The 57,465-nt window shown below is 72.4% G+C and carries 49 protein-coding genes, 1 tRNA gene and 3 pseudogenes; 33 read left to right on the forward strand and 20 right to left on the reverse strand.

Features of this window, described 5'->3' with window-relative positions:
- Positions 1-303: 303 nt before the first annotated feature.
- The 3 genes from ABQ292_RS08520 (at position 304) to ABQ292_RS08530 (ending at position 3,504) form a co-directional block, all read left to right on the forward strand.
- On the forward strand, positions 304-1,761 hold the full coding sequence (locus ABQ292_RS08520) for a hypothetical protein (protein ID WP_369205229.1): 1,458 nt from the start codon (positions 304-306) through the stop codon (positions 1,759-1,761).
- Between the two features lie 66 nt (positions 1,762-1,827).
- Complete coding sequence (locus ABQ292_RS08525; protein WP_369205231.1) at positions 1,828-2,877, forward strand: PD-(D/E)XK nuclease family protein; 1,050 nt, start codon at positions 1,828-1,830, stop codon at positions 2,875-2,877.
- Positions 2,878-3,084: 207 nt separating this feature from the next.
- The gene (locus tag ABQ292_RS08530) at positions 3,085-3,504 is read left to right on the forward strand and encodes a hypothetical protein (protein WP_369205233.1); all 420 of its coding nucleotides are present in this window, start codon (positions 3,085-3,087) and stop codon (positions 3,502-3,504) included.
- Between the two features lie 48 nt (positions 3,505-3,552).
- Here the strand turns inward: ABQ292_RS08530 and ABQ292_RS08535 are convergent, their stop codons facing one another.
- Positions 3,553-4,593 carry an MsnO8 family LLM class oxidoreductase gene (locus tag ABQ292_RS08535; RefSeq protein ID WP_369205235.1) on the reverse strand — a complete coding sequence of 347 codons (1,041 nt, stop codon included), beginning with the start codon at positions 4,591-4,593 and terminating at the stop codon, positions 3,553-3,555.
- Positions 4,594-5,010: 417 nt separating this feature from the next.
- On the opposite strand from ABQ292_RS08535, the gene ABQ292_RS08540 reads away from it, so the two are divergent.
- From ABQ292_RS08540 to ABQ292_RS08560, 5 genes are all read left to right on the forward strand, one after another.
- Positions 5,011-7,173, forward strand: coding sequence for a DEAD/DEAH box helicase (locus tag ABQ292_RS08540; RefSeq protein ID WP_369205237.1), 2,163 nt, complete (start codon positions 5,011-5,013; stop codon positions 7,171-7,173).
- 304 nt (positions 7,174-7,477) lie between these two features.
- Positions 7,478-9,418 carry an acyl-CoA dehydrogenase family protein gene (locus ABQ292_RS08545; protein WP_369205239.1) on the forward strand — a complete coding sequence of 647 codons (1,941 nt, stop codon included), beginning with the start codon at positions 7,478-7,480 and terminating at the stop codon, positions 9,416-9,418.
- 275 nt (positions 9,419-9,693) lie between these two features.
- Positions 9,694-10,983: an acyl-CoA dehydrogenase family protein gene (locus tag ABQ292_RS08550; RefSeq protein WP_369205241.1), complete on the forward strand. Its 1,290-nt coding sequence runs from the start codon at positions 9,694-9,696 to the stop codon at positions 10,981-10,983.
- 294 nt (positions 10,984-11,277) lie between these two features.
- Positions 11,278-12,627 carry an acyl-CoA dehydrogenase family protein gene (locus tag ABQ292_RS08555; protein ID WP_369205243.1) on the forward strand — a complete coding sequence of 450 codons (1,350 nt, stop codon included), beginning with the start codon at positions 11,278-11,280 and terminating at the stop codon, positions 12,625-12,627.
- Between the two features lie 474 nt (positions 12,628-13,101).
- Positions 13,102-13,689 carry a hypothetical protein gene (locus tag ABQ292_RS08560; protein ID WP_369205245.1) on the forward strand — a complete coding sequence of 196 codons (588 nt, stop codon included), beginning with the start codon at positions 13,102-13,104 and terminating at the stop codon, positions 13,687-13,689.
- 99 nt (positions 13,690-13,788) lie between these two features.
- Here ABQ292_RS08560 and ABQ292_RS08565 read toward each other — a convergent pair whose 3' ends face one another.
- Together ABQ292_RS08565 and add are read right to left on the reverse strand one after the other, a co-directional pair.
- Positions 13,789-14,553 (reverse strand): hypothetical protein, encoded by a 765-nt coding sequence (locus ABQ292_RS08565; protein WP_369205247.1) that lies wholly within the window; start codon positions 14,551-14,553, stop codon positions 13,789-13,791.
- 282 nt (positions 14,554-14,835) lie between these two features.
- Positions 14,836-15,855: an adenosine deaminase gene (gene add / locus ABQ292_RS08570; protein WP_369205249.1), complete on the reverse strand. Its 1,020-nt coding sequence runs from the start codon at positions 15,853-15,855 to the stop codon at positions 14,836-14,838.
- A 512-nt stretch (positions 15,856-16,367) separates the two neighbouring features.
- Between add and ABQ292_RS08575 the strand changes: the two genes are divergently transcribed.
- Positions 16,368-16,934 carry a hypothetical protein gene (locus ABQ292_RS08575; RefSeq protein ID WP_369205251.1) on the forward strand — a complete coding sequence of 189 codons (567 nt, stop codon included), beginning with the start codon at positions 16,368-16,370 and terminating at the stop codon, positions 16,932-16,934.
- Positions 16,935-17,082: 148 nt separating this feature from the next.
- A complete protein-coding gene (locus tag ABQ292_RS08580; RefSeq protein ID WP_369205253.1) occupies positions 17,083-17,991 on the forward strand; it encodes an NAD-dependent epimerase/dehydratase family protein in 909 nt (302 codons plus the stop codon).
- Positions 17,992-18,468: 477 nt separating this feature from the next.
- Here ABQ292_RS08580 and ABQ292_RS08585 read toward each other — a convergent pair whose 3' ends face one another.
- Positions 18,469-19,512 carry an IS110 family RNA-guided transposase gene (locus ABQ292_RS08585; protein WP_369205255.1) on the reverse strand — a complete coding sequence of 348 codons (1,044 nt, stop codon included), beginning with the start codon at positions 19,510-19,512 and terminating at the stop codon, positions 18,469-18,471.
- Between the two features lie 853 nt (positions 19,513-20,365).
- On the opposite strand from ABQ292_RS08585, the gene ABQ292_RS08590 reads away from it, so the two are divergent.
- A complete protein-coding gene (locus ABQ292_RS08590) occupies positions 20,366-21,064 on the forward strand; it encodes a neutral zinc metallopeptidase (protein ID WP_369205257.1) in 699 nt (232 codons plus the stop codon).
- Between the two features lie 152 nt (positions 21,065-21,216).
- Here the strand turns inward: ABQ292_RS08590 and ABQ292_RS08595 are convergent.
- Positions 21,217-21,504: pseudogene (locus ABQ292_RS08595) on the reverse strand (integrase core domain-containing protein); the annotation flags it as partial.
- A 346-nt stretch (positions 21,505-21,850) separates the two neighbouring features.
- Here ABQ292_RS08595 and ABQ292_RS08600 point away from each other — a divergent pair.
- On the forward strand, positions 21,851-22,075 hold the full coding sequence (locus ABQ292_RS08600) for a type 2 periplasmic-binding domain-containing protein (RefSeq protein ID WP_369205259.1): 225 nt from the start codon (positions 21,851-21,853) through the stop codon (positions 22,073-22,075).
- Between the two features lie 736 nt (positions 22,076-22,811).
- Here ABQ292_RS08600 and ABQ292_RS08610 read toward each other — a convergent pair.
- Positions 22,812-23,987, reverse strand: coding sequence for a family 43 glycosylhydrolase (locus ABQ292_RS08610; RefSeq protein ID WP_369205263.1), 1,176 nt, complete (start codon positions 23,985-23,987; stop codon positions 22,812-22,814).
- 296 nt (positions 23,988-24,283) lie between these two features.
- On the opposite strand from ABQ292_RS08610, the pseudogene ABQ292_RS08615 reads away from it, so the two are divergent.
- Positions 24,284-24,409: pseudogene (locus ABQ292_RS08615) on the forward strand (IS5/IS1182 family transposase); the annotation flags it as partial.
- A 37-nt stretch (positions 24,410-24,446) separates the two neighbouring features.
- On the opposite strand, the pseudogene ABQ292_RS08620 reads toward ABQ292_RS08615, so the two are convergent.
- The 3 genes and pseudogenes from ABQ292_RS08620 to ABQ292_RS08630 form a co-directional block, all read right to left on the reverse strand.
- A pseudogene (locus tag ABQ292_RS08620) lies at positions 24,447-24,686 on the reverse strand (galactokinase family protein); the annotation flags it as partial.
- A 55-nt stretch (positions 24,687-24,741) separates the two neighbouring features.
- Entirely contained in the window at positions 24,742-25,755 is a 1,014-nt protein-coding gene (locus ABQ292_RS08625; RefSeq protein ID WP_369205265.1) for a UDP-glucose--hexose-1-phosphate uridylyltransferase, read from the reverse strand.
- Positions 25,756-25,953: 198 nt separating this feature from the next.
- Positions 25,954-26,802, reverse strand: a complete 849-nt coding sequence (locus tag ABQ292_RS08630) for an alcohol dehydrogenase catalytic domain-containing protein (protein ID WP_369205267.1) — start codon at positions 26,800-26,802, stop codon at positions 25,954-25,956.
- A gap of 152 nt (positions 26,803-26,954) precedes the next feature.
- Here ABQ292_RS08630 and ABQ292_RS08635 point away from each other — a divergent pair, with 152 nt between their 5' ends.
- On the forward strand, positions 26,955-27,488 hold the full coding sequence (locus ABQ292_RS08635; RefSeq protein WP_369205269.1) for a sugar phosphate isomerase/epimerase family protein: 534 nt from the start codon (positions 26,955-26,957) through the stop codon (positions 27,486-27,488).
- 372 nt (positions 27,489-27,860) lie between these two features.
- Positions 27,861-28,985 carry an ABC transporter ATP-binding protein gene (locus tag ABQ292_RS08640; RefSeq protein WP_369205271.1) on the forward strand — a complete coding sequence of 375 codons (1,125 nt, stop codon included), beginning with the start codon at positions 27,861-27,863 and terminating at the stop codon, positions 28,983-28,985.
- 401 nt (positions 28,986-29,386) lie between these two features.
- Here ABQ292_RS08640 and ABQ292_RS08645 read toward each other — a convergent pair whose 3' ends face one another.
- From ABQ292_RS08645 to ABQ292_RS08655, 3 genes are read right to left on the reverse strand one after another with little or no spacing between them, the layout of a single operon-like run.
- A complete protein-coding gene (locus ABQ292_RS08645) occupies positions 29,387-30,286 on the reverse strand; it encodes a carbohydrate ABC transporter permease (RefSeq protein ID WP_369205273.1) in 900 nt (299 codons plus the stop codon).
- Positions 30,287-30,300: 14 nt separating this feature from the next.
- A complete protein-coding gene (locus ABQ292_RS08650) occupies positions 30,301-31,251 on the reverse strand; it encodes a carbohydrate ABC transporter permease (protein ID WP_369205275.1) in 951 nt (316 codons plus the stop codon).
- Positions 31,252-31,266: 15 nt separating this feature from the next.
- Positions 31,267-32,595 (reverse strand): extracellular solute-binding protein, encoded by a 1,329-nt coding sequence (locus tag ABQ292_RS08655; RefSeq protein ID WP_369205277.1) that lies wholly within the window; start codon positions 32,593-32,595, stop codon positions 31,267-31,269.
- Between the two features lie 192 nt (positions 32,596-32,787).
- Here ABQ292_RS08655 and ABQ292_RS08660 point away from each other — a divergent pair, with 192 nt between their 5' ends.
- On the forward strand, positions 32,788-34,668 hold the full coding sequence (locus ABQ292_RS08660) for a glycoside hydrolase family 2 protein (protein ID WP_369205279.1): 1,881 nt from the start codon (positions 32,788-32,790) through the stop codon (positions 34,666-34,668).
- 253 nt (positions 34,669-34,921) lie between these two features.
- Positions 34,922-36,088, forward strand: a complete 1,167-nt coding sequence (locus tag ABQ292_RS08665; RefSeq protein ID WP_369205281.1) for an ABC transporter ATP-binding protein — start codon at positions 34,922-34,924, stop codon at positions 36,086-36,088.
- Between the two features lie 171 nt (positions 36,089-36,259).
- On the opposite strand, the gene ABQ292_RS08670 is transcribed toward ABQ292_RS08665, so the two are convergent.
- Positions 36,260-37,465: a glycosyltransferase family 4 protein gene (locus ABQ292_RS08670; protein ID WP_369205283.1), complete on the reverse strand. Its 1,206-nt coding sequence runs from the start codon at positions 37,463-37,465 to the stop codon at positions 36,260-36,262.
- Between the two features lie 704 nt (positions 37,466-38,169).
- Between ABQ292_RS08670 and ABQ292_RS08675 the strand changes: the two genes are divergently transcribed.
- The 4 genes from ABQ292_RS08675 (at position 38,170) to ABQ292_RS08690 (ending at position 39,370) form a co-directional block, all read left to right on the forward strand.
- The gene (locus ABQ292_RS08675; RefSeq protein WP_369205285.1) at positions 38,170-38,532 is read left to right on the forward strand and encodes a hypothetical protein; all 363 of its coding nucleotides are present in this window, start codon (positions 38,170-38,172) and stop codon (positions 38,530-38,532) included.
- Positions 38,529-38,660: a hypothetical protein gene (locus tag ABQ292_RS08680; RefSeq protein ID WP_369205287.1), complete on the forward strand. Its 132-nt coding sequence runs from the start codon at positions 38,529-38,531 to the stop codon at positions 38,658-38,660. The genes ABQ292_RS08675 and ABQ292_RS08680 overlap by 4 nt, the downstream gene beginning before the upstream one ends.
- A 74-nt stretch (positions 38,661-38,734) precedes the next feature.
- Positions 38,735-38,926 (forward strand): site-specific integrase, encoded by a 192-nt coding sequence (locus ABQ292_RS08685; protein WP_369205289.1) that lies wholly within the window; start codon positions 38,735-38,737, stop codon positions 38,924-38,926.
- A gap of 15 nt (positions 38,927-38,941) precedes the next feature.
- On the forward strand, positions 38,942-39,370 hold the full coding sequence (locus ABQ292_RS08690) for a tyrosine-type recombinase/integrase (RefSeq protein WP_369205328.1): 429 nt from the start codon (positions 38,942-38,944) through the stop codon (positions 39,368-39,370).
- Between the two features lie 100 nt (positions 39,371-39,470).
- On the opposite strand, the gene ABQ292_RS08695 is transcribed toward ABQ292_RS08690, so the two are convergent.
- Both ABQ292_RS08695 and ABQ292_RS08700 read right to left on the reverse strand, forming a co-directional pair.
- Positions 39,471-39,555, reverse strand: a tRNA-Leu gene (locus ABQ292_RS08695).
- A 16-nt stretch (positions 39,556-39,571) separates the two neighbouring features.
- The gene (locus ABQ292_RS08700) at positions 39,572-40,672 is read right to left on the reverse strand and encodes a GGDEF domain-containing protein (protein WP_369205291.1); all 1,101 of its coding nucleotides are present in this window, start codon (positions 40,670-40,672) and stop codon (positions 39,572-39,574) included.
- Between the two features lie 87 nt (positions 40,673-40,759).
- Here ABQ292_RS08700 and ABQ292_RS08705 point away from each other — a divergent pair, with 87 nt between their 5' ends.
- Both ABQ292_RS08705 and ABQ292_RS08710 read left to right on the forward strand, forming a co-directional pair.
- Complete coding sequence (locus ABQ292_RS08705) at positions 40,760-42,082, forward strand: M20/M25/M40 family metallo-hydrolase (RefSeq protein WP_369205293.1); 1,323 nt, start codon at positions 40,760-40,762, stop codon at positions 42,080-42,082.
- Between the two features lie 21 nt (positions 42,083-42,103).
- Entirely contained in the window at positions 42,104-42,910 is an 807-nt protein-coding gene (locus ABQ292_RS08710) for an SDR family oxidoreductase (protein WP_369205295.1), read from the forward strand.
- A gap of 113 nt (positions 42,911-43,023) precedes the next feature.
- Here the strand turns inward: ABQ292_RS08710 and ABQ292_RS08715 are convergent, their stop codons facing one another.
- Complete coding sequence (locus ABQ292_RS08715; protein WP_204690063.1) at positions 43,024-43,227, reverse strand: DUF5703 family protein; 204 nt, start codon at positions 43,225-43,227, stop codon at positions 43,024-43,026.
- A 139-nt stretch (positions 43,228-43,366) separates the two neighbouring features.
- Between ABQ292_RS08715 and ABQ292_RS08720 the strand changes: the two genes are divergently transcribed.
- Together ABQ292_RS08720 and ABQ292_RS08725 are read left to right on the forward strand one after the other, a co-directional pair.
- Positions 43,367-43,627, forward strand: coding sequence for an Rv3202a family protein (locus tag ABQ292_RS08720; RefSeq protein WP_369205298.1), 261 nt, complete (start codon positions 43,367-43,369; stop codon positions 43,625-43,627).
- A gap of 81 nt (positions 43,628-43,708) precedes the next feature.
- On the forward strand, positions 43,709-44,470 hold the full coding sequence (locus ABQ292_RS08725; RefSeq protein WP_369205300.1) for a DUF2470 domain-containing protein: 762 nt from the start codon (positions 43,709-43,711) through the stop codon (positions 44,468-44,470).
- Positions 44,471-44,539: 69 nt separating this feature from the next.
- Here ABQ292_RS08725 and ABQ292_RS08730 read toward each other — a convergent pair whose 3' ends face one another.
- Complete coding sequence (locus tag ABQ292_RS08730; protein ID WP_369205302.1) at positions 44,540-46,555, reverse strand: AAA family ATPase; 2,016 nt, start codon at positions 46,553-46,555, stop codon at positions 44,540-44,542.
- Complete coding sequence (locus ABQ292_RS08735; protein ID WP_369205304.1) at positions 46,552-47,532, reverse strand: aldo/keto reductase; 981 nt, start codon at positions 47,530-47,532, stop codon at positions 46,552-46,554. Before ABQ292_RS08735 ends, ABQ292_RS08730 begins: the two co-directional genes overlap by 4 nt.
- A gap of 179 nt (positions 47,533-47,711) precedes the next feature.
- On the opposite strand from ABQ292_RS08735, the gene ABQ292_RS08740 reads away from it, so the two are divergent.
- The 5 genes from ABQ292_RS08740 (at position 47,712) to ABQ292_RS08760 (ending at position 51,292) form a co-directional block, all read left to right on the forward strand.
- Complete coding sequence (locus tag ABQ292_RS08740) at positions 47,712-48,545, forward strand: undecaprenyl-diphosphate phosphatase (RefSeq protein ID WP_369205306.1); 834 nt, start codon at positions 47,712-47,714, stop codon at positions 48,543-48,545.
- Positions 48,546-48,707: 162 nt separating this feature from the next.
- Entirely contained in the window at positions 48,708-49,412 is a 705-nt protein-coding gene (locus ABQ292_RS08745) for a histidine phosphatase family protein (protein WP_369205308.1), read from the forward strand.
- Positions 49,413-49,454: 42 nt separating this feature from the next.
- The gene (locus tag ABQ292_RS08750; protein ID WP_369205310.1) at positions 49,455-50,006 is read left to right on the forward strand and encodes a DUF3090 family protein; all 552 of its coding nucleotides are present in this window, start codon (positions 49,455-49,457) and stop codon (positions 50,004-50,006) included.
- 16 nt (positions 50,007-50,022) lie between these two features.
- Positions 50,023-50,769 (forward strand): SCO1664 family protein, encoded by a 747-nt coding sequence (locus ABQ292_RS08755; protein ID WP_369205312.1) that lies wholly within the window; start codon positions 50,023-50,025, stop codon positions 50,767-50,769.
- Between the two features lie 136 nt (positions 50,770-50,905).
- Positions 50,906-51,292, forward strand: a complete 387-nt coding sequence (locus ABQ292_RS08760) for a VOC family protein (RefSeq protein WP_369205314.1) — start codon at positions 50,906-50,908, stop codon at positions 51,290-51,292.
- A 3-nt stretch (positions 51,293-51,295) separates the two neighbouring features.
- Here the strand turns inward: ABQ292_RS08760 and ABQ292_RS08765 are convergent, their stop codons facing one another.
- Both ABQ292_RS08765 and ABQ292_RS08770 read right to left on the reverse strand, forming a co-directional pair.
- On the reverse strand, positions 51,296-52,012 hold the full coding sequence (locus tag ABQ292_RS08765) for a maleylpyruvate isomerase family mycothiol-dependent enzyme (RefSeq protein ID WP_369205316.1): 717 nt from the start codon (positions 52,010-52,012) through the stop codon (positions 51,296-51,298).
- 68 nt (positions 52,013-52,080) lie between these two features.
- Positions 52,081-53,034, reverse strand: a complete 954-nt coding sequence (locus ABQ292_RS08770) for a sugar-binding transcriptional regulator (protein WP_369205318.1) — start codon at positions 53,032-53,034, stop codon at positions 52,081-52,083.
- A gap of 203 nt (positions 53,035-53,237) precedes the next feature.
- Here ABQ292_RS08770 and ABQ292_RS08775 point away from each other — a divergent pair, with 203 nt between their 5' ends.
- From ABQ292_RS08775 to glpK, 3 genes are all read left to right on the forward strand, one after another.
- A complete protein-coding gene (locus ABQ292_RS08775) occupies positions 53,238-54,983 on the forward strand; it encodes a glycerol-3-phosphate dehydrogenase/oxidase (RefSeq protein WP_369205320.1) in 1,746 nt (581 codons plus the stop codon).
- 159 nt (positions 54,984-55,142) lie between these two features.
- On the forward strand, positions 55,143-55,868 hold the full coding sequence (locus tag ABQ292_RS08780; RefSeq protein WP_369205322.1) for an MIP/aquaporin family protein: 726 nt from the start codon (positions 55,143-55,145) through the stop codon (positions 55,866-55,868).
- A 67-nt stretch (positions 55,869-55,935) separates the two neighbouring features.
- Positions 55,936-57,453, forward strand: coding sequence for a glycerol kinase GlpK (gene glpK / locus ABQ292_RS08785; RefSeq protein WP_369205324.1), 1,518 nt, complete (start codon positions 55,936-55,938; stop codon positions 57,451-57,453).
- Positions 57,454-57,465: the final 12 nt, after the last annotated feature.

Here is a 57,465-nt window from a genome sequence, read left to right on the forward strand (position 1 = left end):
GGCGCCTGCGCGGCGGACCGTCCTCCACCGGGCCCGCGCCGACCGCGCCGGCCGGCGGGACGGGTCGGGGACTGACGCCGCCCGGCCGTCGAGCGGACGTGGCCGTGGCCGTCGGTGTCCGCCCACAGCGAACGGTCGACCCGCCGGCCGGGGCAGCCGCGCCCCCCTGAGCTGCGCGTTCTCGGGGGGCGGTCGACCCCTCGTCGTGCGGTCAAGTCGACACGCCGTCGTCGCGACGGATTTGTCGGTACCCGTCCGTAGATTCCGGATCGACATCTTCCCCGTGTCGACAAGGAGTCCGTCATGGCCGTCTCCGGCCTCAAGACCCGTCAGCCCACCGGCCGCGTGCCGTGGCCCTGCATCCTCCTCGAGGGCGAGGAGAAGGCGGGCAAGAGCTGGGCGCTGGCCCAGTTCAGCACCAGCGACAAGATCGGCGCCCTGTACTGGATCGACCTCAACGAGGGCGCCGGTGACGAGTACGGCGCCATCCCGGGCGCGAACTACCAGATCATCGAGCACGACGGCTCGTACGCCGCGGTGCTGGCCGCGGTCCAGGCGGTCAAGGCCCACGCCCGCCGCGCGGCCGACGCCGGCGAGCCGCCGGTCGTGCTCGGCATCGACACCGGCTCGGCGATCTGGGACGGCCTGAAGGACTGGGCCAGCGACCGCGCCGCGAAGTCGGCCCGCAACCGCGAGCTGCTCAAGCGCGACCCCAACGCCGAGATCACCATCAGCCAGAACCTGTGGAACGACGCCGGCTCCCGCTGGCGCAAGCTGCAGACCGAGCTGCTCACCTTCCCCGGCATCGTCGTCGTGACCGCCCGCGGCAAGGAGGTCACCGAGGTCGACGCCAACGGCCGCCCGATCGAGGGGCAGAAGACCTGGTCGGTGCAGACCCACCGGGAGTTCCCGTACGCGGCCAGCGTGTGGGTGCGGCTGCGCCGCGGACGCCGGCCGCTCATCGTCGGCGCGCGCAGCGTGCACGTGGGCATCAAGCCCAACGACGACCCGGCCAAGGAGGTCACCGACCCGGCCGCCACCGGTCGGCTGCTGGAGTGGCTGGTCTTCGACGCGCTCAAGTGCGACCCGGGCACCGCGCACGTGCGCGACCTCGTCTCCTTCCACGGCGGCGGGCTGCTCGACCACGAGCGGACCGAGGAGGCCCCGGCCGGCCGGCCGGGCACCCGGGCCGGCGGGCGGCGGGAGCCCGACGTCGCCGACCTGGTCGCGCGGATCGGCGACGCCCGCGGCGACGACGAGCTGCGCGAGGTCTGGGCCGAGGGCAACCGCACCGGGCTGCTGCAGGTCGACGTGGCGACCCCCGGCGGTTCGTACACGGTCGCGGAATTGATCCAGGCCCGGCACGAGGAGCTCCTCGCGGCGTCGATGAAGGCCCACCCCGCCGGACGGCGCCGGGTCGCGGCCGGCGATCCGTCCGTCCCGCAGACGCCCGCTGCCCTGGTGGGGCCCGCCCTGGCAGCCGCCGCGGCGGCCCGTCCGTCCACCGGTCGCGAGGCCGCTCCGGCGAACCCGCTGCTGGAGCCCTCGCCGACCCCGGACGACCCGCAGGAGCGGCGGCTCAACGCCGCCCGCCGGGGCGTGCTGGCCAGCCTGGAGGCCCTGGGCGTGACCGAGGAGCAGATCGGCGAGCGCTTCGGCCGGCCCGCCGAGCACGTGGCGACCAAGCGGCTGACCGCACTGGTGCGCGACGTGATCGCCACGCAGCGGGCCGCGGGCGACGGCCGCCCGGATGTCGCCTGAGCCGCGCCGGTGGAGCGGGGCCGGCCCCCGGCCCCGCTCCACCGCCCCCGACCCGAGGGAGACGCGGTGACCGCCGTGCTGCCTGCCCGCCCCAGCGCCGCCGAGCGCCGGGCCGCCCCGAGCCTGGCCGCCGCGGTCCGCGACCTCGACCACCGCCGGGCCCGCTCCCGCCAGCGGATGATCGGCGCCTCCGAGCTCGGCGAGTGCCGCCGCCGGGCCGCCTACCGGATCGCCCGTCGCCGTCCGACCAACACCCGCACCGGGCTGCAGGCCTTCCTGGGCACCGAGCTGCACCGCGGGGTGCTGCGGGCGCTGCGCCGCCAGTACGGCGGGCTGACCGAGGTCGGCCTCGCGGGGGAGCAGGTCAAGGGGCGCTGCGACTGGTGGCACGCCCCGGTCGTGGAGGACCTCAAGACGACGTCGCGGTTCGGGTTCGAGCGGGTCCTCACCCGCGGGGTCCCGGTGCGGCACTGGTTCCAGGTCGCGGTCTACGCCTGGCTGCTGCGGACCGGGCAGACCGCCGACCGCCGGCTGCCGGCCGGCACCGGGCAGGACGTCGACGGACTGCGCATCCGCTACCTGTCGCGCGACTCGGGTGAGGACGTCGTCTTCGAGGCCGACCACGACCCGTCGCTGACCGCCGAGGCGATCCTGTGGCTCACCGACGTCTACGCCACCGTCGAGGACGAGGGGGTCGACGCCGTCCCCCGCGACGGGTTCGGTCCCGGGGTGGACACCATGTGCGACTGGTGTCCGTTCCTCGACCTGTGCTGGGGCCCGCCGGTGGACCCCGAGACCGAGGGCGAGGTCTCCCGCCAGTCCCGCCTGACGGTCACCGACGAGGACTACGTCGGCGCCGTCCACGACTACGACGCCTGGCGGGCGGCCGAGAACGAGGCCAAGCGCCACAAGGAGTACGCACGGGAACGGCTGAGGGGCCGGTCCGGGCCCGCGGACGACCTGTACTGCGAGTGGTCCGGTGGCGGCCTGCGCACCCAGGTGGACAAGGAAGCGGCGGTCGAGCGGCTGGTCGAGCTGGGTGAGGTCGTCCCCACCCGGAGGACCCGCAGTCCGCGGACGATCCGTGTCACGCGGAACGGCACCCAGCGGGACTGAAGAAGGACCCTCGCGCTCCCCGCCACCCGCAGGCTCGTGGCAGGACCCTGCACGAGGGCAGCCCGCACCGAGGCCGTGGAGGCCCCTTGCCGCGCCGTCGAACACGTGTTCGAATCACCGTGACCGGCTCGCCGGCCGCGCCGGTGCCCGCCAGTGGTCGGCCGGGGCCGGTCGGTCCGGTCGGCCCCGACTCCCAGGGAGGCTCTGATGACGACCGTCCCCACGTCCGCCCACCCGTTCACCCGAGCCGTCGGCGACGTCGCCTGGCGCTGCGAGTGCGGTATGAGCCGGAGCGCCGCCGTGCACCGCGGTACGGCGAGCCCGGTCAGGCCTGCTGCGCCGCCGCCGGAGACCACCGTCACCGTGTCGACGTCCCACCTGCCCGCCGGTGCACCGGTCCTGACCACCGACGTCGTCGGGACCGACTTCGGGCTCCCCCTCGTCCGGCCCAGCAAGACCAGGCCAGGGAGCCGGGTCCGAGAGGTGCGCTCGCACTGCAGGGCGCACGGGGGAGTGGTCGTCTGGTTCACCGACGGCACCAAGACCCCGCCGCTGCACGGGCGCACCGCGTGGATCGTCGCCGAGGCCGACCCGGGTGCGCACACGGCCACGCGGGTGGTGGCGTGACCTGAGCCGCCCGTCACGGCCCGCCCCCTGCCCAGGGAGCCCGGTCGGCTACGGCCGGGAGGCAGAGGCCATCGCGGGGGCGCTGCCGGCGGACCGGGCCCGGCCGAACAGGGCGGTCAGTGCCGCATCGGAGGCGGCCAGGGCGGTGCGGTCGAAGGTGCTGCTGCTGGCGACCAGCTCGGCGGCCCCGGTGCGGTCGAGCAGCTCGGCGAGCCGGCGCTCCACCTGGGTGTGGGTGCCGGCGATCGCTGCCGCGGCGGTCTGTTCGAGGTACTGCTGCTGGCGCGGGGTGCGAGGGGTGGTCCGGATGGCGGCCACCGGCTGCAGCGCCGGGAAGGTCCCGGTGGTGCGGGCCAGGGCCATGGCCCACGCCTCGGGCAGGAGCAGGTCGGCAGCCTCCGCGGCGGTGTCGGCGACCAGGACGTCGAGGCTGATCGCCACCCGCGGCCCGGGCTGCTGCGCGGAGGGCCGGAAGGCGCGCCGGTAGCCGGCCAGCGCCGCCAGCCCGGGCTCCGGGTCGCCGCCCACACCCAGCAGCGGGCCGCCGACGACCACCGGCAGCCCCAGCTCGGCCGCGACCTGCAGGCCGCGCCCCGTGGCCAGCACGTGCAGCGGCACGGCCGCGGCCGGCTGCGGGTGCACGGTCACCTCCGCCGTCCCGGTCAGGAACCGGCGGAGCTCGTCGAGGTCGGCGGTGAAGTCCCGGTCGGTCTCCCGCAGCGCCCGGCGCACCGGCGGGGTGAAGCCGGGGGAGCGACCCAGCCCCAGGTCGACGCGGCCGGGTGCGAAGGCGGACAGCGTGGCGAACTGCTCGGCCACCACGAGCGGCTGGTGGTGCGGCAGCATCACGCCGGCCGAGCCGAGCCGGATGGTCGTCGTCCGGCCGGCGATGGCGGCCAGCAGCACGGCCGGGGCCGCCCCGGCCACTCCGGGCACCCCGTGGTGCTCAGCGACCCAGAACCGGTCGAACCCGAGCCGTTCGGCGCGGACCGCGCGCTCGGCGGTGCCGCCGAGCGCCGCGGCATCGGGTTCGCCGACCCGGGTGCGGGACCGGTCCAGGAGGGAGAGCCGGGGTTCCGCGTCGATCACGGCAGCTCCAGCACCGTACGGGCGGGTGCTGTTCCAGCGGGCGACGTGGTCGTGCGCAGGTCCTGGGCCCGGAGCGGCACCGGGATCCTCCGAGGGACTGCCACCGGACCCGTCCCCGCGGAGCGCAGCGTGCCGGGAATCGTGCGCGCCGGCAGGCGTTACCATGAGCAGCACACCGACCACGAGACCGCAGTCGCTCGCCTGATGACGAATGTCCCCCGTGCCGAGGCCGCTCCGGCCGTCGACCGGCGGCTCCGGATCCTCACCGTGGCGGACTGCCGGACCCCGCGGTGTCGATCCACCGGAGATCCGGAGGCCGTTCGGTGCTCTCCGGCTCTGGTCTCGGGACGTCCTGTCCGCGGGATCGTGCGGCATGCTGCCGCGGCCACCGCGCCGCGGCATCCAGAGGAGGAGTCCGTGGCTCGACCCGGCCAGCGCCAGACGGGCGCTCGCCGCCCCGCCCCGCGGGACCAGCGACGCGTCCGCGACCGCGGCGACGTCATCTCGGTGCTCGCCCGCGCCGTCCGTGAACTCGAGGCAGCCGCCCGGCGCGGCCGCGTGACACCTGCGGTGCGCACGGAGTTCCAGGCCGTCGCCCTGCTGGTGCGCCAGCAGCACGCCCGGATCCTGGCGGAGGAGAACAGCAGCCCCACCCACCGGGCCGAGCAGCTCAAGCGCCTGGACGGGATCGCGACGATCCTCGCGAAGACCGCTGTCCGCGCCCCCGCGCTCCTCACGCTCCTCGCCGAGGACGCCGTCGTCTCCGACGCCGCCCGGTCGCTGGCGCGGGACATGCTGCCGGCCGCCGAGGCCGAGCCGCTCCCGGAGGAGGCTCCTCCGGCGGAGCCCGTGGCCGCCCCCGCCGCGAGCGAACGCCGGGTCGTGCCGCAGTCGGTCGTCTCGCGGCAGCTGGCCAACCCCTTCCTCGCGCCCGACTTCTCAGCCGCTCCGCAGCGCACCTCGCGTCCCCACCGGCTGGCCGGTTGGGAGCTGCTCGGTCCGCTGCTCAGCTCGTTCGAGCGCGCCGGTGCCGGGGACTCGGCGTGCACGGCCCTGCCCGCGCCGTCCTCGCTGCGCGCGCCCGAGGGCCGGCAGCTGATGCCGCACCAGGCACAGCTCGTCGCCGCGGCCGCTGCCGGCCGTCGGACCTTCCTGCTCGCCGACGAGCCCGGCCTGGGCAAGACGGCCCAGGCGCTGCTCGCCGCGGAGGCGGCGAACGCCTACCCGCTGCTCGTGGTGGTGCCGAACGTCGTCAAGACCAACTGGGCACGCGAGGCCGGTCTCTGGACCCCGCACCGCCCGGCCACCGTGATCCACGGCAACGGCGACACCATCGACGGCTTCGCCGACATCGTCGTCGTCAACTACGAGGTGCTGGACCGCCACGTCGGGTGGCTCGGCGACTTCGGCTTCCGCGGGATGGTCGTCGACGAGGCGCACTTCATCAAGAACAGGACCTCCCAGCGCTCGCAGCACGTCCTGGAGCTCTCCCAGCGGATCCGGACCCGCACCGCGCGGCCGCTGCTGATGGCCCTCACCGGCACCCCGCTCATCAACGACATCGAGGACTTCCGGGCCATCTGGCAGTTCCTCGGCTGGATCGACGAGACCAAGCCGCTCGACGAGCTGATGGAGGCGCTCGAGGAGACCGGCCTGACCCCCGCCGACCCCGGGTTCTACGCCGCCGCCCGCCGGTGTGTGATCGACCTGGGCATCGTCCGGCGCCGCAAGGTCGACGTGGCCGCCGACATCCCCGCCCGCCGCATCGCCGACCTCCCCGTCGAGCTGGACGGGCCGGCCGGCCGGTCGATCCGGGCGGCCGAGCGCGACCTCGCCCGCCGGATGGTGGCGCGCTACGAGACCGCGCTCGCGGCCCGCGCGTCCGACGGCGTCGTCGAGGGCATCGACCACGACCTCGTGCGCCGGGTGGCGCGGTGGGAGCTGAAGGACGCGACCACGGGGGAGGCCGGCGAGAACGTCTTCAGCATGATGCGGCGCATCGGGCAGGCGAAGGCCGGTCTCGCCGCCGACTACGCGGCACAGCTCGCGCGCAGCGCCGGCAAGGTGGTCTTCTTCGCCAAGCACGTCGACGTGATGGACGCCGCCGAGGAGACGTTCGCCCGGCAGGGGGTCCGGTTCTCGTCGATCCGTGGCGACCAGACGCCGACGTCGCGGCAGAGGAACATCGACGCGTTCGTGAAGGACCCCGACGTCGCCGTCGCGGTGTGCTCCCTGACCGCGGCGGGGGTGGGGCTCAACCTGCAGGTCGCCTCGAACATCGTGCTGGCCGAGCTCTCCTGGACCGACGCGGAGCAGACCCAGGCCATCGACCGGAGCCATCGCATCGGTCAGACCGAGCCGGTCACCGCCTGGCGCATCATCGCCGCGCAGACCATCGACGCCCGGATCGCCGAGCTGATCGACAGCAAGGCGGGGCTCGCCGCCCGGGCGCTCGACGGGTCGGACGAGGAGGTCTCGTCGTCGGCGGACGTGCAGCTCGAGGCACTCGTCGCGTTGCTGACCGACGCGCTGTCGGCGTCGCCGCAGCCGCCCGCGGGCTCGCCGGCTGGTCCGACCTGAGCCGGAGCTGAGCCGTACCCCGGCCGACCGGGAGCTCGGCCGAGCTGGTCACGGTGGCCGGTCGAGGAGCGGGTCGCATCGGCCGACCGGCGGACACGCACGCTCACGGATCGAGGGGGCCGGTGCCGGGCAGGTCGTCTACGCAACGTCGGGACCGGGCAGCCCCGCAGCTCGCCGGGCGCAGTCCTGATCCGAGGCTCCGGAGGTCGAACGGGCCAGCGCCCTCACGGTCTGCCACCGGCGACACCGGCCCCTCGGCACCGAGGTGCGTTGTCTGGCGGAGCGACGGGGGTGATGCTGGTCCATGGCGTCGAACCCGTCGTACGAACAGTCGAAGCAGGTCGCCGAGGCCAGCCGCGAGACCGAGTGGACCCAGCCGTCGTTCGGCAAGGAGCTCTTCCTCGGCAACTTCCGCCTCGACCTGGTCCACCCCCAGCCGGAGCTCGATCCGGCCGCGGTCGAGAAGGGCGAGGCGTTCCTCGAACGCCTCCGCGCCTTCCTCGTGGAACACGTCGACCGGCGCCGGATCGAGCGCGAGGCGAAGATCCCCGAGGAGGTCGTCCACGGCCTCGCGGACCTGGGCGCCCTCGGCATGAAGATCCCCGAGGAGTACGGCGGGCTCGGGCTCAGTCAGGTCCACTACAACAAGGCGCTGGCCATGGCCGGCACGTGGCACTCGTCGATCTCGACGCTGCTGTCCGCGCACCAGTCGATCGGTCTGCCCGAGCCGCTGCGCCTCTTCGGCTCCGAGGAGCAGAAGCGCACGTGGCTGCCCAGGCTCGCCACGGACCACGTCTCGGCGTTCCTGCTCACCGAGCCGGACGTGGGCTCGGACCCGGCGCGCATGAGCACGACCGCGGTCCCGACCGAGGACGGCACGGGTTACCGGATCAGCGGCACGAAGCTGTGGGCGACCAACGGCGCGATCGCCGACGTGGTGGTGGTCATGGCCGTCGTCCCGGAGTCCGACGGCCACCGGGGCGGCATCACCGCCTTCATCTGCCCGTGCGACCGCGGGGGCATCACGGTCGAGCACCGCAACGAGTTCATGGGGCTCAAGGGCATCGAGAACTCGGTGACGCGCTTCGACGACGTCTTCGTCCCGAACTCGGACGTCATCGGTGGTGAGGGCAGGGGCCTGCGGATCGCGCTCACCACACTGAACACCGGCCGCCTGTCGCTGCCGGCGTTCTGCCTGTCGGCGGTCAAGTACTCGCTCAAGATCGCGCGCGAGTGGGCGGCCGAGCGCAGGCAGTGGGGCAAGCCCATCGGGCGGCACGACCCGATCGCGCAGAAGCTCGCCTGGCTGGCGGGCACGGCGTTCGGCCTCGAGGCGGTGCTCGACGTGTCGAGCCGCCTGGCCGACGACAAGCGGAACGACATCCGCATCGAGGCCGCGCTCGCGAAGCTCTACGGGTCCGAGCTCGGCTGGACCGCCGTCGACGAGATGGTCCAGATCCGCGGGGGCCGCGCCTTCGAGACCGCCGAGTCGCTCGCCCGGCGCGGCGAGAAACCGGTGCCGGCCGAGCAGATGCTGCGCGACATGCGCATCAACCGCATCTTCGAGGGCTCGACGGAGATCATGCACCTGCTGATCGCCCGAGAGGCCGTCGACCAGCACCTGGAGGTCGCGGGCGACGTGCTGTTCGGCGATCCCGGCCTGGCCAACCGGGCGAAGGCCGCGGCCAAGGCGGGTGCGTTCTACGCCAGGTGGTTCCCGACGCTGACGACGGGCGCCGGCCAGCGTCCCGGCTCCTACGCGGAGTTCGGCGACCTGGCGACGCACCTGCGCTACGTCGAGCGGCACTCGCGCAAGCTCGCGCGCTGCACCTTCTACGCGATGGGCCGCCACCGGGCCCGCCTCGAGCGGAAGGGTCAGCTGCTCGGTCGGATCGTCGACATCGGCGCCGAGCTCTACGCGATGGCCTGCGCGTGCGTCTACGCGGACACCATCGCCCGCGAGCACCCCGACCGCAGGCAGACGGCCGTCGAACTGGCCGACCTGTTCTGCGGCCAGGCCCGCCGTCGTGCCGACCGGCTCTTCACGGAGCTGTGGGCCAACGACGACGAGGCCCAGTACGCGGCCGCACAGCAGGTGCTCTCCGGCCGCTACGAGTGGTTCGAGCACGACGTGCTCGATCCCGCCGGCGACGGCCCGATGATGCCGGCGCCCGCACAGCCGCCCGCCACGCAGTCAGACGACTCGCCGGCCGCGCCCGTGGTGGCGGCCACGGTCGCCCAGTAGGACACCGGTGCCGCACCGGCTCCGCTCGCGGACCCGGTGAACGACGGCGGACTCGACGGCTCGTCGGCGCCGTCCACCCGGAGCCGCGCCTGTTGGAGTCGGGTGGGGGCGGGCGTCACCATGGTCTCCTCGCGTGACGGCGGTCACGCAGCCGCCGTCTGCCACGCCACCTGGGCGGCGGGGTCCTCGAGCCGGTCCCGCCCCGGAGGACCGACCGGGGATGCGCCGACGCGGTGCGCGGCGCAGCGGACCCAGCAGCCAGGGAGAGGGAGATCATGCAGTTCAGCGAGCAGGGCGAGGCGGCCCTGGCCGAGGTCCAGCGGTTCATGGCCGACCACGTCTACCCGAACGAGCGGGAGTACCACGAGCAGCTCGAGCAGGTGGGGCCGGCCGGCTACCCGCCGATCATGGACAAGCTCAAGGCGGCCGCACGGGAGCGTGGGCTGTGGAACCTGTTCCTGCCGCACCTCGCGCCGGACCACCCCGGCACGAAGCTGTCGAACCTGGACTACGCGCCGATCTCCGAGGAGCTCGGCAAGGTCGGCTTCGCCTCCGAGGCGCTCAACTGCAACGCGCCCGACACCGGCAACATGGAGGTCCTGAACCTCTACGGATCGGAGGAGGTCAAGCAGCGGTGGCTGCTGCCGCTGCTGGAGGGCGAGATCCGCTCCGCGTTCTGCATGACCGAGCCCGACTCGGCGTCGTCCGACGCGACGAACATCAGCCTGCGCATCGAGCGGGACGGCGACGAGTACGTCCTCGACGGCCGCAAGTGGTTCAGCTCGGGCGCGCTGGGCGAGCGGTGCCGGGTGCTCGTCGTCATGGGCAAGACGGATCCGCAGGCACCACGGCACACCCAGCAGTCGATGATCGTGGTGCCCAAGGACACCCCCGGCATCTCGTTCGGCCGCAGCCCGACCGTGTTCGGCTACGCCGATCGTGGCGGGCACCCCGAGGTCGTCTTCGCGGACGTGCGCGTACCGGCGGGCAACCTGCTCGGGCAGGAGGGCAGCGGCTTCGCCATCTCGCAGGCCCGGCTGGGGCCCGGCCGGATCCACCACTGCATGCGATCGATCGGCGCCGCGGAGCGCGCCCTCGGCCTCATGGTGCAGCGGGCGCTGCAGCGCGAGACGTTCGGGACGCTCGTCGCGCACAAGGGCGTCGTGCAGGACTGGATCGCCGAGTCCCGCATCGAGATCGACATGGCGCGCCGGTACGTACTGCACACCGCGCACCTCATGGACACCGTCGGCAACAAGGCCGCCGCGACCGAGATCTCCGGGATCAAGGTCGCCGTGCCCAACATCGTGCTGAAGGTCATCGACCGCGCGATCCAGGTGCACGGCGCGGCCGGCGTCACGCAGTTCACGCCCCTGGCCGAGATGTACGCCCACCAGCGCACGCTCCGCATCGCCGACGGGCCGGACGAGGTGCACAAGATGACGATCGCGCGACGCGAGATCCGCAAGCACGACCCCGACTTCCGGATGTCGGGCAGCGGCAGCGCCAAGCCGTGGGTCGCCGCGGACCGGCAGGACGACACGCGGGCGTCCTCCCGGCCGTAGCAGGGCGGAGACACCCGGGTCGGCCCGGGAGACCTGGGCGGTGTCGACCTCGCACCCGCTCGTCGCAGGCCGTGACCGGCCAGCCGGTGACGGCGGGAGTCCTGCTCCATCCCGCCTCGGGTGCACCGGGCTGGCGGCCGTGGCCCGCCGGTGCCAGGCCCCCTTCACAACGTCACCGGCCGTGAGGACAGTGGACCGGGTCCGCTCGGACCCGAGGCGAGGGACGCGGAACTCCGACGCAGATCGGTCGTAGTGGCTCCCTCGCCGACGCAACCCGTTCAGGGGGAGGTCGTCGTGACCATCGACTTCACGCTCACGCCGCAGCAGAGAGTCCTCCAGGAGGCGGCACGGGACTTCGCGCAGAACGTCCTCCGGCCCGTGGTCCGGGAAGCCGACGATGAACCCGACCCCCTGCGCGCCTTCAACCTCACGAGACCGGCCTACCAGGAGGCGGTGAAGCGGGGCATCGCGTTCTCGATGCTGCCGAAGCAGTACGGTGGCGGCGGCCTGTCCAATGTGGACTTCGTCATCGCCGCCGAGGAGATCTGCGCGGTCGATCCCGGCTTCGCGACGACCATCCTGGTCAACGGGCTGGGTCTCATGCCGGTGTGGTACTACGGCACCGAGGAGCAGAAGGAACGCTTCATCTCCCGGGCCACCTCGGACACCTCGGGCGAGTTCATCGTCGGCTATGCGGCCAGTGAGCCGCCCGGCTCGCCCGGGGGGACGGCCAACTTCGACGCCCCTGCGGTCAACGGCGCGGGCATGTCGGTGACCGCGACGCTCGACGGCGACGAGTACGTGGTGAACGGCCGGAAGTACTGGCCCTGCAACGTCGGCGGCTGGGACAACCGGGGAGCCGACCTCAACCTGGTCGTCGTCCGCACCGATCGCGAGGCCGATGGCACCCGAGGCCTGTCGGCGCTCATCGTGGAACGCGGGACGCCCGGTGTGACGTACTCCTCCATCAGCACGTCGGGACAGCGGCTCGCCCCCAACTGCGAGATCGTCTTCGACGACGCGCGGGTTCCTGCGGCCAACCTCATCGAGGGGACGCGCGGCAACGGTGACCTGCTCATCAACCGCAACTTCGCCTGGTCGGGGCCGGTCGCCGGCATCGCTGCCGTCGGCGTGGCCCGTGCAGCCTACGAGGCGGCTCTGGAATGGGCGAAGACCTACACCGCCGGCGGACCGCAGCCCATCATCGAGTACCAGTATCCCGGATACGTCCTCGGTGACGTCGCGACGAAGATCGAGGCAGCTCGGTACTTCTGCTGGAAGGGTGCGCACTACATCGACGAGCACGATTACCACGGCGAACTCATCGGTGCCATGAACAAGGTGCTCTGTACGGAGATGCTCTTCGACTGCGTCTACAAGTGCATGCAGGTCGTGGGGGTGAACTCCGTGGACCGCAGACACCTGTTCGAGCGCTACCTGCGCGAAGCCTCCGTCCTGCCGCTCTACGACGCGGGGAACTTCGGTATGCAGCGTCGACGCATCCACGGCGTGATGGCGCACTCGTCATTCGATCCGCGGGCCCTCATGGACAACCGGGCGGTGGACTTCGACAAGTCCATGGAGGGGATCGACACCGTTCCCGGTCCCCGTGCGGAGAGGAGTGAGCCCTTCGTGTCGGCCTGAGCGGCTCGTCGGCCACCAGTGGGACGGGGCCGCTCCCCGGCAGCGACGCCGGAGCGGGTTGTCGACCTCGTGGGTGGTCGGGGTGTGCGGTTCGCGGCCGTGACGGCCCGTCGCGTCGACCGCCCCCTCGGCACCGGGACGCGGCGAGAGCAGGAACGGGAGAACTCCCACGGTCGGCGACCGTGGGGGTTCCACGTGTGTTCGCGGGGTGATCGGCCGGATGCGCACACGGCGTCCGGTCGCGGGTGGATCGCCGCGCCGATGCGTGCGTCAGCCGTGGACGTCGGCGAGGTGCGAGATGCGCGCGACCCGGACGAGCGCATCGTCGCCGCGTCGTCGGGACGGCGGGCAGCGGTCGGCCCCCGCCGCGGAGATCCGGCGACACGCCGGCCCTCACGGGACTGCCGCGCCGGGAGCCGCCACCGGGGCCCGGTCCGGCGCTAGCGTGGGAGGACAGCCGTTCGGGGGATCGCCATGCGCCGCACCGTTCCGCTCGCTGCCTGCCTCACCGTGCTCGCCGGTTGCGGTTCGGGGGGCGACGGCGCCGCCCTCGGCGAGGTCGCCGCCAGCACCAGCACGCCGGCGCCCGTCGCGGGCGTGGGGGACACCGTGGCGTTCACCGACCAGGTCGGCAGGGCGGCCACCATCACCCTCGACGGGGTCCGCCGCACCGTTCGGGCGGACAGTTCCCAGCTCATCGCCGACGTCGCCGTCACCTCCGCCGACGGCGACGTCACCGTGGACCCGCAGCGCTTCCGGGCGCAGACCGCGGAGGGTCCCACCGTCGACCCCGGGGACGGCGCGATCGGTCGTCCGGTGGAGGACGGGATCGCCTTCGACGTCCCGGAGGGCGAGGTGCTGATCTCCTACGTCGACCCGGACGGGGAGGTCCTGGTGGCGTTCCGGATCGACCCGGCGAGTCAGGCGCCCGCGGACGACGAGGTCGACTACCCGCCCTTCAGTTGCGACATGGGCGTGGACGGCATCCCGGTCTGCGAGGGCGACGTCCCCGACTCGGTCGGTGTCTACCGGACGCCCGACGGCGTCCTGGTCGACGACTGACAGCGCTGCCGGGCAGCGCACTCCGGTCGGCGCCCGGCACGCCGACACGTGGCCGGCCGCGATGCTGGTCGAGGCGGCCGGCCCGGTCGGGTGGCCGGCTCAGGGCTCGTGACCGTCCTGCTGGACCTCACGTTCGGGGATCGCCTCGACGGTCACCGCCACAGGTGCAGCGGGCCCGAAGACCCTGGTGGCGGCCGTGATCGTGCCCTTCAGGACGTACTGCATGTAGTTCGCGGCGGCCATGGGCCCGACGCCGAAGGGCAACAGCCCGGCCAGGAGTGGCGGGCCGACCGCCAGCGCCCATGCCCGGAGGATCTCCGACTCCGAGGCAGCGATCTCCTGGCGCTCCTCTGCCGTCAGGGCCGCCAGGGCGTCGTAGGCGGCGGCCTCTCCCAGCAGCGACGCGTGGGGTCCCAGGACGGCATCGGGACGGATCCTCCCGGTCTTGTCGAGCTTGACCGCTCCCTCCGTGAGGACCAGCAGGACGGCGATGCGGGTGAGCTCGGGGTCGGTGAGGTCCCTGTCGTGGAGCAGTCCGACCTTGATCGCCGCACTCACAGCCTCCTTCAGGACCTCCCGCAGCGCGACCGGGAGCGCGGCAGCCGAGATCGCCGTTCCATAACCCGGCAGGATCGACGGCAGCGAGTAGGAGACCGCTCGCGCCGCCCTGATCCGGTTTCCGCGCGTCACCTGGTTGACCAGGTCTCCCGGCGCGACCAGGGGCTTGCCCGCACGGACCTTGTCGACGACCTTCTGGGCCTCCTCGAGGGAGGGTTGCAGAGTCCGGTTGATCAGCGCCATCGCACGCTCGACGGTCGCCTCGATGTCGAACTCCGGCTTCGGGAGGTTGAAGCCGCTGGTCATGTGGGTCTCCCGTCCGTTGGCGACTCATCGAGGATGCCAGCCGGGAGTCCGGCACTGTCGGACCTGCAGCTCGAGAGGCTGACGGAACCGCAGAGAACCTCGGTGAAGGGGATCAGGACGGCCTGCCAGCGTGACGGCCACGGCCGGTTCGACCGAGCGCCCCAGCCGCGGCAACGGAGCCCATCATCCGTGGGCCCCGTACCGGGCGGGCGCGCAGGAGCTCGCCGAGCCGACGCCGGGGATCGGCTGGTCCGCCGGGTGGCCAGCGGCCATGTGGAGAGCTCAGCGAGGAGCGGCGTCGTCCACCTCATCGAGGAACCGGGTCCGCAGCGTCGTCGGCAGCCAGGCGGTCTCGAAGGCGTTGCGGGCCAGGGTGCGGACCTCGGCGATGCTCAACGGTGTCTCCCGGTGCACCCGCAGGAAGCAGTCGGTGAGGTAGCCGTCGAAGTACGCAGGGTCGTCGGAGTTCACGCTCACCAGCACGCCGGTGTCGAGCAGTCGCTTGGTCGCGCCCTCCCAGGCGGAGCCGCGGACGAAGCCGTTGGAGATGGGGCAGACGGTCAGCCCGATGCCGCGCTGGACGACCTCCGCGAGGAGGGCGGGATCTTCGAGGACGTTCACGCCGTGGTCGATCCGGTCGACCCCGATGACGTCCAGTGCCTGGCGGATGTGGTCGAGCGTGCCCGGCTGGTCCACGTCGCAGTGCATGGTGAGCAGGTAGCCCTCCGCGCGGGCCCGGGCGAAGACCTTCTCGAACTTGACCGGTGGGTTGCCGCGCTCGTCGGAGTCGAGCCCGACCCCCACGATCCACTCCCTGTAGGGCAGCGACTCCATCAGGGTGGCCATCGCGTACTCGGCGGGGAAGTCCCGCAGGAAGCACATGATCAGCGAGACGTGCAGGTCGAGCGTGCGGCGCGCGTCGACGACGGCCCGGCGCAACCCCCGCAGGACGGTGCCGAACTCCACGCCGCGCGACGTGTGCGCCTGGGGATCGAAGAAGATCTCGGCGTACCGCACGTTCTGGGCGGTGGCCCTGGTGAAGTAGGCGGTCGCCAGGTCGTAGAAGTCCCGCTCGGTGACCAGCACCTGCATGTTGCGGTAGTAGCCGACCAGGAAGCTGGCCAGATCGTGGAAGGGGCTCTCCCGCTTCATCTGGTCGGCGTCGGCGTAGGGCAGGTCGATGCCGTTGCGCCGGGCGAGCTCGAACACCAGCTCCCCCTCCAGCGTGCCCTCGATGTGCAGGTGCAGCTCGCACTTGGGCACCGCCGCGATGAAGCTCGCCACGTCCGTGTCAGTGGTCATGAGCGGAGTCTTGCCCCATCCCATCGGCCCGTCGAGCGTCCGCGGTCGTGCGCCAGGCGGCGTGGGCGACCACCGCGGTCGCGCGTCCTCAGCGTGCTGGGTCGACGCCATCGAGGACGGGGACGGGGCGGACCAGAGTGTCGACCGAACCGGGGGCAGTCCCGGCACGCTCGAGTCCTCTCCGACGTCCGGTACCCGCCGGGATCGCGATCTCGGCCGCGGGCCCGTGCCCGCTTCCCGGACGGGCACCGCTCCGCTGAGATGTCCCGATAGCGGCTCGCCGAGACCCCGGCGGAGCAACCGGTGGCGGTCACGGCCGCCGCCGGGCCCCCGAGCCGTGACCGCGCACACCCTGACCGGACGGAGGTACGGGCCGTGGTCCACTTCCTGGTGCCCGGAAGAGGGACGGAAGACCGCCCCTTCCCCGATGCCCGGTCCTCGCACACTGGCGCCGTCCGGTGAGGGGTCGCGGGCGGACCTCGGGCACCGTCAGCGGTGCGGACCTCCGTGGGATGGACCGAGACGTCGATCGGGCGGCGCTCCTCGGCACGGCCCTGGCTGCGGTCGTCGCGCTCAGCTTCGGGGGCCAGGGCGAGTGGGACTGGCTGGCTGCGGCCACCGGGGTCGCCCTGCTCCTGGTCCTGGCGGCGTTCTTCCGCCTGCCCGGCGGCGGGGTCCTCACCCCCCGTGTACGAGCCGAGCTCGCCGCGGTCTCGGCGGTGGCCGCGCTCGCGGCCACGCTCGTCCTCGCCCCCGTCCTCCAGACCTTCATCGCCGCGACGACCGAGGCCGGGCGCACCTGCCGCGCCAGTGCTGCGGTGGCGGCCGGAGCCCTGGAGATCGATGAGACCCGGCAGCGCGGCGCCGACGTGGCCGTCTCCCGGGGAGATGCCGAAGGCACCGCCTCGGAGGCCCTGTCGCGCGCGGCTCAGGACGAACAGCGCACGGTGCTGGGGAACTGCCTCGGTGCGATCACGTCTCGCTGGCTGTGGGCGCCGGCCGCAGGCCTGGCCGGAGTCGGCTACGCACTCGCGTGGTGGCTGGCCCGGCGTCGGCGTGCTCGGACGACCCGGGACTGAGGGGCGCGGAGTCCTCCCGTCACGTCATCGGATGACGCCGGCGCACCCCGGCCGTCGAGGTGGTGCCGGGCGGTCCGGGGCGTCCCGACGCTGTGACGAGGTGCCCGGCAGCGGGCGCCATGGGGCGGTCGCTGGCACTGTGGACCACGTGGTCGCCCCCTCTCCCGTCGTCGTGGTGACCGGTGCGAACGGACTGGTGGGCGCCGCGGTGTGCCGGGCGCTCGTCGAGCGGTCGGCGCAGGTGCGCGCCGTCGTCCGCCGCGCCGGCAGCGCCCCTGCACTCGGCGCAGTCACCGAGCACGTCGGCGACTTCGCCGACGAGGGCCTCGCCCGCGCGGTGACCCAGGGCGCCGACGCGGTGGTCACCACGGTCCACCCGATGGGCTCGCCCCGGGAGGTGCAGCACCGGGTGGCCGTCGAGGGCACGCCGGTCCTCGCTCGGGCTGCCCGGGACGCCGGCGTCGCCCGGCTCGTGCACGTGTCCACGGCCGGGGTCTACGACCGCTCGGCCGGCGTCGGCGACGTGGCCGAGGACGGTGCCCTGCTGCCCGAGGGCAGCGGCGACTACCCCGACACCAAGAACGCCACCGACGCCGCCCTGGCCCACGTCGGCGGACTCACGACCGTGCTGGTCCGCCCACCGGCGATCATGGGCGCCGGCGACACGTCGGTCTGGAACACGCTGCGACCGCAGGAGGTCCGCGAGGGTGAGCGCCGGGCGAACCCGGCGAAGACCTGGGCCTGGGTGCACGTCGACGATCTGGCGGCTCTCGTCGCGGACGTCGCCACGGGCGCCGTCGCGACCGTCGACGACCCGGAGCATGGCCCTGTGGCCGGCGGCACGACTGCGGTCATCGTCGCGGGCGAGCCTGCGACGTGGCGGGACTACCTGGGGACCGTGACCGACGCGCTGGGCGTCGCGCCCGAGTGGACCGACGAGCCGGTCTGGACGGGGCAACTGCGCACCGACCGCGCGCGGAGGTGGGGCTGGGCTCCGCGGGTGGGCCTCGCTCAGGCCCTCGACGAGCTCCGGCGGGGACTGGCGACGGGTTCGTGACAGCGATCGGGTCGCCCCATGAGAACCGGTGCACCCAGTGCCCCACCGGACGCGGAGCGGTCGAGGACGACCGAGACGAGACCGAGACCGAGACCGGCTGATGTGGTCTTCGGACATCAAGCGGGACGTGCCGACACACAAAGGGTGAGCCCCACCGGCTCGAGAGCCGTGGGGGTCCACCACGGTGTCCGAGGGGGGACCTGAACTCCTAGCCAAGGCTAAGCATCTAGATGCGCCCTAGTGCCCTGAGCTGCGCTTTCGTGAGTCCGGGGGAGTGCGGTTGGACCTCAGGAGGCATCCTGATACCGCCAGATACGCCGTCATCAGTGGCCTCCTATGTGCAAGGGCTCGGCGGTAGCGTTTCGGCTGGCGGTGGGTGCGGTGGACTGGCCGTAGCGAAGAGCAGGCCTGGGACTGGAAGCCTGTCGCGCAGCTGGCTTCGGCCGTGAAGACGCGTCCCGTTTGCCGCTGCCGCACTCACCGTCCTGCCGCGGCCGGTGCGCGTCCGGCGGCGAGGTCTTCGTGCAGCGTCTCGTAGACCACGTCGGGGAGCTGTCGTTTCAGGCAGCGCAGGGCTTCCCGTCCGGTCTTGCCTTCGGCGCGTTTGCGCAGGTAGTAGGCGCGGCCTTCGGTGTCGGCGCGGATCTGGGTGATCGCCATGGTGTAGAGCACCCGATTGAGCGTGCGGTTGCCCGAGCGGTTGAGCCGACGCCTCGTGGTGCGCCCGGAAGAGGCCGGCAGCGGGGCGGTGCCATTGGCGGCGGCGAACGCGTGCCGGGAGCGGTAGCGGCGAACGTCGGCGACCTCGCCCAGGATGGTGGCCGCACCGACCGGGCCCAGGCCGTAGAGGCCGGTCAGGCCGGTGTCGACCTCGGCCACCGCGGCGGTGATGAGGCCGACGACCTCGCCGATCTCAGCGGTCAGCTCGGCCAGGCGAATCAGCCGGCGGCGGGTCAGCAGGGCCCGCACGCTCGTCTGGTCGGCGAGCAGGCCCTTGGCCGCGGCGATGAAGGTCGGCGCGGTCAGCCGGGGGATCTGGGCCTGGTAGCCGGGCACCAAGCCGTGCAGCTCGGTGTGGGTGCGGTTGGCCAGCGCGGTGCGCTCAGCGACCAGCTGGGCGCGGTAGTCAGCCAGCGCCCGCAGATCCGCGGCCTGACCGACCGCGAGGCGCACCGCCGGCAGGCCGGGTTCGCGGGCGGTGATCCGGGCGATGGCGACCGCATCGACCGGGTCGGTCTTGCCCGCCCCCGGCCGACCGGAGCGCTCCCAGCTGGTCAGCGAAGGCGGCACCTCGACCACCTCGCTCCCGCCGGTGAGCACCAGGTGCACGGCGGCGCCGCGGCCGTAGTTGCCCGAGCCCTCGATGCCCACCCGGGTCACCGCGTGCTCGGTGAGCAGCTGCTCGAGGGTGGTGAAGCCGGCCTCGGTGTTGGCCACCTCGGTGACCACCACCGGGCGCCCGGCGTCGTCTATGACGGCGACGGCGAGGGTGTCTTCATGGGTGTCGATTCCGGCGAGCACACCGGCTCCTTCCGCGTCGCAACGAGTTCGCGGATCGCCGGTGTCCGGGCGCAGCGCATGCACCTGCGGGCCGCCGCGGCCCCACGCTCCTATCAAGCGTCAACCGCCCGAACCCCGACGGACGTCACCGGCGGGCACTCATTGCGGAGGCCACGACAGACACGGCGGGCAGCAAAGGGTCGAGCCTCGCCGGTGACGCCCGCGAGCACCCCGCCGCTGACCGGGCCGCGATCCCGGCCGGCGGCGGCGCCGGGCGACCCACCCGGTCACCGCCTTCAACACCGGTGCGGACACATCGAGGCGGGCACGATGAGACACAGCGGGCTCCCGGGGAGAGGAGATCGGTCTTTGGCGAGTCGATCTTCACCTCGAGAGCCCGCGCCCTCTTCATGAACCCCGGCGACGACCTGCAGCGACGCCAATCAGGCGGTCATGGCTGGTGAGAAAACCTCAGTGACCGCTGACCTGCCTCGGCGAGTTGAGGACCGCCAGCGACGGCGTGTATCTGGAGCCTCGCTGAGTGCCTCCTATGAGTGAGTGAGCTGATCGCTCCGTCGGGACTGCCTCGCCGCCACATCGAGGCGACCGCGACAACGAGCCGGTGAGGGAGAGGGGTCGATGGCGTCGGTGTTCGTCAGCTACAGGAGCCGGAATCGGGCGATCACCGAGCACGGGGTGGTGCGACTCCGATCAGCTCCTGCGCGGTTCAGCTTCTGCTGCATCAGTGATAGTTCTTGCGTCTCGTACCTGCGTAGATCTGAAGCAAGTCGGCAGTGAGTCCCTTCCTGGTCCGCTGAAGGGCATTTGCGTCTCAACTCAGACAGTAAGTCAGCATCTACCCGAGGAGGAACCCATGTCCATCACCAGCTTCCGGCTGAAGGGATTCGCGGTGAAGGCCGGGGCGGCCGTCGGCGCCGCCACGGTCCTGGCCATGTCGGCAGGACCTGCGCTTGCTCAGGAGCTTCCCGGCCCGAGTGACGCGTCTCCGGATCAGGAGTTCACAGACGCCGCCGCGGTGGTGAACCAGTATTGGGCCGACCACTGGACCGACTACTTCACTGGCTCCTACACGTCACCTGAACTGCTGCCCGGGTCGTCGATCGGAGTTCCCGGCCTCTACGACAGCAATGTCGAGCAGCTGACGTGCGGCCAGGAGGACCTTCCGCCGCTGAACGCCTGGTACTGCGGCGAAGGAGATTACATCATCGCGGACTACAACCTCCTCAACAATCAAGACGTGGGGGACTCATTCATCTGGCTCGTGGTCGCTCACGAGTGGGGACACGCCGTGCAGGCGCGGCTCGACCTGCCATATCAGGCAGTGGCGGATGAGTTGCAGGCTGATTGCCTTGCCGGAGCCGCGCTCGCCGGCGCCACCGCGGACGGATCCATGCTGTGGGACGCAGGCGACGATCAGGAGCTCTTCGACACTCTGGACGCACTCGCGGACGAGACGCCGTGGACCGACCCTGATAGCCACGGCGACACCAGCCAGCGCGTGGACGCGTACAACTACGGCGTGCTGAACGGCCCGAACGGCTGCCTGCCCTAGCAGCGAGGCAACACCGCACAGCGATACCACATCAGGGTTGGGTAGCCGACGCCGAGATGCCCTCGGCTACCCAACTCTGTGCCAAGCTGAGCCGCCGGGAGCCGATAGTAGGGACTGCCCAGGGTTCGGTTGACTCGGTTCGGTAGGTGGAGTCAGGCCGCGTGAGCGGTCTGGGTCAGTGTCTCGAACTCGATGGGGGTCAGGCGTCCGAGGGTGTCTTGGCGCCGGCGGCGGTGATAGGTCTTCTCGATCCAGACGACGATCGCCAGGCGTGGTTGCTCCCGGGTGGGCCGGCGCTGGCGTTCCAGGACGTTCTTCTGCAGCAGGCTGAAGAACGACTCCATGGCGGCGTTGTCCGCGCAGGCACGGACCTGGCCCATCGAGCCGCGCAGCTGCGCGTCCCGCAGGGCCCGGACGTAGGCATGGGAGCGAAATTGCGATCACGTTCAACTGGGCGTTCGCCATCGCGAGTACGAAGAAGCGGAAGTTGCCCGCGCGGCAGGACCGACTGCTGGTCGTCCATCTGAAGAGGACGGCCCTTTTGTCATCGTCATCTCCTTGAGGCTGCCGACGGTTCACGCTAGGCCCTGTGAGCCGCGATGTTCAAGCGCCGTCGGACTTGCGAGACGAGATCACGGGCGTGCGGGAGAACGACGGCCGAAAGCTGGATCATCGGACGCCTGATACTCAGTTGTAGATCGCTGATCAGGAGAGGCGGACGCCGTAGCTCGCGTGGTGGCGGGTCCTGGCGCGGTCGGTGACGAGTTGCTGCTACGGGAGGGCAACATGTCGAGTCTGACCCCGCTCGCTGAACAGCTGGCCACCTCGACGGGCGCTGCGCTGCTGGGCGTCGAACCCGACGTCCACATCGTCGCCGAGACGTTCCTGGCGATCCCTTTCCTCGTGGCCGGGACCGAGCGCGTGGCGCTGGTTCAGGCGCGGCTCGCTGACCCTTGGGAACGGCGGCTGGGGTTCGTCAGCTGCCCTGCCCGTGGGAGGCCATGCCGTTGACCGAGGTCTTCTGGTGGCACCCCGCGTTTCATGGCGATCCGGCGCACCTCTGGCTGCGCTCCGCCCTGGTGACCGCGGGGCAGGCGGTGGCCGCGCAGGGGGGCGCAGTTGCCTGACCACCGGGTTCGTACCTGCGGCACAGCGCACAACGGCACTCGCCGGCCGGGATGCCGCTCAAGGGTATGACCCTCCGAGACATCGTCACGCTCCGCGACAGGCGAAACGAGGCCCGGAGATCGGCACAGAGGCAGGTCGCGGCGGGGACTCTTGACCACCATATTGACCACCATCGCACCCAGTTCGGGCTGGTCCGCCATCGTCCGCTGTCGTTCCGTATGCCGATCGACCTGCGCAAATGAACGTGGACGAACGGTCGCGAACCCGCGGCCGACGTCTGGGGGTCAAGGGGTCGCAGGTTCAATCCTGTCAGCCCGACTGCGAAACCGAAGGTCGGAGGCGGGTCACCGACGAGGGTGGCCCGCCTCTTGCACGCCTACAGCAACGCGGCTCGAGGGACAGCAACGGTCACCAGCAAAGCGCTTGATCGAGACGATCGACTGCCTCACGCTGCTGGGCCGGACTCACGTGGCTGTAGATGTCCGCCGTGATGGCGCACGACGAGTGCCCGAGGTGTTCCCGGACGACCTTGGTGTGGGTTCCGGCCGCGAGCAGGAAGCTCGCGGCGGAGTGTCGAGGGTGTGCAAGGTGATGCCGCGGAGGCCGGCTCGCGCTTCTCCTACTGGAGCATGTGTGCGAGCTGATCCCGGTTCGGGCAGAAAGGACGATCCTCGTCGTCCCAGAGCAGAGGCACGAAGAAGGCCTGCCGCTCACCATCAGGACTGAACCGTCCGTGCGAGACCAGCAGGTTGGGCGTCACCATTGATGGATGCCCGGCACTCGAGATGCCCGGCAGCATGCCACTTCTCAGCACGGCATGACCTTGCACTGCTAGATCTGTCAAACTGCCATCCGCCTCTTCGCGGATCGCACCAACAGCATACGATTCATCCTTGTAGCTGCCGTAACTATTCAGGTAATAGGGGCTGCCGGCCGGAGATACCAGTCCACCGATGGGCGCCTCGATGCAGTGCCAGTCGACCGTTTCGCCGCCGGCCCAATCCCGCTTGCCAATCTGCCAGGGCATCGAGCGGTCGCGCTCGTACATCTGGACGTCCAGGCTGGGCTTGACGAGGACGCGCGGAGCTGACACGGGCCGAGCGAGGTCAGGACTCAGCTTCACCTCGACGATCCCCACGCCGACGCGTGTTTCGTTCCAGAATTCCACGACGTACGCGAGGAAGTGTGCTGAGCGACCCGATTGCTGTTCGTGTCTCCGGTAGACGTCCGCATCGATGGCGAAGTCCGTCTCCAGCTCCAGGGGCATCTCGCCCTGGTCGATGAACGGCCCTTCCGGCCTGTCGGCCACCGCCCGGCGCAGCCGCTGCCCGATGTCTGCATTCGACTGGTGGGGTGTGCTCCGTGAGTAGAACATGTTGTATCGCCTGGCCGATGCGTCGTACACCACGCAAGGAGCCCAATGCTCGCTCATCGGTGCATCCGCCTGCAGTGCCTTTCCAAGGTACTGGAATTGCCGCAGGTCGTGGCTACCATAGACGGCGATCCGGTCACCCTCGCGGGAAACGTCCGTATGGTAAAGGTAGTACGAGTAGCTGCTGGCACACGACCGAGGGACGGTCAGCAGATACGGGTCGCCCTGGTCTGTGACGTCGGGCGCCGGATGAGGAATGATCGGCCTATAGAAGTCGTCGATCCGGAGACCCGCAAAGTCGTGTTCCCTGTCTGCCCGCATGGGCATCGACTCTAGCAGATGACAGCTCATCAGTTGATCGATTCGCTGCTTCGCCAGCTTGCTGTCAGTCGTATTCGCGCAATGGTCGGCGACGACACGCATGTGCCCCCTCGCCGGGCCTCTTCAGTAGCGCTATTGGTGCCTCAGCGCTTCCACGGCACCACCATCGCCGCCGCTGACACAGTCGAGGAGATGCACACGGCAGACAGCTGCCCGAGGCGGCGATCTGCCCCCACGACCCTCGCGGTCGCCGCGGGGCGGCCCGCTGAACCATTCCCAGTAGCCGGAGATCGGCAGATCAGGGACACGCTGCGGGCGGCGAGATGATCGGAAGAGCGCAGGACCTCGATAGGAGGGCCGTCTTCTCACAGACTGTCTTCCCCACCCGAGGTCCTGCTGTGTCCGATCCTGTCACCTACACCGCCGCATTCTAGGTCGCCGAGGAGGCCGTGCACTTCGTGTCGGGCCTACTGGCCGCCGAGCGCCGGCGACGAGGCACCCACGGCCGGCGCCGGGCAGGGTGCCACGGCTCTCGCGCAGGAGCGCCGCGGCCCCGGCGACTCAGCGGGCCCACCCCGGCCCCTCGGCCGGGCGCAGGGCGTCGATCGGCCGGGTGTCGGTGGCGTCCAGTTCGCGTGCGACGGTCCGCAGCAGCCCGTCGGGGCGACGCCCGACCGCGACGTCGGTGCCCAGGTCCAGGGCGACCGGCAGCGTGAACCCGTCGTTGTAGTCGGTGTGCTCGCCGATCAGGTCCACCCGACCCGGCGTGCGCACCACCAGCTCTGGTGGCGCATCGAAGGCCCGCTCGAACCGGTGCGCAGCTCCTCGGTGCGAAGGTCCTCGCGGCCCATCGGTCTCAGTCCTCCGGCAGCTCGCGCAGCCGCTGCGCGGCGGTCTCCGGGGTGATGTCGCGTTGGGGCTGGCCGAGCAGCTCGTAGCCGACCATGAACTTGCGGACCGTCGCCGAGCGCAGCAACGGTGGGTAGAAGTGCGCGTGCAGATGCCAGCCGCGGTGCGGGTCGCCGTCGGTGGGCCGTTGGTGCAGGCCCATCGAGTACGGGAACGTGACACCGAAGAGCCGGTCGTAGCGGCGGGTCAGGCGCCGCAGGATGTCGGCCAGCCCGTTGCGCTGGTCGGGGCCGAGGTCTGGCAGGGCGCCGGCGTGGGCACGGGGTAGAACGAGGGTCTCGAACGGCCAGACCGCCCAGAAGGGCACGAGCGCGGTGAAGTGCTCGTTGCCGGTCACGATGCGCTCGCCGTCGTCCAGCTCGACGTCGAGGTAGTCACAGAGCAAGCATCCGCCGCTGTCGGCGCGGGCACGCTGCTGGGCCAGCTCCTTCGCCGGCTCATTGGGCAGCCGCTCGTTGGCCCAGATCTGACCGTGCGGATGGGGGTTGGACGCCCCCATCATCGCGCCGCGGTTCTCGAAGATCTGCACGTGGCGGACCCAGTCGAGGCTGCCGAGCTCGAGGTACTGGTCGACCCAGGTGTCGACCACCGTGCGGATCGCCTCGGCCGGCATCTGCCCCAGCGTCAGGTCGTGCCGCGGCGAGAAGCACACCACGCGGCAGATCCCGCGCTCGCTCTGCGCGATCAGCAGGCCCTTGCGGTCGTCCTCCTCCGGGGCCACATCCGGTGTCAGCGCGGCGAAGTCGTTGTCGAACACGTAGGTGGAGTCGTACTCCGGAGTACGCGCCCCGCCGGCCCGCCCGTTGCCCGGGCAGAGATAGCAGGCCGGGTCGTAGGCCGGCCGCTGGTCGGCCGCCACCTCCTCCACCTGCCCCTGCCACGGCCGGGCGGTGCGGTGCGGGGACACCAGGACCCACTCACCGGTGAGCCGGTTGAGCCGGCGGTGCGATGCGGCGAACACTCCCTACCTCCCACGGACTGGCGCGGTGTGCGGCGCCCCGGTCGCCGACGCGGTAGGCCTCATCGGCCTGGTCGAGGGTGAACCGGTGGGTGACGATGCGCTCGGGGTGCAGGTTCCACCGCACCAGGTGCTCCGGCAACTCCTCCATGTGCCGCAGGGAGGTCACCCAGGAGCCGTGCAGCGTGATCTGCTTGTGGATCAGCAGCTCGGAGACCGGGAAGGAGATCTGGCCGTCCTCACCGACGAAGGCGCACCGCTCCAGGTTCGGGTGTTCCCCGGGGTTACCGTGCGGGCGGCACCGCTGCCGGAGCAGTCGATGCTCGCCGCACAGCCGCGGCCGTCGGTGAGCTCCCGGATCGTCGCCGTGGCCCGCTCGTCGGCCGGGACGGCGTGGTCGACCAGGCCCAGCTCCTCGGCCATCCGCAGCCGCTCGGGTGCGACGTCGGTGGCGATGATCGGCCCCGCACCCAGCGCCCGGCCGAGCATCGCGGCCGCCAGCCCGACCGGCCCGAGCCCGGTGATCAGCAGCCGGTCCCGCCCGGACAGCGCCAACCGCAGCAGACCCTCGTAGGCGGTGCCGAAGCCGCACGAGACGAGCGCGCCGTCGACGTAGGACAGCGGCTCGGGCAGCAGGATGCAGGTCGCCTCCTCGGCCAGCAGGTACTCGGCGTGCCCGCCGTCGCGCTGCCAGCCGTGCGCCGCGCGCAGCGGTGAGGTGCAGCCGATCAGGTAGCCGGCGCGGCACTCCTCGCAGACGCCGCAGCCGGCGATGTGGTGGACGACCACGCGGTCGCCGGGCTGCAGCCGCCGGGCGCCGGGGCCGACGGCGACGACCTGGCCGCACGGCTCGTGGCCGGCGATGACCCCCTGATAGGCCTCCGGCCCGGTGCCCAGGTGCTCGCGGTAGATGGCCCGGATGTCGCTCCCGCAGATCGAGGACGCCTTCATCCGCAGCAGCACCTGACCGTGCCCCGGCTCCGGCACGCCGACCTTCACGTGCTGCACGGTGCTGTCACCGGGCAGCCGGACGCCGTTCATCACGGTCATCTGCTCTCCTCCGCCGTCTCGGAGCGAGCTCCGGCCGGGTTCCGCTGTGCTCTCCGCTCGCCTCTGCGCCCAGGTGGCTCGTCGTGATGACGAGCGTGCCAGGCGGGTGCTCGGACCAGGACGTCCGGCTGCGGCGCCTGTCGATCAACTAGATGACGGTCGACACGTGGTCCCTCCCCGAAGTGGTGGAGGGTGTCCGCGCCGCCGGACTCGAGGCCGTGGGGCTGTGGCGAGAATCGGTGTCCGAGGTCGAACTCCAGCGTGCCGCCCGCCTGGCTCACGACGCGGGCCTCCGAGTGTCCTCGCTGTGCCGCGGCGGCTTCCTCACCGCCAGCCTGCCGGCGGAGAGGGCGCTGGACGACAACCGGCGGGCGATCGACGAGGCGGCCACGCTCCAGGCCGAGTGCCTCGTGATGGTCGTCGGCGGTCTGCCGACGGGTTCCCGCGACCTGCGTGGGGCGCGGGATCATGTCCGGGATGCGCTCGGCGAGCTCGCCCCCTACACTGGTGACCAAAGTACAGCTCGCCCTGGAGGCGCTGCATCCTATGGACTGCGCCGACCGGGCTGTGCTCTCGCCCCTGGGCCAGGCATCGGACCTGGCGGAGGAGTTCCCGCGGGAGCAGGTCGGGGTGGTCGTCGACACCTTCCGCGCTTGCTGGGATCCGGACGTCGGGCGCTTGATTGAGCGGGCCGGGTCGCGCATCGCGTCCTTCCAGGTCTGCGACTGGATTCTGCCGCTCCGAGCCGACGTCCTCCTGGCCCGCGGCTACATGGGCGACGGCAGCATCGACTCCCGCCATTCGCCACGGCTGTCGACGCGGCCGGATACCGGGGCGACATCGAGGTCGAGATGTTCAACGCCGACGTTCGGGCGTCCTCGGGGCAGACGTCATCGCCTCGGTCGTACGGCGCTACCTCGACGTGGTCGTTCCCGACAACGCTCCAACATGAGCACTCTGCGCGTCGCTCCGAAGCGATCTGCGTTCCGCCTGGGACGCCACGGCTGCACCAGCTAGGACCAACCCGGCCTCGTTCGGCCGCTGAGGGAGGACACGTCATGGCTGCCATCACCTACGACCACGCGACCGTGCAGTACGCCGGAGCCGAACGGCCCTCGGTGAACGCGCTGGACCTCGACATCGCCGACGGCGAGTTCCTCGTCCTGGTCGGCCCGTCCGGCAGCGGGAAGTCCACGGCGCTGCGGGCCCTGGCTGGCCTCGAGAGCGTCACCGAGGGCACCATCCGCATCGGGGAGCGAGACGTCACGCACGTCGCGCCCAAGGAAAGGGACATCGCGATGGTGTTCCAGAACTACGCGCTCTACCCGCACATGACCGTCGCGGACAACATGGGTTTTGCGCTGAAGATCGCCAGGATGAACCGGGACGAGATCCGCAGGCAGGTCGTGGATGCCGCGAAGATCCTCGACCTGGAGCCGTACCTGGACCGCAAGCCCAAGGCCCTGTCCGGTGGTCAGCGGCAGCGCGTGGCGATGGGTCGGGCGATCGTCCGCAACCCGCAGGCGTTCCTGATGGACGAGCCGCTGTCCAACCTCGACGCGAAGCTGCGGGTGCAGACCCGCACCGAGATCGCGGCCCTGCAGCGCCGGCTCGGCGTCACCACGGTATACGTCACCCACGACCAGGTCGAGGCCATGACCATGGGCGACCGGGTGGCCGTGCTCAAGGACGGATACCTGCAGCAGGTGGACACGCCCCGCAACCTCTATGACAAGCCTGACAACATCTTCGTCGCGGGTTTCATCGGCTCACCGGCGATGAACCTGGTGGAGGTCGACCTCGACCAGGACGGCGCCGTGCTGGGCAACCACTCCTTCGCGCTGCCACGGCAGACCATGGCCGCCCTGGCGGCGGACAACTGCACGACCGCGACGCTGGGCTTCCGGCCGGAGTCGGTGCGGCTGGTCGGCGAGGGCGAGGGCTATCCGTTCGAGGTCGTCGTCGTGGAGGAGCTCGGCTCGGACGCCTACGCCTACGGGACGATGCACACCTCCCGCTCCAAGGAGGGCGACAAGCTGCTGACGCTGCGGGTCGACGCGCGCCGGCCGCCCATGAAGGGCGAGACCGTGCACATCGAGATCAATCCGGACGAGGCCTACGTCTTCTCGTCCGAGTCCGGTCGCCGGGTCTCCGGCGACGTTGCCGGCGTCGCCCGAGCCTGACGCCGTGCCTGTTCCAGCCTCACAGTGAGGGCTCCTGTGATGGCCGTACGGGTTCGGCGCGATCCCTGGACGCCGCCGGAGCGGCGTGCCCCCAATGCTGTCGGGCTGGATCGAGAGCCGCCTGTCTCGAGGCATCAAGCCGTGCGGCGATCTTGCTCCCGGACTCGGAGAGAATGGCGGGGGCAGGACTCAGCTGCGAGGTGACCGTAGCTCCACGACGGTGACCTCTGGTCGGGCCCCGATCCGCAGTGGGGGGCCCCAGTAGCCGGCGCGGCGGGCGCCGTCGACCTCGGTGACGGCCTCCACGATGACCCGGCGGCGCAGCACGAAGCCGCACGCGCGCGGCCGAGAGCTCTGCGATGGCGTTCCGCGGGGCCGTCTCGAGAAGGACGTCCTTGGTGCTACTTGATGCCGGTGTTGGCAACCCCTTGGGCGATCTGGCGCTGAAGGACCAGGAAGACGGCGAGTAGCGGCAGGATGCCCAGGACGGCGGAGGCCATGGTCTCGGCGTACTGGATCGCTGAACCGCCGACCAGGCTGCTGAGCCCGACCGGAATGGTCTGCGACTTGGTCTGGGTGAGCACCAGCAGCGGCCAGAGGAAGGCGTTCCAGGACGTGATGAACGTCAGGATCGCCACCGCGGAGATCGCCGGCCGGGACAGCGGCATGGCGATCTGCGAGTAGATCCGCCACCAGCTGGCACCGTCGAGCCGGGCGGCCTCGATGAGGGCCACCGGGATGGCCTTGATGAACGAGTGGAAGACGAACAGGGCCACGGGGAGGGCGACCGAGGGCAGGATGACCGCCCAGTAGGTCCCCAGCAGGCCGATGGCGCGGAACTCCAGGAACTGCGGCAGGACGAGCGCCTCGACGGGCACCATCAGGCCGGCCAGGATGAGCCCGAACAGGACGTACTTCCCGCGGAAGTTGAGGTTCACCAGGGCGAAGGCGGCCATCGAGCAGACCACCACGGTGAAGACGACCGTCAGGGTGGAGATGATGAAGCTGTTGACGTACCACCAGCCCAGCGGGCTCGAGTTCCACGCGTAGCTGTACGCGTCGAGGTTCCAGTTGCTCGACCACGGGGTCGTGGGGTTCGCCGCGATCTCGTCGTTGGGCCGCAGCGACGTGATCAGCGCCCACAGGAACGGGACCAGCCAGATGAGCGCGAAGAGCGTCACGCACGTGGCGGCGAGCCGGTTGAACAGCTTCCCGCTCCGGTCCTGCTCGCCGCCCCGGCTCGAGCGCCGGGTGCCGGAGCGAGCGGTGTCGGCCGCAGGCGCGGCCACGGCTGTCGCCATCGTCCGAGCTCCCCTCAGGCGTTCGCGGAGTTGTTGCGCCGCCGGACCAGGAACCAGGCGAGGCTGACGAGGACCAGGACCACGAAGTAGACCATCGTCGCGGCGGCCGCATAGCCGCCCCGATAGGCCGAGAACCCGGTGTCGAAGATGTACTGGATGACCGGACGCGTCGTGTAGTTCGGGCCGCCGGTCAGCAGGATGTAGATCTGGTCGAACACCTTCAGGGACGAGAGGACCTGCAAGATCAGCACCAGGCCTATGGTCGGGCGCAGCATGGGGACGGTGATCATCCGGATCTGCTGCCACGGCCCGGCGCCGTCGAGCGCCGCCGCCTCGTAGACCTCCTCCGAGATCTCCTGGATGGCCGCGGTGTAGAGGATGAAATTGAAGCCGAACGTCCACCACACGGTGAGCAGGACCACGGCGAACCAGGCACCCGAGGTGCTGCCGAAGAAGTCGGGGGCGGTCAGCCCGAACCAGCCGAAGGCGTTGGTGATGAGCCCGGTCTCGGGCGTGTACATGAACGCGAAGATCAGGCACACCGCGGCCGAGGGCACGACGTACGGGGCGAAGAAGGCGAGCCGGTAGAACCACTGGCCGCGGGCCAGGCGCGAGACGAGGACGGCGAACAGCAGCGGCAGCAGCACCAGGATCGGTGTGGTCAGCAGCGTGAACAGCGCCGAGTGCCACATCGAGGCCCAGAAGTCGGCGTTGGTCAGGACGTCGGCGTAGTTCGAGAAGCCGACCCAGCTGCCGATGCCGGATCTCACGGTCGTGGTGTTGAAGAGGCTGATCAGCAGGCCGATGACGACCGGGCCGATGAGGAAGGCGAGGTAGAGGGCCAGGAACGGGGTGGCGAACAGCCAGCCCGCCCGGTTCTCCGACCGCGGGGGCTTCCCCGCGGTGGCAGCGCGGTCCCCGACCTCGACCCCTGTCCTGGGCGCGGGGAGAGCGGTGGCGGTCATGGCGCGGTCTCCGTCCTACACGGGTGGCCGGGCGGTGGAGAACGTCTGCAGGCTGCTGGTCAGGGCGTCGACGCCACCCGCGGGGTCGGTGGCCCCGGTGAGCACGCTGGCGACGACGGAGCCCATGGCGGTCTGGAAGTCCGAGCCCGCTCCGGTGTACCAACCCGGCGGGTCGTACACCGCGTTGAAGGCCGCCTCCGTGTAGTTGCTCTGCGGCTGGAGCTCGAGGAACTCCTCGCTCTCCTGCACCGGTAACCAGGCGGGGACGTGCCCGCCGTCCGCCCAGGTCGAGCTCTGGTCCAGCAAGCCCTTGACGAAGCGCACGGCATCTTCGGTCCGCGCGGCAGAGCGTCCGGGACTCGTCGGGACGACCAGTGCGTGCGAGTCGGCGTAGGCGACCGGCTCGGGGCCGAGGAGTGCGGGAAAGGGCACGACGTTGAAGTCGAGGCTCTCGACCTCGCGGTACGTCGGGATCTGCCACACGCCGTCGAAGAGGAAGCCGACCTCGCCGTTGCTGAAGAGGGTCGACGACGTCGTCGACGTGGCGGTGCGCGGCATCAGTCCCAGGTCCCCGGTGAGGCCCTGCAGGAAGGCGAACGACTCCTCCATCGCGGCGCGGTCGATCGTGACCCGGGTGCCGAGGTCCTCGACGATCGGTCCGGCCAGACCGGAGTAGGTCATCAGGAAGAGGCGCCAGCAGGTCGAGGGGTCCACCGTGATCGACGCGACCGCCGCGTACTCGTTCCCGGTCGAGTCCTTCATCGCCTGGAGGGTGGCGACGAAGTCGTCGCTGTTCCTCATGGGCTTGAGGTTCTCGCCGGTCTCGTCGAGCAGGCCGGCCTGCTGCGCCAGCTCGGTGTTGTAGTACAGCACGAACGGGTGGGTGTCGATCGGCACCGCGTACGTGGTGCCGTCCACCGTGGCCTTCTCCCAGGCGGCCGGCGTGAACTTGTCCTCGGTGATCCCCGCGGCGGCGAACTGGTCCGCGACGGGCTCGAGCAGTTCGGCCTGCGCCAGGAGGGGCACCCGGGACAGGTGGGCGACGGTCACGTCGGGCGGGCGGCCGCTCGCCGTCGACAGCGCCAGCTTGGTGTAGAAGGGGTTGCCCCAGGAGAGCAGCGAGGACTCGACCGACGTGCCGGACGACTCGCGATAGGCCTCGATCATGGTCGCCATGTTCTCGCCGTCGCCGCCGCCGAACAGGTGCCAGAAGATGACGTCGGCCGTGCTCGGCTGCGCGCCGGTGAGGCTGCTCCCGATCGGTGTGGAGCACCCCGACATCGCGACGGCGAGCGAGACACTCCCCCCCGCGGCGAGGAACTGGCGACGCGAGAACTGAGTCATGAAGGGACATCCAGTCTAGCGCGATGAGCCGAACCTGATGACTGTCACACGGTCGTTGATCGACGGCAACCTGGCACTCGTCGTTGGGTGAGACGTTTGACCCGGACATCGGGCCTCTATGGTTCTCCCCGTGTGCGCTGATGCGGGCCAGGTGACGGCGACTGCTCGTCGACGCAACGGAGGAGCCCGCTCGTGAAGGCGACGCAGCAGGACGGTTCTCATCCCCGACCCATGATGTGCCGGGAGGCGTGGACCAGCCTTGACGGCACCTGGCAGTTCGCTCACGACGACGCCCGCGAGGGGATCGCTTCGCGGTGGTTCCACCCCTCGAGCGCCGAAGCGTTCGACCAGAGCATCCAGGTGCCCTACCCCCCGGAGTCGCCCGCCTCAGGGGTGGGGGCTCGTGAGTTCCACCCTGTCGTCTGGTACCGCCGGGTCATCCCGCACGACGTCCTCGCCGGAGACGGCGGTGACACACGTCGGGTCCTCGTGCACTTCGGTGCCGTCGACCACAGCGCCCAGGTCTGGTTCGACGGACAGCTGGTCGCCGAGCACGTCGGTGGCCAGACGCCCTTCACCGCCGACGTCACCGACGCGCTGGCGACCAGCCAGGATCAGGGTCCGGAGGAGCACGTCCTCGTGGTCCGGGCCGAGGACGACCCCCGCGCCCTCCACCAGCCCCGAGGCAAGCAGGACTGGAGGGAGAAGCCGCACAGCATCTGGTACGAGCGCACGACCGGCATCTGGCAACCGGTCTGGCTCGAGACGGTCCCGGTCCCAGCGGTCGTCGACGTCGCGTGGACCTTCTACGCGTCGTCCGCCGTGGTCCGTGGGGAGGTCACGCTGGCCGCCACGCCGGCCACTCCGCTCGAGCTGGAGGTCACGCTGAGCCTCGGCGAGGAGGTCCTCGGGGAGGCCAGGTGCGTGCTACGGCAGGAGGTCACCCAGATCGACATCGCCGTACCGGCGGTGCGCAACGGTCAGGACCGCGCGCGTCTGTTGTGGGCCCCGGAGCATCCGCACCTCGTCGACGCGGAGGTGGTGCTGCGCGACCGCGACTCCGGGCAGCCGGTCGACACGGTGGCCAGCTACCTGGGTCTGCGGGAGGTGTCGGTCGGCGAAGCCTCCTTCAACCTGAACGGGCAGCCCTACTACACGAGGTCCGTGCTCAACCAGGGCTACCGACCTGAGACCCACCTCGCTTCGCGCGGCAACGACGAGTTGCGCGCCGAAGTGGAATTGATCAAGGCGATGGGGTTCAACGCGGTCCGCATCCACCAGAAGGCCGAGGATCCGAGGTTCCTCTTCTGGGCTGACCGGCTCGGCCTGCTGGTATGGGGGGAGACGGCCGGGGCCTACGAGTTCTCGGTGGGTGCGATCGCCCTGCTCACCACCGAGTGGATGCAGATCGTCCGCCGCTACCGCAGCCACCCCTCGGTCGTGGTGTGGGTCCCCGTCAACGAGAGCTGGGGAGTGCAGGACATCGCCACCGTCCCGGCTCAGCAGCAGTTCTCGCAGTCCCTCGTGAGCCTGACGCGGGCCCTGGACCCGAGCCGTCCGGCCGTCTCCAACGAGGGGTGGGAGCACGTGGACAGCGACATCCTCGGGCTGCACGACTACACCGTCGACCCCGACCAGCTACGCGCCCGCTACCTCGACAACCAGGCGGCCCTCCGCGCGGTCCTGACCGGGCACGGCCCGCAGGGGCGACGGCCGATCCTGAACGACGCGCAACGACAACGATTCCTCGACGGCCGGGCTCCGTTGATGATCACGGAGTTCGGCGGCATCTCGCTCTCGCAGCAGGAGGAGTCCTGGGGCTACGACCAGGTCGAGTCGACGGACGAGTACGCCGGCCGTCTCTCGGGGCTCTTCGAGGCGCTCCGGGCCAGCACCGACATCGTCGGATTCTGCTACACGCAGTTCATGGACACCGGGCAGGAGACCAACGGGCTCGTGTTCGCTGACGGAACGCCGAAGCTCCCTGTCGAGGACATCTTCCGGATCGTCACCGGCCGCACGGACACTGCACTCGACGAGCCCCCCTCGACCTTCGGTACGCCGGACGAATGACCTCGTGGGTGTCCGCTGATCCGACCTGGATCGACCGGGTGCCGGGAGCAGGCCCGCACCGTCGACTCCCGCACCACAGGAGATCGATGACGGCTCGCGGCTGACCATGCACGAGGTCGTTAGGCGGGACGAGTGACGTTCAGGGGCAGCCCGGATGGCCTCGGCTTGCCCGAACTCAGCAGACTCCGCCCACCGCAGCGCCCAGCGTCGTGGATCATCGGTCGGGCAGCGGCCCGGGCGGTGGAGGCGGCGGATGGGCGACCCGATGAGCGGCACATGGCTCAAGAACGTGACCGTCATCCGTGACGGCAGACAGGTGCTGCGGGACGTGACGCTCCGGGCGGCCGACGGGGAACTGCTCGTCGTGCTCGGTTCCTCAGGAAGCGGCAAGTCCAGCCTCCTGCGGGTGCTCGCCGGGCTCAACCAGGTCGAGTCCGGCACTGTGACTATCAACGGCCGTGACGTCACCGAGCTGCCGCCCGGTGAGCGACGCGTGGCGATGGTCTTCGAGACCTCGGCGCTCATTCCCTTTCTCGACGTGTCCCGCAATCTCGGGTGGGGGCTGCGCGCGCAGCGGCTACCGGATACCGAGGTGAAGGAGCGGGTCAAGGACCTCGCCCGGCAACTGCGGTTGAGCCGGTTACTGCCCCGCCGTCCGGACGACTTGTCCACGGGCGAGCGCGGCCTGGTCGGCATCGGGCACGCTCTCGTGCAGCGCCCGGACGTCTTCCTGCTCGACGAGCCGCTCGCGGGCCTGGATGCCGCGGAGCGCCCCAGAGTGCGTCAGGAGATCGTCCACATCGTCCGTTCGCTGGGAGCCACGACGTTCTTCGTCACCCACGATCAAGCCGAAGGACTCGCGGTCGCCGACCGGGTCGCCCTGCTGCACGACGGCGCCGTGGTGCAGGTGGGCACACCTCGCGAGCTGTATGAGCGGCCGGTGGACCTGTTCGCGGCCGGGTTCGTCGGCACCCCGCCGATCGGACTGCTTCCCGCCCGGCTGGTGTCCGCCGGCGGGCAGGCCGCGTTCACCGTGGGCAACAGGACACTGCCGCTGTGGCGGGCGGTTCCGCCGCCGCTTCGTGACCACGTGGGCCGTGAGGTGGTACTCGGGCTCAGAGCTGAGGACGTGCACGACCCCACGGCCGGCAACGACCCGGACTCGGTGGCCCTGGCCGCGGTAGTGCGGGAGGCCGAGTACACCGGTCGACGAAACGTGGTCACGGTCGCAGTCGGCGGCCCGCCGATCACAGCCCGGGGCAGCGAAGTGTCCGGCGACAAGTCACGTGGCGCGACGCTGCGCTCGTTCTTTCCACCGCGATCCGTGATTCGTCCCGGTGCCGCGGTGACAGTCGCGGTCAAGGCGTCGAGCGCCCACGTCTTCGACGCCGTCACCGGCCGCGCGCTCTGGCACCCCTGAACCTCTCCAGACCACCCGTGAACCTCTCCGGACGAAGCGAGGACGCCGCTCCCATGTGGCGATCCGGAGGCGAGCCTCCCGCATCGGTGTTGCGGAGAGCCGGGGGAGGGCCAACGCTGGAGCAGTGAGGTGTTCGCCCGGTGGTCGTCTCCAGTGCGGGACCGGTGGGCCTCAGCGCAGCAGCTCGACGTAGACCTCCGCGGTCTGCCGCGCCATCCGCTCGCTGCTGAACTCGCGCTGTACGCGCGCCCGGCCCGCGCTGCCCCAGGCGGACGCGAGTTTCCGGTCCTCCAGCGGCTCCAGGATGGCGGCTGCGAGCGCGTCGGTGTCGCCCGTGCCGTCCAGTCTTCCCCGCTCGACCAGCCGGCCCGTGACGTCGTCGATCACGACCTCGCTGGTCCCGGGTACGCGGGTCGCCACGACGGGGCGGGCGGCTGCCATCGCTTCGAGCACGACGAGCGGCAGCCCCTCAACGGTGGACGCGAGGAGGAAGACGTCCGCGGCGGCCATGAGGTCAGGGACGTCCGAGCGCTCCCCGGCGAACCACACCCACTCATCGAGGCCCATCATCCGCACCCCCTCGCGCAGTTCGGTCTCGAGCGGCCCGGTACCGACCCACAGGAACACCGCCTCCGGCCGGCTCCGGACGACCTCGTCCACAGCGCCCAATATGAAGCGGTGCCCCTTCAACTCGACCATCCGGCCGACGCTGAGCACGATCCGCCGCTCCGGGGGCAGGTGCAGGCGGCCGCGAGCGTTCTCCGCGCTCACCCCGCCGCGCGACGGCCGGATCCCGTTGCGCACGACGCGCAGCTTCGCCTGCTCGACCCCCACCTCGAGGAAGCTGTCACGCACGCCCTCCGACACGCAGATCACGCGGTCGACGAGCTCGACGACGTCCAGGTACTCCCTTTGAAGAACCGTGACCAGCTCCGCCACCTCTGCGTCGGACAGCCGCCGGTCGGGGTGGTGGTACGGCGAGTGCAGGAGGTCGGGCAGTTCGTCGGTGGGAAACACGGCGGAGGGCTCGGCCAGGTGCTCGGTGCGCACCACCGCGGGGACGCCGGCCTGCCGGGCCGCACGCACCCCGGCGTATCCCTCGATCATCACTCCGGCGTGGCAGTGGAAGAGCTCCACTCGGACGTCGCTCAGGAACGCGGCCAGCTCGGCTTCGCTGTCGGGACGGCCGACGTGGATCTCCGCGGTCCTCACCCCGAGCGCGTGGGCGCGCTCGAGCAGCCGCGAGCCGCTTGGGCTCGGCGGGCAGACGAGGGAGAGCGTGAAACTCTCCTGCAGCTCGTCCGCGAGGGTCAGGATGTGCTCGCCCACACCGGACGGGGCCGTGCTGTCGGTGAACAGGCACACCGCCGGTTTCACGACCACCCCTCACTGGGCCCGGTGAACCGCGCCTCGTCCTGTCGACGAGGGGACGAACACCACCACCAATCGTGGGAGTTGTCCAGCGGGGGGCGCGCTCGGTGTGGCGAACGACTTCGGGGAGCTGGCCGGAGAAGGACTGGAGGATGTATCCGTCCTGCCAGCCGGGAGTGCATCAGGCGTCCGCCCGGGTTCAGCACTGAACTGCTGGGCACAGTGGACGACGCTCCCGGGCGCGGGGGAGGGCTACAGCAACCGGTACGGCAACGCGGTCCGGACGAGCCCGTACCCGGCCCGAACGACTGCGGACGCTGCGGCCTTGCGACCTGCGGAAACAGCACGACCGCGGACGACGGCGAATGTCACGAAGGTGACTGAGGGTCAACGGCGTCGAGGGGCACGGCTTGATCCGCCTCGGTCAGCGCGCCAGTGACCCGTGTCGACTCAGCTGATGGGGCAGGACCATCGCCTGGCCCGACCACGTCGCTCGACTACTGGGGAAGGACTGAAGGACACGGGCTGGGGTTCCAGTGCGGGCCCCGGGGCTACGTCGTCCTTGGTCGCGTGTTCCACAGGCTGTCTTCCCGTCCACAGATCGCCGGTCCGGCAGCTATGCGGGCTCCGCCCCCAGTAGGCCGACAGGGGGGCGACTTCTGCGGCGACATGCCAGGTCCCTCGAGGAGCGATGACGGGGGAGGCGGTCGATGGCCGGACCACGGCGACGCCAGAAGGGCGACGGCGGAATCAGTGAGTACCGGACGAGGGCCGGCCCGCGTTTCCTGATCAAGTACGCCGTGCAGCGGGAGGACGGAACAACTCGGGTCGTCCTCAAGCGAGGTCTTGCGAGCAGGAGGGATGCTGCTGCAGCCCTGCGGGCCGAGATCCGCAAGACCGATCTGGGGGAGTGGGTCGAGCCGTCCAAGCAGCGTCTGGACGCCTACCTCGCCGAGTGGATGCAGACGCAACGTCTCAGTCCCTCGACGCGCGCGTCCTACCTGAAGAACATCCGGCTGCACATCGCCCCCCCCTCGGAGCGCACCCGGTCACGCGCCTCACCGGCCCGATGATCGACACCTGGATGCGGAAGCTGGAGGCAACCGGCCGGGCCGACGGCACAGGTGGTCCCTCCGCCCGAACGGTGCGCTACGTCTTCACCATCCTGCGGTCGGCGCTCAGCGATGCGGTCAAGCCGTGACGGCTCTCGGTCAATCCGACCGACCGGTCCACCCCACCGAGCCCGGCCGAGGCCCGTCCGCCCGAGATGCAGGCGTGGACCGCGACCGAGCTCGCCGGTTCCTCCGTTGGGCGGACTCGTACGACTCCGACCTGGCCATGTGCTGGCGGCTGCTGGCGGCGACCGGGATGCGCCGCGGGGAGGCGCTCGCCCTGCGCTGGCGGGACGTCGACATCGGCGCCGCACGGATCGCGGTCCGCCGCAGCGTCGGCACGGTCAAGCACTAGGGCGCTGGCGAAGAACTGGTCGAGGGGCCGACGAAGACCGGTCAGTCGAGGGTCGTCGACCTCGACGCAGGGACGGTGGCCGCGCTCCGCGCCTACCGGACCGCCCGCAGCGGAGTGAGCTCAGACCTGGTGCGTGACACGGCGGTCGTGCTGAGCAACCTCGACGGCACCCACCGGCATCCGGAGAGGTTCTCCCGACGCTTCGCCGGCCAGCTCGCGCGGGCGCGCAAGGCGCTGGGGGAGGACCAGTTGCCGGTGATCCGGCTGCACGACCTCCGGCACACCCACGCCACTCCGCTGCTGGCCGACGGCGTCCCGGTGGAGGTCGTCTCCGAGCGTCTCGGGCACGCCAGCGCCACCATCACGCTGACCGTCTACCAGCACGTCCACCCCGGCATGGGCCGTGAAGCCGCCGACCGCTTCGCCGCCCTGCTGGAGGGCTGAGACGAGGGGACAAGTATCAAACAGGTATCACGAGGGTCATCTGGGCCGGACATGGAAGCGCCCCGGGACCCTGACCTGTAGGAACACCGGGGCGGTGCTGTGTCCGAGGGGGGACTTGAACCCCCACGCCCGATAAAGGGCACTAGCACCTCAAGCTAGCGCGTCTGCCATTCCGCCACCCGGACGAGTGCGGCTCAGAGACTACCCGACCGCCGGGGCGCGGTGGCGCACCCCCTGCTCCGGCTCCGCCGCCTGCCGCGGGAGCCCGGCCGTGGCCACCGCCACCCGTCCACGGCCGGCCCGCTTGGCCTGGTAGAGCGCCCGGTCGGCCGCCGAGTACAGCTCCTCGACGTCGGCCGCCTGCCCGGCGGTGTGCGCCAGCCCGAGGCTGATCGACAGCGACAGGAGCGTCCCGTCGGCCAGCGTCAGGGGCGTCGAGCGGACGGCCTCGTGCACCTGCGCGGCCCGGGCCGCCGCCACCGCCGCCGGGCAGTCCGGCAGCAGGACGGCCAGCTCGTCGCCGCCGAGCCGGGAGAGCACCGCGTCGGCGCCGCGCACCTGCTCCCGCAGGATCCGGGCCAGGTGCACCAGGACCGCGTCGCCGACCGGGTGACCGTGCGCGTCGTTGATCTGCTTGAAGGTGTCGACGTCGATGAGCAGCAGCGCCGTCCCCGACGCCGTCCGCTGCGTCCGCGCCCCCGCCAGGGCCTCGTCGAACACCCGCCGGTTGACCAGCCCGGTCAGCGCGTCGACCCGGGCCTGCGAGCGCAGTGCGTCGACGAGCCGTTGCTGCACCCGGCCGCTGCGGACCAGCATCACCGCGAGGACCACGAGGACCGCCCCGAAGAACATCAGGTCAACGGCGGCGGCGAGCGGCGGCGTGAGGACGAAGAGCGTCGTCGCCTCGCCCCACAGGGCGGCGCCGGTGGCGAGGACGACCCCCGCCGGACGCAGGTGGGAGCCGGCCCACAGCACCGGGAAGGCGAAGAAGGCCTGTGCGGCGGCCGACGCGTCAGCGGAGACCAGGTTGAGCGCGCAGATCAGGACGACACCACCGACCGCGGTGAGCAACCCCAGACCCAGCCGGTCGTAGCGGTCAGCCGTGGTCAGCCGGCAGGCGCAGGCGACGCCCACCAGCGCGATCACGGCCGCGCCATGGGCGGCCAGGACGGCCGGGCCCGCGTCGCGCTGGGTGAGGACGGCGAAGCCGGCGACGACCGCCGCGCTGACCGACAGGATCAGCGTCGACGAGTGCGCCGCCGCTGCGGGGTCGCGCGCTCGCATCGCCGCCGGGATCTCCATGCCCGCTGCATCGGCAGCGGCCGGGGCCGGGTCCAGTGCCGCTCACCCGGCGGGGTGACCGGCGGAACCGGTGGCACGATCGGCAGCATGCCCGAGACGACGTCCGCCCCGCGCGCCCAGGACGAGGTGGCGGAGCTGCTGTCCGACCTCATCCGGATCGACACGACCAACACCGGCGACACCGCCACCAGCGCCGGCGAGCGCCGCGCCGCGGAGTGGGTGGCCGGCAAGCTCGACGAGGTCGGCATCGACTCGCAGATCCTCGAGTCGGAGCGGGGGAGGGCCAGCCTGGTCGCCCGCGTCCCCGGCGCGGACCGCAGCCGCCCGGCGCTGCTGGTGCACGGCCACCTCGACGTCGTCCCCGCCGACCCGGCCGAGTGGAGCGTGCACCCGTTCTCCGGCGAGGAGCGCGACGGCTACGTCTGGGGCCGCGGCGCCGTCGACATGAAGGACATGGACGCCATGGTCCTGGCGCTGGTGCGGGAGTGGGCGCGCACCGGCGTCCGGCCGCCCCGCGACGTCGTCCTGGCCTTCGTCGCCGACGAGGAGGCCGGCGGCAAGCTGGGTGCCCGCTGGCTGGTCGACGAGCAGCCCGACCTCTTCGAGGGCTGCACCGAGGCCATCAGCGAGGTCGGCGGCTTCAGCATCACCGTCCGCGACGACCTGCGCCTCTACCTCGTGCAGACGGCGGAGAAGGGGCTGGCCTGGATGCGGTTGACCGCGACCGGCAGGCCCGGGCACGGCTCGTTCGTGCACGACGACAACGCCGTCACCCGGCTGTGCCAGGCCGTCGCGCGCATCGGGTCCACCCGTCTGCCGACCGTGCTCACCCCGCCGATGCGGCGATTCCTCGCCGCCGTCGAGGAGGCCTACGGCATCGAGATCGACCCCGACTCCCCGGAGGAGGCGTTCGCCCGCCTCGGCAGCATCAGCCGGATGATCGGCGCGGCCCTCCGCAACACCGCGAACCCGACGATGCTCGAGGCCGGCTACAAGGCCAACGTCATCCCCGGCACCGCCTCGGCCACCGTCGACGGCCGCTTCCTGCACGGTCAGCAGGAGGAGTTCGAGCGCCAGCTGGCCTCGCTCGTCGGCGAGGGCGTGCAGCGGGAGTGGATCGTCCACGACCAGGCCGTGGAGACGACGTTCGACGGCCCGCTGGTCGAGCAGATGGTCGCCGCCCTGAAGGCGGAGGACGACGGCGCGCGCCCGGTGCCGTTCACCATGAGCGGAGGCACCGACGCCAAGAGCTTCGAGCGCCTCGGGATGCGCTGCTTCGGCTTCTCCCCGCTGCGGCTGCCGGCCGACCTGGACTTCGCCTCGCTGTTCCACGGCATCGACGAGCGGGTGCCGGTGGAGTCGCTGCGCTTCGGCGTCCGCGTGCTCGACCGCTTCCTCCGCGCGGTCTGACGCCCGTGGTGTGATGCCGGGGTGACCTCTCCCACACCTGCCGGCCCCGGCTCCGTCGCGCTGATCACCGGAGGGACCGGCGGCTTCGGCCGCGCCCTCGCCACGAAGCTGCGCGAGCGCGACGTCACCGTGGTCCTCGCCGACCTCGACAGTGACCGCGCCCGCGCCACCGCGGACGAGCTGGGCGCCTCCTTCCTCCCGCTGGACGTCACCGACCGCGCGGCCAACGAGGCCGTCGTCGCGCAGGTCGAGGCCGAGCACGGCCGGCTCGACGCCGCCTACCTCAACGCCGGCATCTCCGCGGCCAAGAGCGACGACGCCCTCGACCTCGACGAGTTCATGCGCGTGGTCGACGTCGACCTCTTCGGCGTCGTGTACGGCGCGGTGGCCGCGCGCCCGGCGATCTCGCGGGCCGGGGGCGGCGCGATCGTGGTGACCGCGTCGCTGGCCGGCCTCTCGCCGATGCCCACCGACCCGGGCTACAGCGTGGCCAAGGGCGGCGCGATCGCCTTCGTCCGGTCGATGGCGCCGCGGCTGACCCGCGAGGGGATCACCATCTCGGCCATCTGCCCGGGGTTCGCCGACACCGCGATCATCGACCGCATCCGCCACGAGTTCGAGGCGGCGCAGTTCCCGGTCATCCCCGCCGCGGAGGTCGCCGACGCGATGGTCATGGCCTGGACGTCGGGCGAGCCGGGCGCCGCCTACGTCATCCAGCCCGGTGTGGGCACGGTGCCCTACCGGTTCAAGGGCGTGCCGAGCGCGAAGACGGCGACCGGTGAGACCGCCGTCGTCCCCGAGGCGCTGCGCCCGCCGTCCGTGCACTGACGGCGTCCTGCCTCACCGCAGCGCGTCCTCCCGCACCGCCCACCGTGCGGGAGGACGCGCCATGATCAGGTCCCCTGATCGTGGCCGAGCGGTGAGGGGCGGGGGGTCCTTCCTCAGGTGACCGGCATCGGCAGGTAGGACAGCCGCGCGCGACGCCGCAGGATGGCCTTGCGGGTGCCGTCGGCGTGCAGCTGCAGGCGGGCCAGCTCCCACCCGCCGACGTCGACCTGGAGGCTCAGCATGGTGGCCGCTGCGGAGCGGGACGTGCCCGGCGGGATCCGCAGCGGCGCGTACTCGTAGTCGTCGGCCGTGCTCACCCGCCTGATGTTGCCACGGCCGCCCGGGCGAGGTCATCCACGCGCCGACTCCCGGCCACCCACGCGCTCCGGGGCTGCCGCCGCCGCGACCGGGCGGCAGGATGGGCCAGGACCCCGACCGCGCACCGAGGAGGACGACGTGACCGAGCCCGGTACCGCCAGCGACGCCGACCGCGCGGAGCAGGAGGCGCTCGTCGAGCCGGCCGGCCCCGTGCTGGCCGGCGACGTCGACGCGATCGGCGACGGCGTCCCCGAGGCCGACGCCCTGGAGCAGCAGCTGGCCACCGCGCCCGGGGCGGCCGGCACCCCGCGCGGGGTCGGCGACCGCGACGCGAACGAGGCCGACGTCCTCGAGCAGGAGGCCGACGTCCCCCTCGACGAGGACGAGCGCACCGACTGACCGGTCGCGGCCGGCCGGCGGCTTCCTCCGGGACGGCGAGTGTGGTTAGGCTGACCTAACTCATCGTCCCGAGGGGGAGCCTTGACCACCTGCCCCGGTTCCCCGGCGCCGTCGCCCGCCGGCGCCGCCGAGCGCGCCCGCACCGCCGCCACCCGCAGCGCGGCCGCCGTCTGCCTCCCCGGCCGGGCGCCGAGCCGGCCGCTGGCGCACGCCACCACCGGGGACGGCCAGGTGCTGGTGCTGGTGCCCGCCGACGGCGACGTCGCGGCCGCCCTCGACCGCGGGCCCGAGGCCGACGTCTCGGCGCTGCTGATGGTCAGCGACCGCGCACCGGTGCCGCTGCGCGACCCGGTCCGCGCCACGCTCTGGCTCTCGGGCTGGCTGACGCCGGTGCGCCCGGCCGACCGGACGGCGGCTGCGCTCGCGTTCGCGGAGGTCCGCCCCGAGGGCGCGCTGCTCGACGTCGGCGGAGCGGCCGCGCTGCTGCGCCTCGACCTCGCCGAGGTGGTGCTGCGCGAGGGCACTGCGTGCACCGAGGTCTCACCGGCCCGGTTCGCCGCCGCCCGTCCCGACCCGCTGGCCACCGTCGAGGCGCGGATGCTGCAGCACCTCGACCGCGACCACCCCGACGTCCTCGCCGTGCTGCGCAGCCGCGTCGCCGTCGGCGAGGGGGAGACGGTGCGGCCGCTCGGCGTCGACCGGTTCGGCTACCGGCTGCGGGTGGAGCGGCCGGGCGGGCACCGCGACGTCCGCGTGTCCTTCCCGCGGCCGCTCACCTGCCCCGGCCAGCTGCGCGCGGCGACGTCGCAGCTGCTGCGCGCCGGCTTCGCCCGCCGCGACTGAAGGGCCTCCTGCCCCCCACCGCTCACGGCTCGCGGCGGCACCCTGCAGGGGGGCCGCCGTCCCGGGGTCTCAGTCCTGGCCGAGGTCCTCGCGCAGGAGCTGGGCCAGGCGGGTGCGGCGGGGGCGCACGTCGACCTCCCGCACCGCCCGCGCCAGCGCCGCGCCGGACGCGTGCACGATCGACAGGTGCTGCTGCGCCCGCGTGAGCGCGGTGTAGACCAGCGGCCGCGAGAGCATCCCGCCGGCCTCCGGGGGCAGCACCACGACGACGCCGGGCCACTCCGAGCCCTGCGCCCGGTGCACGGTGATCGCCCAGCCGTGCTTGAGGTCGGGCAGCGCGTCGCCGGGCACGGTGACCGGGCCGGAGGCGAACGCGACGTCGAGCGTCCCCTCCCCGGTGCCGGTGACCACGCCGACCTCCCCGTTGGCGAAGCCGATCGGCTCGAGGTCGAGGTGGTTGGCGGTGGCCACCACCCGGTCGCCGACGTCGAAGCCGAACACCGTGCCGTCGCCCGGGTTGAGCCGTTCCTTGAGTGCCTTGTTCAGCTCGATCGTGCCGGCCGGGCCGCGGTGCACCGGCGTCACCACCTGCACGTTGCGCGGCTCGATCCGGAGCGCCCGCGGGATCGAGTCGGTGACCAGCTGCACCACCCGCCGCGCGGCCTCGCCGCTGCCGCCGGCGGGCACGACGACGACCTCGCGGTCGGGGGAGTCCACGGGCGGGAGCTCCCCGGCGCGGACGGCGTTGGCCAGCCGGGCGATGGCGCCGCCCTCGGCCTGCCGGTAGAGCGTGGTCAGCTCGGTGACCGGGACGACGCCGGAGTCGATGAGGTCGCCGAGCACGTGCCCGGGGCCGATCGAGGGCAGCTGCGCGGGGTCGCCGACCAGCAGCAGGTGGGTGCCGTCGGGACAGGCCTCCAGCAGCGCGGCGGTCAGCTCGACGTCGAGCATGGAGGCCTCGTCGACGACCACGACGTCGGCGTCGAGCGGCCACTCCTCGTTGCGGGCGAACCCGCCGCCGAAACCCTGCGAGCCCAGCAGCCGGTGCACGGTGACCGCCGGGTGGTCGGTGAGCTCCTCCAGTCGCTTGGCCGCCCGGCCGGTGGGCGCGGCCAGCGCGACGTCGGTGCCCTTGGCCTGCAGCAGCCGCACGACGGCGGCCACGGTGCGGCTCTTGCCGGTGCCCGGGCCGCCGGTGAGCAGCGAGACCCCGGCCCCGAGCACCTGCGCGACGGCCTGCTTCTGCGCCTCGTCGAGCCCCTTGGCCACCGACCGCACGGCGGCCGGGTCGGCGATCCGCTCGGCCGTGGCGGCCAGCCGGGCCACGCCCTCGGCCACGGCCTCCTCGGCCATGCCGTAGCGGGCCAGCGACAGCGTGCGTACGGCCTCGGTCCGGGTTCCCTCGCGAGCTTGCGAGCGGAGGGCAGACCGAGGTCCTTCTCCCGGCTCGGGCAGCTCGTCCGGATCGGCGTCCTCGGCTGACTCCGGCTCCGGCGGCTCGTGGTCGAGCACGTCGCCGGACTCCACCGCCGCGACGATCGCCGCCACGGGATCGGCCACGCCCTCGGCGCGCAGCGCGGCCACCACCAGGTCGGCCGGCAGCACGGTGTGCCCGTCGCGGGCGGCGGTGCGCAGCGTCATCGTGACGATCGCCCGGCCGCGGCGGGAGTCCTGCCGGTCGGCGCCGGGGAGGACGGAGATGGCCAGCCGGTCGGCGTCGGTGAGGGAGACGCCGTGGAGGGCGAGCAGCGCCCACGGGTCGTCGCGCAGCCGGCGGGCGGCGTCGTCGCCGAGGGCGTCGGCGGCCGAGGACGCCAGCCTCGCCTCGAGGCCGGCCCTGACCAGCAGCGCGACGACGCCGTAGGTCGGCTGGGCGGACAGGAACGAGGAGAACAGCCGCTCGGCGCGCTGCCTGCCCACCCGCGGCATCTTCAGCAGGTTGGCCGCGGTGACGTCGTCGGGCGTGGTGATGCCGACGGCGGGCAGCTCGGCGGCGGCGCGCTTGCCCAGGCCCGGCCACAGGCCGGCGGCGCAGAAGGCGGCGAAGACCGGGTCCGGCGCGGCCGGCGTCGGGACGGCGCTCATCGGGCCGACCGCTGGTCGGGGTAGGAGAAGTGCGGCGCGGAGACGTCCTCGAGCGCCGTCCGGATCGCCGCCGGCAGCCGCACCGCGTCGGCGTCGAGCGAGGCCTGCAGCTGTTCGGCGGTGCGCGCGCCGACCACCGGGGCCACCACCCCGGGGCGGTCGCGCACCCAGGCCAGCGCCACGGCCAGCGGGCTGGTGCCCAGGCCGTCGGCGGCGGTGACCACCGCCTCGACGATCCGCTCGGACACCGCCGAGCGCAGGTCGTCGATGAAGCCCTGCCAGTCGGGGGAGGCCCCGCGCGACCCGTCGGGCGTGCCCGCCCGGTACTTGCCGGTGAGCAGGCCGCGACCCAGCGGTGACCAGGCGAGGACGCCGAGCCCGAGCGCCTCGGCGGCGGGCACCACCTCCCGCTCGACGCCGCGCTGCAGCAGCGAGTACTCGACCTGGGTGCTCACCAGCGGGGTGCGGCCCGGCCAGGCGCGCTGCCAGGTGGCGGCCTGTGCGGTCTGCCAGCCGGCGAAGTTGCTCACGCCGACGTAGCGGACGCGGCCCGAGGAGACGGCGGCGTCGCAGGCGGCGAGGGTCTCCTCGACCGGGCTGTGCTCGTCCCAGGCGTGCAGCTGCCACAGGTCGACGTGGTCGACGCCGAGGCGCTCCAGCGAGGCGTCGAGCGCGGCCAGCAGGTGCCCGCGGGAGGCGCCGCGGCCCATCGGCCCGGCGCCGGTGCGGCCCACCGCCTTGGTGGCCACCAGCACCTCCGAGCGCGGGACGACGTCGGCCAGCAGCCGGCCGAGGGTGCGCTCGCTGTCGCCGTCGCAGTAGACGTCGGCGGTGTCGACGAGCGTGCCGCCGGCGTCGACGAAGGCGGTCAGCTGCACGGCCGCCTCGTCCTCGTCGGTGTCCCGGCCCCAGGTCATGGTGCCCAGCGCCAGCCGGGAGACGACCAGGCCGCTGCGCCCCAGCGCCCGTTGTTCCACGACCGGCCAACCTACCGTCGCGCCGGGCCACGGGCCGGGGGACGCGGCGAGTGTGGGGAACGCCGCGCCGGGGCGGTCCCGGTCCGGCCACCGGGTCCGCCCTAGGCTGTCCTCCCGTGCTCCTGCGACCCCCGTACCGTTCCGCCCGCCGGTCCTCCGGACGACGGGGCTGACCGGCCGTGGGGTGGTTCGAGGCGGTCGTCCTGGGGCTGGTGCAGGGGCTGACGGAGTTCCTGCCGATCTCCTCCAGCGCGCACCTGCGGGTGGTCGGGGAGGCCGCCGGCTGGGGTGACCCGGGCGCGGCGTTCACCGCGATCACGCAGATCGGCACCGAGGCCGCGGTGCTGCTCTACTTCCGCCGCGACATCGGCCGCATCGTCAGCGCCTGGGTGCGCGCGCTGTTCGACCGCTCCCTGCGCGGGGACCCCGACGCCCGCATGGGCTGGCTGATCATCATCGGCAGCATCCCGATCGGCGTCCTGGGTCTGCTGTTCCAGGACGGCATCGAGACGACCTTCCGCGACCTGCGGATCGTGGCCATCTCGCTGGTGGCCTTCTCGCTGGTCCTCTACTGGGCCGACCGGGTGGGCCGCAAGCGCCGGGAGCTCACGCAGCTGACCGTGCGCGACGGGCTGCTGTTCGGCCTGGCCCAGGCGATGGCGCTGGTGCCCGGCGTCTCCCGCTCGGGCGGGACGATCACCATGGGCCTGTTCCTCGGCTACACCCGGGCCGCGGCGGCGCGGTACTCCTTCCTCCTGGCCGTGCCCGCCGTGCTCGCCTCGGGCTTCTTCCAGGTGTACGAGACCCTCACCGGCGACGTCGCCGGCGAGACGATCACCTGGGGACCGACGCTGCTGGCCACCGTCATCGCCTTCGGCGTGGGCCTGTCGGTCATCGCCTGGCTGCTGCGCTACCTCGACCGCGGCACGTTCACGCCGTTCGTCGTCTACCGGGTGGTGCTGGGCCTGGCCCTGCTCGCCCTGGTCGGCGTCGGGGTGCTCGCCCCCAACTGAGGGGGTCGCGCCACGATCAGGTGACCTGGTCGTGGCGCGTCCCCCCGCACGGTGGGCGGTGGGGGAGGACGCGCCACGGTGGGGGAGGACGGGCGCGGCGTCGGGGTGCTCACCCCCACGGAGGGACGGCACCGTCATCCGCACCCGCCTAGGCTCGCGCGGGTGACCACCGTGATCCTGCTACGGCACGGCCGGACGACCGCCAACGCAGGGGGCGTGCTGGCCGGGTGGACGCCGGGCGTCGAGCTCGACGAGACCGGGCAGGCGCAGGTGGCCGCGGTCGGGGCCCGCCTCGCGCCCGTCCCGCTGGCGGCGGTGGTCAGCAGCCCGCTGGACCGCTGCCGGCAGACCGCCGGCGCCGTGCTCGCCGGCCGCGACCTGCAGCTGCAGACCGACGAGCGCCTCGGCGAGGCCCGCTACGGCGACTGGACCGGGCGGCCGCTCAAGGAGCTGGTCAAGGACCCGATGTGGAAGGTCGTGCAGCAGCACCCGTCCGCAGCGGTCTTCCCCGGCCCCGAGGGGGAGGGGCTGGCGCAGACCCAGGCCCGCGCGGTGGCCGCCGTCCGGGAGTGGAACGCCCGCCTGGGACCCGACGCGGTCTGGCTGGCCTGCAGCCACGGCGACGTCATCAAGGCCGTGCTCGCCGACGCCCTCGGCCTGCACCTGGACGCCTTCCAGCGGATCGTCGTCGACCCGGCGTCGATCTCGGTGATCACCTACACCGAGACCCGCCCCTTCGTGCTGCGCGTCAACGACGGCGGTGGCGACGTCTCCGCGCTGGTCCCCCCGAAGAAGAAGGGACGGCGACGCCGCCGGGCCGACTCCGACGCCGTCGTCGGCGGCGGCGCCGGCGCGGCGGTGACCTGACGGCACGGCGCCGCCGTCGGCGTCCCCGCGTAACCTGATCGCGTGTCCCGCCAGGTCTACCGCTTCGACCGCCCGTCCCGGTTCGTCGCCGGCACGGTCGGCCAGCCGGGGGAGCGGACCTTCTACCTGCAGGCCTCCGACGCCGAGGGCCGCGTGGTCAGCGTCGCCCTGGAGAAGTCGCAGGTGCAGGTGCTCGCCGAGCGCATGGACGAGCTGCTCGACGAGATCGCCACCCGGCCCGGCACCGCCGTCCCCGCGCAGGCGGAGGTCGACGACCTCGAGCCGCTCACCGCGCCCGTCGACGAGGAGTTCCGCGTCGCCGCGATGGGCCTGGCCTGGGACGGCGAGGCACAGGCCGTCGTCGTCGAGGCCGTGGCCGCGGGGGAGGAGCCGGTCGACGAGGAGGCGATCCTCTCCGACGCCGAGGACGGGCCCGACGCGCTGCGGGTGACCATCACCCCGGGCGCCGCCCGTTCCTTCGTCGCCCGCGCCCGTCGCGTCGTCGCCGCCGGACGGCCCTCCTGCCCGCTGTGCTCGCTGCCGCTGGACCCGACCGGGCACGTCTGCCCCCGGCAGAACGGCTACCGCCGCTGACCGCCGGAGCGCTGCGGTGAGCGAGCGGTCCGCCGAGGAGCTGCGTGCCCCGGCCACCGACGCCGAGGCGCGCACGCTGCTGCTCGAGGGCGAGATCGACCTCGAGGGCCGCATGCTCGACGCCAGCAACGTCACCCTGGTCGGCGCCATCCGCACCGGCTCGCTCGCGGCCGAGTGCGTCTACAAGCCGGTGGCCGGCGAGCGCCCGCTGTGGGACTTCCCCGACGGCACCCTCGCCGGCCGGGAGGTGTCGGCCGCACTGGTCAGCGAGGCCACCGGCTGGTCGGTCGTGCCCCCCACCGTGCTGCGCGAGGGCCCGTTCGGCCCGGGCATGGTGCAGCTGTGGATCGACGGCGACCCCGACGTCGACCTGGCCCGGTTCGTCCGCTCCGACCACCCCGGCCTGCGCCGCATGGCCGTCTTCGACGCGGTGGTGAACAACGCCGACCGCAAGGGCGGGCACATCATCCCGACGCCCGAGGGGCACGTGTACGGCGTCGACCACGGCATCTGCTTCTCGTCGGACCCGAAGCTGCGCACCCTGCTGTGGCGCTGGGCGGGCAAGCCGCTGCCGCTGGAGGCCCTCGCCGTGCTCGAGCGGCTGGCCGACGACCTGCGCGGCGACCTCGGCGAGCAGCTGCACGAGCACCTCACCCGCCGCGAGGTGCGCTGCACGCAGCAGCGGGTGGCCGAGCTGTTGCGCACCCAGCTGCACCCCGAGCCGTCGGGGGAGTGGCCGGCGCTGCCCTGGCCGCCCTTCTGAGCACGTCGGTCCACCGGCCTCCGCCGTCCCCGGTCGGGTGCCGGGCTCGTGGCGAGGGTGTGCGCTGAGGGCGCGTCCTGGACGCCGGAGTGCCGCGTCGGCGCACACCGTCCGGCGGCGCGGCAGGCTGGCGGTCATGCCGCACCGCTCGCGCCTGGCGATCCTGCTGCTCGACCTGCCGCCGGACGTGCACGGGGCCGGGACCGCCTTCTGGGCGGGTGCGACCGGCCGGACCGCCGCACCCGACCCCGCGGACGCCGACTGGGCCTCGCTCGGCTCGTTCGCCGACGGCTTCCACCTCGAGGTGCAGCGGACGAGCGAGGGGACGCCGCCGCGCTGGCACGTCGACGTCGAGACCGACGACGTCCCCGCCGAGGTCGCGCGGCTCGAGGCGCTGGGCGCACGGCGGCAGGCCGACATGGGCTCGTTCTGGCAGATGACCGACCCGGCCGGGCTGGTGTTCTGCGTCGTCGGTGTGCAGACCGGCGAGGAGTTCGACCGCCACGCCGTCACCTGGCCCTGAGGATCACTCCAGGCGGACCAGGTCGATCATCGCGGCGGCCTGCAGGCCGTCGCCGTCGACGGTGAGCACCTCCAGCGGCAGCCGCCGCCAGGCGGTCAGCAGCAGGTCACCGGCGTTCCCGCGCACCGTGGCCACCGGCTGCGGCCGGCTGCCGGCGAACAGGGTCCGCTCGACGCCGGCGTCGATCGCGTGCAGCACCACCGGGTGCGCGCCCTCGGGCGGCCCGTCGGGGAAGACGCCGGGCACCACGACCTCCAGCCACTCGTCGAGGCCGTCAAGGCCCACGTCGGCGGGGACCGGGTGGACGTCGCCGAGCACCTGCTCGACGTCGACGGTGTGCACGACCGCCTCGTGCACCTGCCGCCGGAGCACGAAGGCGACGTCGCGCTGCGGCGCCCAGGTCCACACCGGCTCGGCGGGGTCGGCGGCGGCCAGCGCGGTCTCCAGCTCCGCGGACTGCCCGGCCGACCAGCCCAGCAGCTCGTCGTCGGGACGGCGGCGCGGCGTGTCGTACCCGCCGGGGTCCGGCGCGCGGGTGCGCACCACCCACGCCCAGAAGTGCTGCACCGAGCCGAGGTGCCAGACCAGGTCGGCCAGCGTCCAGCCGGGGCAGCCGGGCACCGGGGCGGCCCACCCCGCGGCCAGCACGGCCTCGGCTGCGGCGTCGGCGAACCGGGCGTCGGCCCGGCGCAGCGCGGGCAGGTACCGGGACGGTTCCATCGCAGTCTCCTCGCGGCGTCGGGTGCCGGGAGCGGAGGCTAGACCCGGAGACCCGGCGGCGGTGCCGGTCACGGGCTCCACAGCGCCGGCGGCCGCTTGGTGAGGCGGCGCACCAGCAGCTCCGAGGCGGTCCGCTCGTCGAGGACGAGGTCGGTGACCAGCCTGCCGGCCAGTGCCGCGGCCAGGCCGACCACCTTGTGGCTGCCCGCCACCGCGCAGACCCGCCGCGGGATGCGGCGCAGCGCCGGCGGGGTCAGCCCGCTGGTGCGTGCGTTGAGCGGGATGCCCTCCCACGAGCCGTCGGCGCGCAGGAACACCGTGCACACGTCGCCGACCACGTGCCCGGCGGCGAGGTCGGCCCGGTCGCCGGGGGTCAGGTACCCCTCCGTCCACACCCGGCTGGGCACCGCGCCGGCGACCGCGCCGATCCCGAACAGCGCGACGTCGGCCGCCTGCTGGATGCCCAGCACCCGCCGCACGCTGCGCTCGCGCCACATGGCCTGGCGGGTCTCGGGCCGGTCGAAGAAGGCGGGCACCGGGAAGTGGTGCACCTGCGCGTCCCAGGCGGTGCCGAACCGGCCCAGGACGTCGCTGCCGTACCCGATCCCGCTGCTGTGGGTGTTCATCGCGCCGTTGAGCTGGACGACGTGCGCGTCGCGCAGTGGCCGGGCCCGCAGGTGCTGCCCGACGGCGCTGGTCGTCGTCCCCCACGCCAGCGCGAGCGTCATCCCCGCGCCCATGACCTCGTCGAGCAGCCCGGCGGTCTCGGTGGCCACCAGCTGCAGCCGGACGAGGTCGGAGGCGTCGTCGGGCACCGGGACCACCCGCGCCGAGATGCCGTACCGGTGTCCCAGCTCCGCCCCCATCGCCGATGCACGTCCGTGCACGGGGTTGACCGACACCGTGACGACGCCGGTCGCCCGCGCGGCGTCCAGCATCCGGGAGATCGTGGAGCGCGACACCCCTTCCTCCGCCGCGATCCCCTCCATCGTGGCGCGGTCGAGCCAGTACCTGCGGGCCACGCGCTCGAGCCTGTCGTCCGGCGTCACTGGTGCTCCTCCCGCGGCGGTCGGCCGCCCCGACGTCCACGGTAGGCCGCTCCCGTGCACAGATGTGCAGATGATTGCGGCGGACGCCCGACAGGGGCAGGTTCCCCCTTGTCCGGACGACGGCCCGCGCCGCCGCCCGCACGGACCCGCACCACCCGCACAGCACAGGAGTCCTGGTGTCCACAGCACTCTCACCCGGCGTCCGTTCCGCCGCCCTCGACCGCATGAGCGCCGACGTCCTCGACGTCCTGGTGATCGGCGGCGGGGTCACCGGTGCCGGCGCCGCACTCGACGCCGCCAGCCGGGGCCTCAGCGTCGGCCTGCTCGAACAGCGTGACTGGGCCTCGGGCACCTCCAGCCGGGCCAGCAAGCTCGTGCACGGCGGCCTGCGGTACCTGGAGATGCTCGACTTCGCCCTCGTCCGCGAGGCCCTGCACGAGCGCGGCCTGCTCGTCGGCCGGCTCGCCCCGCACCTGGTGCACCCGGTGCCGTTCCTCTACCCGCTGCGCCACCGCGTCTGGGAGCGGGTCTACACCGGCGCCGGCATCGCGCTCTACGACGCCCTCGGCGGCCTGCTCGGCCGGGTGGGCGGCCGCGGCGTCCCGCTGCACCGGCACCTGTCGAAGAAGGCGCTGCGCCGGGTCGCCCCGTCGCTGCGCGACGACGTCGCCATCGGCGCGATCCGCTACTGGGACGCCAAGGTCGACGACGCCCGCCTCGTGCAGGTGCTGGTGCGCACCGCCGTCGGCCACGGCGCGCTGGCGGCCAGCCGCACCCAGGTCACCGGTTACCACGAGGAGGACGGCCGGGTCGCCGGCGTGCGCGCCGTCGACCTCGAGACCGGTCGCGAGCTCACCATCCGGGCCCGCCACGTCGTCGGCGCGACCGGCGTGTGGACCGACCAGACGCAGGAGCTCTTCCGGGCCCAGGGCCTGACCGTCCGCGCCTCCAAGGGCGTGCACATCGCCGTCCCGCGCTCGCTCATCGCCGGGGAGGACGGCGTCATCCTGCGCACCGAGAAGAGCGTGCTGTTCATCATCCCGTGGCCCACCCACTGGGTGATCGGCACGACCGACACCCCGTGGGACCTCGCCAAGGACCACCCGGTCGCCTCGTCGGCCGACGTCGACTACCTGCTCGAGCACGCCAACGCGGTGCTGGAGCGCCCGCTGACCCGCGCCGACGTCCTCGGCGTCTACACCGGTCTGCGCCCGCTGCTGCAGCCGGTCGACGACGGCAGCGGGTCGACGACGAAGGTCTCCCGCGAGCACACCGTGGCCACCGTCCGTCCCGGGCTGACCGTCATCGCCGGCGGCAAGTACACGACCTACCGGGTGATGGCCCGCGACGTCGTGGACATGGCGCTGGCCGACCGGGCGCCCGGCGAGGACCCGGACGCCCCGATCCCGTCCTCGCTCACCCAGGAACTGCCGCTGGCCGGCGCCGACGGCTACCAGGTGCGCTGGAACCGCAAGAGCCACCTGGCCACCGCGCACGGCTGGACCGAGACCCGCGTCGAGCACCTGCTCGACCGCTACGGCAGCCTCGTCGACGAGGTGCTCGCCCTGGTCGACGCCGACCCCGACCTCGGCCGGCCGCTCGAGGGCGCGCCGGACTACCTGCGCGCCGAGGTCGTCTACGCCGTCACCGACGAGGGTGCGCTGCACCTGGAGGACGTGCTCACCCGCCGCACCCGGCTGTCCTACGAGCAGGCCGACCGCGGCACGGCGTCGGCCCGGCCGGCCGCCGAGCTCATGGCCGGCCTGCTCGGCTGGGACGACGCCCAGGTGGAGCGTGAGATCGCCACCTACCTGGCGCGCGTGGAGGCCGAGCGGGCCGCCGAGGCCATGCCCGACGACACCTCCGCCGAGCGCGCGCGCCTGCAGGCGCCGGAGATCCGGCCCTTCGCCGGCGCCTCCTGAGCCGCGGGCCGGCGGGGGCCCGCCCCCGCCGGCCCGCCCCGACCCCGCCGTCGACCCCGATCCCGACCCGAGGAGGCGCAGCACAGGGATCCCGCACGACCCGCCCGGATCGGGCGGGACCCCATCGAGGCACACCCGGACACAGAGAGGTCTCTGGACGTGTCACTGTTCTCCGTCTTCTTCTCCGAGGTGCTCGGCACGGGGCTGTTGCTCCTGCTGGGCATCGGCGTCGTCGCCAACGTGCTGCTCACCGACTCCAAGGGCCGCGGCGCGGACTGGCTGCTCATCAACTTCGGCTGGGGGCTGGGTGTCTTCGTCGGCGTCTTCGCCGCCTACCGGAGCGGCGCCCACCTCAACCCGGCCGTCACCGTCGGTCTCTGGGCGTCGGGCGCGGACGTCTACGCCCCCGGCGTCCCGATCACGGTCGCCAGCACGCTGGTCTACTTCGCCGGCGAGTTCGTCGGCGCCTTCCTCGGCGCCGTCGTCGCGTGGCTGGCCTACCGCGAGCACTACGCCGCCCACCCCGACCCCGGGGAGGTGCTGGCCACCTTCTCCACCGGGCCGGCGATCCGCAGCTACCCGTGGAACGTCGTCACCGAGCTCATCGGGACGTTCGTGCTGGTCTACGTGATCCTCGCCTTCGGCAACACCCCGAACGAGATCGGTCCGCTGGCGGTCGCCCTGCTCGTCATCTCCATCGGCGCCTCGCTCGGCGGGCCGACCGGCTACGCCATCAACCCCGCCCGCGACCTCGGCCCGCGCATCGCGCACGCCGTCCTGCCCATCCGCGGCAAGGGCGGCAGCGACTGGGGCTACTCCTGGGTCCCGGTCGTGGGCCCGATCGTCGGCGCCGTCCTGGCCGGCCTGCTCGCCCGGGTCTTCTGACCCGGCCCGTCCCGTTCCCCGTCCCTCGCAACCCGCATCCGATGCAACGACGCACCCGGAGGACCCCGTGAGCCAGTACATCGCCGCCATCGACCAGGGCACGACCAGCACCCGGTGCATGGTCTTCGACCACGCCGGCGCGGTCGTGGCCGTCGGCCAGAAGGAGCACCAGCAGATCTTCCCCAGGGCCGGCTGGGTCGAGCACGACGCCAACGAGATCTGGTCCAACGTCCGCGAGGTCGTGGGCCAGGCCCTCGCCCGCGCCGACCTCGTCGCCAAGGACCTCGCCGCCGTCGGCCTGACCAACCAGCGCGAGACGGCCGTCGTCTGGGACAGGAAGACCGGTCAGCCGGTGTACAACGCCATCGTCTGGCAGGACACCCGGACCGACAAGATCGTCACCGAGCTCGGCGAGCTCGGTGGGGGAGCCGAGCGCTACAAGGACAAGGTCGGCCTGCCGCTGGCCACGTACTTCGCCGGCCCGAAGGTGACCTGGATCCTCGACAACGTCGAGGGCGCCCGCGAGCGGGCCGAGCGCGGCGAGCTGCTCATGGGCACCATCGACAGCTGGCTGCTGTGGAACGTCACCGGCGGGACCGACGGCGGCCTGCACATCACCGACGTCAGCAACGCCTCGCGCACCATGCTGATGGACTACAAGACCCTGGCGTGGGACGAGTCGATCGCCGCCGACATGCGCATCCCGATGTCGATGCTCCCGGAGATCCGCTCCAACTCCGAGGTGTACGGCGAGGGCCGCCAGGCCGGCGCCCTGGCCGGGGTCAAGGTCGCCGGCTCGCTCGGCGACCAGCAGGCGGCCACCTTCGGCCAGGTCTGCTTCTCACCCGGCATGGCCAAGAACACCTACGGCACCGGCAACTTCCTGCTGCTCAACACCGGCGAGGAGGCGGTCGCGTCGAAGAACGGCCTGCTCACCACGGTCTGCTACCGGATCGGCGACCGGAAGCCGATCTACGCGCTGGAGGGCTCGATCGCCGTCACCGGGTCGCTGGTGCAGTGGGTGCGCGACAACCTGCGGCTCATCGGCGGCGCCGGCGAGATCGAGGCGGTGGCCAAGTCCGTCGACGACAACGGCGGTGCCTACTTCGTGCCCGCCTTCTCCGGCCTGTTCGCCCCGCACTGGCGCTCCGACGCCCGCGGCGCGCTGGTCGGGCTGACCCGGTACGTCAACCGCGGGCACCTGGCGCGGGCGGTGCTGGAGGCCACGGCCTACCAGACCCGGGAGGTCGTCGAGGCCATGAACGCCGACTCCGGGGTCGACCTCACCGAGCTGCGGGTCGACGGCGGCATGGTGGTCAACGAGCTGCTCATGCAGTTCCAGGCCGACATCCTCGGCGTCGACGTCGTCCGCCCGAAGATCGCCGAGACGACGGCGCTCGGCGCGGCGTACGCGGCGGGTCTGGCGGTCGGGTTCTGGGCCGACGAGGACGAGCTGACCAGCCAGTGGGCCGAGGACAAGCGGTGGTCGCCGGCGATGGAGGCCGGGACCCGCGACCGCTTCTACCGCAAGTGGCAGAAGGCGGTGGCCCGCACGCTCGACTGGGTCGACGACGACGACGAGTGACCGACGACTGAC

It is taken from the genome of Geodermatophilus maliterrae (assembly GCF_041018925.1).
GTDB classification, from domain to species: domain Bacteria; phylum Actinomycetota; class Actinomycetes; order Mycobacteriales; family Geodermatophilaceae; genus Geodermatophilus; species Geodermatophilus maliterrae.

Bases quoted from the DNA above. Each gene is read 5' to 3' on its own strand.
- ABQ292_RS08520 (WP_369205229.1), top strand. From the start codon at position 304: ATGGCCGTCTCCGGCCTCAAGACCCGTCAGCCCACCGGCCGCGTGCCG.
- ABQ292_RS08530 (WP_369205233.1), top strand. From the start codon at position 3,085: ATGACGACCGTCCCCACGTCCGCCCACCCGTTCACCCGAGCCGTCGGC.
- ABQ292_RS08545 (WP_369205239.1), top strand. From the start codon at position 7,478: ATGGCGTCGAACCCGTCGTACGAACAGTCGAAGCAGGTCGCCGAGGCC.
- ABQ292_RS08550 (WP_369205241.1), top strand. From the start codon at position 9,694: ATGCAGTTCAGCGAGCAGGGCGAGGCGGCCCTGGCCGAGGTCCAGCGG.
- ABQ292_RS08560 (WP_369205245.1), top strand. From the start codon at position 13,102: ATGCGCCGCACCGTTCCGCTCGCTGCCTGCCTCACCGTGCTCGCCGGT.
- ABQ292_RS08565 (WP_369205247.1), bottom strand. From the start codon at position 14,553: ATGACCAGCGGCTTCAACCTCCCGAAGCCGGAGTTCGACATCGAGGCG.
- add (WP_369205249.1), bottom strand. From the start codon at position 15,855: ATGACCACTGACACGGACGTGGCGAGCTTCATCGCGGCGGTGCCCAAG.
- ABQ292_RS08575 (WP_369205251.1), top strand. From the start codon at position 16,368: ATGGACCGAGACGTCGATCGGGCGGCGCTCCTCGGCACGGCCCTGGCT.
- ABQ292_RS08590 (WP_369205257.1), top strand. From the start codon at position 20,366: ATGTCCATCACCAGCTTCCGGCTGAAGGGATTCGCGGTGAAGGCCGGG.
- ABQ292_RS08600 (WP_369205259.1), top strand. From the start codon at position 21,851: ATGTCGAGTCTGACCCCGCTCGCTGAACAGCTGGCCACCTCGACGGGC.
- ABQ292_RS08610 (WP_369205263.1), bottom strand. From the start codon at position 23,987: ATGCGTGTCGTCGCCGACCATTGCGCGAATACGACTGACAGCAAGCTG.
- ABQ292_RS08630 (WP_369205267.1), bottom strand. From the start codon at position 26,802: ATGACCGTGATGAACGGCGTCCGGCTGCCCGGTGACAGCACCGTGCAG.
- ABQ292_RS08635 (WP_369205269.1), top strand. From the start codon at position 26,955: ATGACGGTCGACACGTGGTCCCTCCCCGAAGTGGTGGAGGGTGTCCGC.
- ABQ292_RS08640 (WP_369205271.1), top strand. From the start codon at position 27,861: ATGGCTGCCATCACCTACGACCACGCGACCGTGCAGTACGCCGGAGCC.
- ABQ292_RS08645 (WP_369205273.1), bottom strand. From the start codon at position 30,286: ATGGCGACAGCCGTGGCCGCGCCTGCGGCCGACACCGCTCGCTCCGGC.
- ABQ292_RS08650 (WP_369205275.1), bottom strand. From the start codon at position 31,251: ATGACCGCCACCGCTCTCCCCGCGCCCAGGACAGGGGTCGAGGTCGGG.
- ABQ292_RS08655 (WP_369205277.1), bottom strand. From the start codon at position 32,595: ATGACTCAGTTCTCGCGTCGCCAGTTCCTCGCCGCGGGGGGGAGTGTC.
- ABQ292_RS08665 (WP_369205281.1), top strand. From the start codon at position 34,922: ATGGGCGACCCGATGAGCGGCACATGGCTCAAGAACGTGACCGTCATC.
- ABQ292_RS08675 (WP_369205285.1), top strand. From the start codon at position 38,170: ATGGCCGGACCACGGCGACGCCAGAAGGGCGACGGCGGAATCAGTGAG.
- ABQ292_RS08680 (WP_369205287.1), top strand. From the start codon at position 38,529: ATGATCGACACCTGGATGCGGAAGCTGGAGGCAACCGGCCGGGCCGAC.
- ABQ292_RS08700 (WP_369205291.1), bottom strand. From the start codon at position 40,672: ATGGAGATCCCGGCGGCGATGCGAGCGCGCGACCCCGCAGCGGCGGCG.
- ABQ292_RS08705 (WP_369205293.1), top strand. From the start codon at position 40,760: ATGCCCGAGACGACGTCCGCCCCGCGCGCCCAGGACGAGGTGGCGGAG.
- ABQ292_RS08730 (WP_369205302.1), bottom strand. From the start codon at position 46,555: ATGAGCGCCGTCCCGACGCCGGCCGCGCCGGACCCGGTCTTCGCCGCC.
- ABQ292_RS08760 (WP_369205314.1), top strand. From the start codon at position 50,906: ATGCCGCACCGCTCGCGCCTGGCGATCCTGCTGCTCGACCTGCCGCCG.
- ABQ292_RS08765 (WP_369205316.1), bottom strand. From the start codon at position 52,012: ATGGAACCGTCCCGGTACCTGCCCGCGCTGCGCCGGGCCGACGCCCGG.